This is a genomic window from Nostoc sp., assembly GCF_036918015.1.
Taxonomy (GTDB): Bacteria; Cyanobacteriota; Cyanobacteriia; order Cyanobacteriales; family Nostocaceae; genus Nostoc.
On record NZ_JBALEO010000098.1, the window covers coordinates 230,686 to 288,356 of the forward strand.

47 protein-coding genes and 1 pseudogene (2 of these 48 only partly in view) are annotated in these 57,671 nt (G+C 43.0%); 24 read left to right on the forward strand and 24 right to left on the reverse strand.

Annotated features, from left to right (window positions below; genetic code table 11):
• Positions 1 to 319, forward strand: partial view of a hybrid sensor histidine kinase/response regulator gene (locus V7K61_RS31665; protein WP_335059784.1) — the final stretch only. The gene continues 983 nt to the left of window position 1, outside the view; only the last 319 of its 1,302 coding nucleotides appear in the window; its start codon lies off the left edge, out of view; the stop codon is at positions 317 to 319.
• 342 nt (positions 320 to 661) lie between these two features.
• Here the strand turns inward: V7K61_RS31665 and V7K61_RS31670 are convergent, their stop codons facing one another.
• The 4 genes from V7K61_RS31670 to V7K61_RS31685 all read right to left on the reverse strand — a co-directional run bounded on the left by V7K61_RS31670 (position 662) and on the right by V7K61_RS31685 (position 4,795).
• Positions 662 to 1,693 (reverse strand): HNH endonuclease, encoded by a 1,032-nt coding sequence (locus V7K61_RS31670; protein WP_335059786.1) that lies wholly within the window; start codon positions 1,691 to 1,693, stop codon positions 662 to 664.
• A gap of 257 nt (positions 1,694 to 1,950) precedes the next feature.
• Positions 1,951 to 2,538 carry a hypothetical protein gene (locus tag V7K61_RS31675; RefSeq protein ID WP_335059788.1) on the reverse strand — a complete coding sequence of 196 codons (588 nt, stop codon included), beginning with the start codon at positions 2,536 to 2,538 and terminating at the stop codon, positions 1,951 to 1,953.
• A 47-nt stretch (positions 2,539 to 2,585) separates the two neighbouring features.
• Positions 2,586 to 2,831, reverse strand: coding sequence for a hypothetical protein (locus V7K61_RS31680; RefSeq protein ID WP_335059790.1), 246 nt, complete (start codon positions 2,829 to 2,831; stop codon positions 2,586 to 2,588).
• A 311-nt stretch (positions 2,832 to 3,142) separates the two neighbouring features.
• The gene (locus V7K61_RS31685; RefSeq protein ID WP_335059792.1) at positions 3,143 to 4,795 is read right to left on the reverse strand and encodes a mechanosensitive ion channel; all 1,653 of its coding nucleotides are present in this window, start codon (positions 4,793 to 4,795) and stop codon (positions 3,143 to 3,145) included.
• A 280-nt stretch (positions 4,796 to 5,075) separates the two neighbouring features.
• Here V7K61_RS31685 and V7K61_RS31690 point away from each other — a divergent pair, with 280 nt between their 5' ends.
• Positions 5,076 to 5,516: an SRPBCC family protein gene (locus V7K61_RS31690; RefSeq protein WP_335059794.1), complete on the forward strand. Its 441-nt coding sequence runs from the start codon at positions 5,076 to 5,078 to the stop codon at positions 5,514 to 5,516.
• 158 nt (positions 5,517 to 5,674) lie between these two features.
• Here V7K61_RS31690 and V7K61_RS31695 read toward each other — a convergent pair whose 3' ends face one another.
• Positions 5,675 to 6,499, reverse strand: a complete 825-nt coding sequence (locus tag V7K61_RS31695; protein ID WP_335059796.1) for a SirB1 family protein — start codon at positions 6,497 to 6,499, stop codon at positions 5,675 to 5,677.
• Positions 6,500 to 6,948: 449 nt separating this feature from the next.
• On the opposite strand from V7K61_RS31695, the gene atpD reads away from it, so the two are divergent.
• The 4 genes from atpD to V7K61_RS31715 all read left to right on the forward strand — a co-directional run bounded on the left by atpD (position 6,949) and on the right by V7K61_RS31715 (position 13,355).
• A complete protein-coding gene (atpD, locus tag V7K61_RS31700; protein WP_335059798.1) occupies positions 6,949 to 8,397 on the forward strand; it encodes a F0F1 ATP synthase subunit beta in 1,449 nt (482 codons plus the stop codon).
• A gap of 109 nt (positions 8,398 to 8,506) precedes the next feature.
• Positions 8,507 to 8,920, forward strand: a complete 414-nt coding sequence (atpC, locus tag V7K61_RS31705) for an ATP synthase F1 subunit epsilon (RefSeq protein WP_179068253.1) — start codon at positions 8,507 to 8,509, stop codon at positions 8,918 to 8,920.
• Positions 8,921 to 9,232: 312 nt separating this feature from the next.
• Complete coding sequence (locus V7K61_RS31710; protein ID WP_335059800.1) at positions 9,233 to 11,338, forward strand: SPFH domain-containing protein; 2,106 nt, start codon at positions 9,233 to 9,235, stop codon at positions 11,336 to 11,338.
• A gap of 241 nt (positions 11,339 to 11,579) precedes the next feature.
• Positions 11,580 to 13,355 (forward strand): serine/threonine-protein kinase, encoded by a 1,776-nt coding sequence (locus tag V7K61_RS31715; protein ID WP_335059802.1) that lies wholly within the window; start codon positions 11,580 to 11,582, stop codon positions 13,353 to 13,355.
• Positions 13,356 to 13,365: 10 nt separating this feature from the next.
• Here the strand turns inward: V7K61_RS31715 and V7K61_RS31720 are convergent, their stop codons facing one another.
• Positions 13,366 to 13,665 carry a 30S ribosomal protein PSRP-3 gene (locus V7K61_RS31720; protein ID WP_069071048.1) on the reverse strand — a complete coding sequence of 100 codons (300 nt, stop codon included), beginning with the start codon at positions 13,663 to 13,665 and terminating at the stop codon, positions 13,366 to 13,368.
• Between the two features lie 136 nt (positions 13,666 to 13,801).
• Between V7K61_RS31720 and V7K61_RS31725 the strand changes: the two genes are divergently transcribed.
• The 4 genes from V7K61_RS31725 to V7K61_RS31740 all read left to right on the forward strand — a co-directional run bounded on the left by V7K61_RS31725 (position 13,802) and on the right by V7K61_RS31740 (position 17,276).
• Positions 13,802 to 14,281 (forward strand): DUF29 domain-containing protein, encoded by a 480-nt coding sequence (locus V7K61_RS31725; protein ID WP_335059804.1) that lies wholly within the window; start codon positions 13,802 to 13,804, stop codon positions 14,279 to 14,281.
• Between the two features lie 195 nt (positions 14,282 to 14,476).
• Complete coding sequence (locus tag V7K61_RS31730) at positions 14,477 to 14,962, forward strand: DUF29 domain-containing protein (RefSeq protein ID WP_335059806.1); 486 nt, start codon at positions 14,477 to 14,479, stop codon at positions 14,960 to 14,962.
• A gap of 29 nt (positions 14,963 to 14,991) precedes the next feature.
• Complete coding sequence (locus V7K61_RS31735; protein ID WP_335059808.1) at positions 14,992 to 15,795, forward strand: TIGR01548 family HAD-type hydrolase; 804 nt, start codon at positions 14,992 to 14,994, stop codon at positions 15,793 to 15,795.
• Between the two features lie 86 nt (positions 15,796 to 15,881).
• The gene (locus tag V7K61_RS31740) at positions 15,882 to 17,276 is read left to right on the forward strand and encodes a cytochrome P450 (RefSeq protein ID WP_335059810.1); all 1,395 of its coding nucleotides are present in this window, start codon (positions 15,882 to 15,884) and stop codon (positions 17,274 to 17,276) included.
• A 6-nt stretch (positions 17,277 to 17,282) separates the two neighbouring features.
• Here the strand turns inward: V7K61_RS31740 and V7K61_RS31745 are convergent, their stop codons facing one another.
• The 4 genes from V7K61_RS31745 to ruvB form a co-directional block, all read right to left on the reverse strand.
• Positions 17,283 to 18,122, reverse strand: coding sequence for an FkbM family methyltransferase (locus V7K61_RS31745; protein WP_335059812.1), 840 nt, complete (start codon positions 18,120 to 18,122; stop codon positions 17,283 to 17,285).
• A gap of 156 nt (positions 18,123 to 18,278) precedes the next feature.
• The gene (locus tag V7K61_RS31750; protein WP_335059814.1) at positions 18,279 to 19,553 is read right to left on the reverse strand and encodes a glycosyltransferase; all 1,275 of its coding nucleotides are present in this window, start codon (positions 19,551 to 19,553) and stop codon (positions 18,279 to 18,281) included.
• An 11-nt stretch (positions 19,554 to 19,564) separates the two neighbouring features.
• Positions 19,565 to 20,368 (reverse strand): tetratricopeptide repeat protein, encoded by an 804-nt coding sequence (locus V7K61_RS31755; protein ID WP_335059816.1) that lies wholly within the window; start codon positions 20,366 to 20,368, stop codon positions 19,565 to 19,567.
• 323 nt (positions 20,369 to 20,691) lie between these two features.
• Positions 20,692 to 21,792, reverse strand: a complete 1,101-nt coding sequence (gene ruvB, locus V7K61_RS31760) for a Holliday junction branch migration DNA helicase RuvB (protein WP_335059818.1) — start codon at positions 21,790 to 21,792, stop codon at positions 20,692 to 20,694.
• Positions 21,793 to 21,987: 195 nt separating this feature from the next.
• On the opposite strand from ruvB, the gene hisF reads away from it, so the two are divergent.
• The 3 genes and pseudogenes from hisF to V7K61_RS31775 form a co-directional block, all read left to right on the forward strand.
• Positions 21,988 to 22,761 carry an imidazole glycerol phosphate synthase subunit HisF gene (hisF, locus tag V7K61_RS31765; protein WP_292741463.1) on the forward strand — a complete coding sequence of 258 codons (774 nt, stop codon included), beginning with the start codon at positions 21,988 to 21,990 and terminating at the stop codon, positions 22,759 to 22,761.
• 99 nt (positions 22,762 to 22,860) lie between these two features.
• Positions 22,861 to 23,052, forward strand: coding sequence for a hypothetical protein (locus V7K61_RS31770; RefSeq protein WP_094348875.1), 192 nt, complete (start codon positions 22,861 to 22,863; stop codon positions 23,050 to 23,052).
• 310 nt (positions 23,053 to 23,362) lie between these two features.
• A pseudogene (locus V7K61_RS31775) lies at positions 23,363 to 23,470 on the forward strand (IS5/IS1182 family transposase); the annotation flags it as partial.
• A gap of 59 nt (positions 23,471 to 23,529) precedes the next feature.
• On the opposite strand, the gene V7K61_RS31780 reads toward V7K61_RS31775, so the two are convergent.
• The gene (locus V7K61_RS31780) at positions 23,530 to 25,011 is read right to left on the reverse strand and encodes a GTP-binding protein (RefSeq protein WP_335059820.1); all 1,482 of its coding nucleotides are present in this window, start codon (positions 25,009 to 25,011) and stop codon (positions 23,530 to 23,532) included.
• A 220-nt stretch (positions 25,012 to 25,231) separates the two neighbouring features.
• On the opposite strand from V7K61_RS31780, the gene tpiA reads away from it, so the two are divergent.
• Together tpiA and folP are read left to right on the forward strand one after the other, a co-directional pair.
• Positions 25,232 to 25,963, forward strand: a complete 732-nt coding sequence (gene tpiA, locus V7K61_RS31785; protein ID WP_335060114.1) for a triose-phosphate isomerase — start codon at positions 25,232 to 25,234, stop codon at positions 25,961 to 25,963.
• A gap of 262 nt (positions 25,964 to 26,225) precedes the next feature.
• Positions 26,226 to 27,086, forward strand: a complete 861-nt coding sequence (gene folP / locus V7K61_RS31790) for a dihydropteroate synthase (RefSeq protein ID WP_335059822.1) — start codon at positions 26,226 to 26,228, stop codon at positions 27,084 to 27,086.
• On the opposite strand, the gene V7K61_RS31795 is transcribed toward folP, so the two are convergent.
• Entirely contained in the window at positions 27,083 to 27,925 is an 843-nt protein-coding gene (locus V7K61_RS31795; RefSeq protein ID WP_099103130.1) for an SPFH domain-containing protein, read from the reverse strand. The genes folP and V7K61_RS31795 overlap by 4 nt on opposite strands.
• Positions 27,926 to 28,331: 406 nt before the next feature.
• Between V7K61_RS31795 and V7K61_RS31800 the strand changes: the two genes are divergently transcribed.
• Positions 28,332 to 28,676: a hypothetical protein gene (locus V7K61_RS31800; protein ID WP_335059825.1), complete on the forward strand. Its 345-nt coding sequence runs from the start codon at positions 28,332 to 28,334 to the stop codon at positions 28,674 to 28,676.
• A gap of 297 nt (positions 28,677 to 28,973) precedes the next feature.
• On the opposite strand, the gene pth is transcribed toward V7K61_RS31800, so the two are convergent.
• The 3 genes from pth to psbH all read right to left on the reverse strand — a co-directional run bounded on the left by pth (position 28,974) and on the right by psbH (position 30,363).
• Positions 28,974 to 29,615, reverse strand: coding sequence for an aminoacyl-tRNA hydrolase (gene pth / locus V7K61_RS31805; protein ID WP_335059827.1), 642 nt, complete (start codon positions 29,613 to 29,615; stop codon positions 28,974 to 28,976).
• A 130-nt stretch (positions 29,616 to 29,745) separates the two neighbouring features.
• Positions 29,746 to 30,018, reverse strand: coding sequence for a TatA/E family twin arginine-targeting protein translocase (locus V7K61_RS31810; RefSeq protein ID WP_099103129.1), 273 nt, complete (start codon positions 30,016 to 30,018; stop codon positions 29,746 to 29,748).
• 141 nt (positions 30,019 to 30,159) lie between these two features.
• Positions 30,160 to 30,363, reverse strand: a complete 204-nt coding sequence (psbH, locus tag V7K61_RS31815) for a photosystem II reaction center phosphoprotein PsbH (protein ID WP_104905475.1) — start codon at positions 30,361 to 30,363, stop codon at positions 30,160 to 30,162.
• Between the two features lie 85 nt (positions 30,364 to 30,448).
• On the opposite strand from psbH, the gene psbN reads away from it, so the two are divergent.
• Positions 30,449 to 30,580: a photosystem II reaction center protein PsbN gene (gene psbN / locus V7K61_RS31820; protein ID WP_012410654.1), complete on the forward strand. Its 132-nt coding sequence runs from the start codon at positions 30,449 to 30,451 to the stop codon at positions 30,578 to 30,580.
• Positions 30,581 to 31,018: 438 nt separating this feature from the next.
• On the opposite strand, the gene V7K61_RS31825 is transcribed toward psbN, so the two are convergent.
• From V7K61_RS31825 to V7K61_RS31840, 4 genes are all read right to left on the reverse strand, one after another.
• Positions 31,019 to 32,023, reverse strand: coding sequence for a transaldolase (locus V7K61_RS31825; protein WP_335059829.1), 1,005 nt, complete (start codon positions 32,021 to 32,023; stop codon positions 31,019 to 31,021).
• A gap of 268 nt (positions 32,024 to 32,291) precedes the next feature.
• Complete coding sequence (pyk, locus tag V7K61_RS31830) at positions 32,292 to 33,722, reverse strand: pyruvate kinase (RefSeq protein ID WP_334840124.1); 1,431 nt, start codon at positions 33,720 to 33,722, stop codon at positions 32,292 to 32,294.
• A gap of 267 nt (positions 33,723 to 33,989) precedes the next feature.
• Positions 33,990 to 35,033: a type I glyceraldehyde-3-phosphate dehydrogenase gene (gene gap, locus V7K61_RS31835; protein WP_335059830.1), complete on the reverse strand. Its 1,044-nt coding sequence runs from the start codon at positions 35,031 to 35,033 to the stop codon at positions 33,990 to 33,992.
• Between the two features lie 244 nt (positions 35,034 to 35,277).
• Complete coding sequence (locus tag V7K61_RS31840) at positions 35,278 to 37,116, reverse strand: vWA domain-containing protein (protein ID WP_335059833.1); 1,839 nt, start codon at positions 37,114 to 37,116, stop codon at positions 35,278 to 35,280.
• A gap of 259 nt (positions 37,117 to 37,375) precedes the next feature.
• Between V7K61_RS31840 and V7K61_RS31845 the strand changes: the two genes are divergently transcribed.
• Positions 37,376 to 37,735, forward strand: a complete 360-nt coding sequence (locus V7K61_RS31845) for a Rieske (2Fe-2S) protein (protein ID WP_335059835.1) — start codon at positions 37,376 to 37,378, stop codon at positions 37,733 to 37,735.
• Between the two features lie 178 nt (positions 37,736 to 37,913).
• Here V7K61_RS31845 and V7K61_RS31850 read toward each other — a convergent pair whose 3' ends face one another.
• Entirely contained in the window at positions 37,914 to 38,417 is a 504-nt protein-coding gene (locus tag V7K61_RS31850) for an Hsp20/alpha crystallin family protein (RefSeq protein WP_335059837.1), read from the reverse strand.
• A 905-nt stretch (positions 38,418 to 39,322) separates the two neighbouring features.
• Between V7K61_RS31850 and V7K61_RS31855 the strand changes: the two genes are divergently transcribed.
• The gene (locus V7K61_RS31855; RefSeq protein ID WP_335060116.1) at positions 39,323 to 45,097 is read left to right on the forward strand and encodes a PAS domain S-box protein; all 5,775 of its coding nucleotides are present in this window, start codon (positions 39,323 to 39,325) and stop codon (positions 45,095 to 45,097) included.
• Positions 45,098 to 45,381: 284 nt separating this feature from the next.
• Here the strand turns inward: V7K61_RS31855 and V7K61_RS31860 are convergent, their stop codons facing one another.
• The 3 genes from V7K61_RS31860 to V7K61_RS31870 form a co-directional block, all read right to left on the reverse strand.
• On the reverse strand, positions 45,382 to 47,028 hold the full coding sequence (locus V7K61_RS31860) for an ABC1 kinase family protein (RefSeq protein WP_335059840.1): 1,647 nt from the start codon (positions 47,026 to 47,028) through the stop codon (positions 45,382 to 45,384).
• A 32-nt stretch (positions 47,029 to 47,060) separates the two neighbouring features.
• The gene (gene yidD / locus V7K61_RS31865) at positions 47,061 to 47,357 is read right to left on the reverse strand and encodes a membrane protein insertion efficiency factor YidD (protein WP_335059842.1); all 297 of its coding nucleotides are present in this window, start codon (positions 47,355 to 47,357) and stop codon (positions 47,061 to 47,063) included.
• A gap of 78 nt (positions 47,358 to 47,435) precedes the next feature.
• The gene (locus V7K61_RS31870) at positions 47,436 to 48,500 is read right to left on the reverse strand and encodes a mannose-1-phosphate guanylyltransferase (RefSeq protein WP_335059844.1); all 1,065 of its coding nucleotides are present in this window, start codon (positions 48,498 to 48,500) and stop codon (positions 47,436 to 47,438) included.
• A 115-nt stretch (positions 48,501 to 48,615) separates the two neighbouring features.
• On the opposite strand from V7K61_RS31870, the gene V7K61_RS31875 reads away from it, so the two are divergent.
• The 3 genes from V7K61_RS31875 to V7K61_RS31885 all read left to right on the forward strand — a co-directional run bounded on the left by V7K61_RS31875 (position 48,616) and on the right by V7K61_RS31885 (position 51,726).
• Positions 48,616 to 50,133 (forward strand): LCP family protein, encoded by a 1,518-nt coding sequence (locus V7K61_RS31875; RefSeq protein WP_335059846.1) that lies wholly within the window; start codon positions 48,616 to 48,618, stop codon positions 50,131 to 50,133.
• A 116-nt stretch (positions 50,134 to 50,249) separates the two neighbouring features.
• Positions 50,250 to 50,756: a pentapeptide repeat-containing protein gene (locus V7K61_RS31880; RefSeq protein ID WP_335059848.1), complete on the forward strand. Its 507-nt coding sequence runs from the start codon at positions 50,250 to 50,252 to the stop codon at positions 50,754 to 50,756.
• Between the two features lie 46 nt (positions 50,757 to 50,802).
• A complete protein-coding gene (locus V7K61_RS31885) occupies positions 50,803 to 51,726 on the forward strand; it encodes a hypothetical protein (protein WP_335059850.1) in 924 nt (307 codons plus the stop codon).
• Positions 51,727 to 51,895: 169 nt separating this feature from the next.
• Here the strand turns inward: V7K61_RS31885 and V7K61_RS31890 are convergent, their stop codons facing one another.
• Positions 51,896 to 54,913, reverse strand: coding sequence for a GAF domain-containing sensor histidine kinase (locus tag V7K61_RS31890; RefSeq protein WP_335059852.1), 3,018 nt, complete (start codon positions 54,911 to 54,913; stop codon positions 51,896 to 51,898).
• Between the two features lie 480 nt (positions 54,914 to 55,393).
• Between V7K61_RS31890 and murJ the strand changes: the two genes are divergently transcribed.
• Together murJ and V7K61_RS31900 are read left to right on the forward strand one after the other, a co-directional pair.
• Complete coding sequence (murJ, locus tag V7K61_RS31895) at positions 55,394 to 56,998, forward strand: murein biosynthesis integral membrane protein MurJ (protein WP_335059854.1); 1,605 nt, start codon at positions 55,394 to 55,396, stop codon at positions 56,996 to 56,998.
• Between the two features lie 549 nt (positions 56,999 to 57,547).
• Positions 57,548 to 57,671: the 5' end (the start) of a hypothetical protein gene (locus V7K61_RS31900; RefSeq protein WP_229476184.1), read on the forward strand. The gene runs 497 nt beyond the window's last position; the window shows 124 of its 621 coding nt (coding positions 1–124); the start codon lies at positions 57,548 to 57,550; its stop codon lies off the right edge, out of view.

Here is a 57,671-nt window from a genome sequence, read left to right on the forward strand (position 1 = left end):
TGATGCATTTGATGAACTCGATCAAAACAATTGCGATCGAGATATTGCTGCTTACCCGAACATCATCACTATTACCACATCGGTTAATCCCCAACAACAAACCGTCACAATTTGCATCCAAGATAACGGCCCCGGTATGCTTACTGAGGTGCAATCTCGAATTTTTGAGCAATCTTTCACAACCAAGGCTGTGGGTAAGGGAACCGGACTGGGATTAGCGATCAGCCACCAAATTATTGTTGACAAACACAACGGACAAGTCAAATGCTTGTCAATACCTGGTGAGGGGACAAAATTTATGATTACTCTGCCAATGTAACTGAATATACATAATTTTCATCAGAAATTCCGCAACTCAACATAACCTAATACAGTTCATATAAGCCCAAAACACTTGTAGAGACGGCATTTATCGCGTCTAAAAAAACCAAAATTTTTGCCAGTAGCCCTTAACTGAACCGTATTACCAAATAATCGTGGGAGGTGTGGGAGGTGTGGGAGGATGGGGAAGAAGTCTTACCCCCCACACTCCCCACACTCCCCACACTCCCCACACTCCTCTTCCCCTCTGCCTACACTATGCGTGAGAAATCCGGGATTTGGATACGGGCGGGTGAGACACCCACGCTAATTATGCAATTTCAATTTGGAATAACTTATTTCAGCGCGCAGAACCATCAAACGCAGTTTTGTAAGCATCAGCAGTTTCTATCCCAAAACCTCCAGCTTCGATATGGCGAACTAGCGATTGAATGATGGGTGTAGCAATACTAATACCAAATAAAGCATTGAAGCCTGCAACAACGACTGGTGCTGACAAAATAACTGTAAATTCTGGAAATAAAGCTAACACAGCCACCAAGACCAAAAAAACAATTGGTGTCGCAATACCTGCTGCCTTTGCTGCTTCAAAAATTAGATTTTTATACTCTTCAACAGTAATGTCACCTCGATAAAGATCCAAAGAGTAGGAAATCGCCGTGACTACAACCTGAGTGAGAATAGCTGTTCCCGTTGCAGTAATCCCAAGTTTCGCGATCGTTCCAGAATTGCTGACAATAGAATCTACTGCATTATAAACCCGAATATAAAACTGTTCGCCAACGGTCATGACTTTGGCTCCTCGACGGAGATTATCAACACCTACTTCCCAAAGGATATTATCAGCAGCATTCGATCCACCTTGGGAACGTGGATTGATGTGGCTACCATGCTTATCTCTAAGAAATTGACGAATTGTATATTCTTTACCTCCAAGCTTTGATGTGCCAGGAATTTTCTCAAAAAGCTTCATGACATCCGCATCAGAGCGAGGTAAGTCTCCCACCCGAACACCAGCACGATATCTCAGCCTATTGGCAATCTTGGGCATCTCTTGGGCTAATTCGGCAGCTGTCTTTGGTAAATTTTGCAAAGCATCAGCCATAACCATGCTAGATGCGGCAACTCCAACAGCAGTTTGTTGAAATGTTTTACTAACATTTTGAACGGTTTGAAAACCTGACTGTGCTGCTATGGTTGATAAACTTTGTAAATCATTAACTGCATGGACACTTGAAGTAGTCATCTCGCTAGTAGCGTTCTGGATTCCATCAACTACTTCATTCATCCCGTTTACTACATTGTTGGCTGTTTCTTGAGCTTTATCTCTAACTGTATCTGCCAACTTCTGTGCTTGGTTGATAAAATCCATGTTTTAGTAACCTTTCATTTTTGCTGTGGAGTGTTTGCTTCAGTTTGTCTTTTTCAAACTAAGAAGCACCTCAGCATTAATGACGAATTTACTTACAAAAGTTTTAAAGATATAGTAATCATTTTATATTGTTTCTATATGTTACCTTCAAAAACTTTACTGTCCGACTATGTACAGCAGATGACGCTATGCAGTCTAAGCCAGAAAGTTACAAATATACTAACAGTAATGGTCATACCAATTACTAAAAAATAGTCTCATGGTTTGAGGTTTAGCGATTTAATAAAAGATGCCCCATTTGTTTTTAGTTCTTCAGATGATGGAGTTATAATTACAGCCTCAACAGCATAATTCTTCTTCATACAAAGCAGACTTCTCTGATATAATAATTTATTATTTATATTTAATCCTTTTTTCTTAATTTCTTCTTGCAAGGCAGTACTGGGTTTGCCCATTAAAGTAAAGTCTTGACAGTTATATCCACTTTGATTAACGGAAGACTGAGATACTTGTTTACCCTGAATAAAATTTGTTTGATTAGCAGTTTTAATTAGAAGCTGTAAAACTTTTGGAATTCTCTGCGGGGCTGTTTCTTTGGGAAGAGTTGAATGGGTCACTGAATATATAGATTCACTCTTAATAGTTGTCCAATTCCGGCTATTAATACCTTTTATTGGAGTACTATTTTCTTCTAAAATAGTCCCTGGCATTACAATACTAAAATTTCCTTCTTTGGATGTTAAAACTTTTTCTTGGGATGATGCAGGTGTACAAGCCGATAAAACAAATATCCCGAAACAATTAATTATCCAAAAAGGTTTAAGAATTTTGATAAGTAAATCCATAAGTGTTACTGGTTAATAATTTTTATTTAGAATGTCAAGTTATTCTCTCAACTCATGCACACACTGTTGTCATTTTTAGCGTTTGGCTGACGAATTACAGCCAATATCTTCAACACAGGGTCTTGTTTTAAGTTTTCCCATAAAAGTGGTTTTTCTAACACAAAAGCTGCCAAATCAAATCTTGACTCAATATTTCCCAACAACACGGCACTCATCATTTCAATAACCCACATCAGCAAGGCTTTCGGTAATTTTGGGAAAATTGATTGTCGCTGCGATGGACTACGCCCCACCTTGTTGCGATGTCTAAGACGGGCTGCGCCTATGCGTCCTTCCTTTATCCCCAGCTTTCATTAAGACTAACTAAGGAATTTCTCACTTACGCCGCTAAAAAAGGTGACTCGGAAAATACGATTAAATTGAGCTTCCAAACTCGGAACTTGAGCTTCAGAATTTGACATTACAAGTTCTCTACTCAAACTCCGAGTTTCTAAGCTTTAACTTTCAACCTCTTAAGCAAAATTGCCGATAGATTTTTTGCACTATTGATGCTTACGGCTGCACTTTTACAGATTTACAGATGAAATTGCGCCTTCATCAATTTTTAGTTTCTACCTTTGAAAGAGTTTAGCCATTCTTGAACTTGCTCTCGTGCAATATCGCGCCCCCCAAGACCAAAAGCTAAGGCAATAGCAACAGCGATCGCACCTAGTAAAAGTCCAAAGGCTAAATTTACAATATCACTGGCAACTCCAATCTGTTGCAGTGCCATTGCAGAGACTAAGGCAATAATTGCAATTCGCGCCACTTGTCCCAAAATCTGGGCTTGGCGTTCCCCGGAACTGGTAATGATATTAAAAGCCAGATTTGCCAAGAATAAGCCAATGGCAAAAATCACCAATCCTGCCAAAATCCGCCCAAATATAATCACAATCCCAGATACTAATACTGTCAGGGCTGGAATATTCAAGATATTTACCGCCGCCACCGTGGCAAACAGGATGATACCCACTAAGGCAACAATGCCGACAATTTCCGATGGGGTGCGGGTTGGAGTCGGCGGGATTGTTGATTCTGTGGAAATGACGATTCGTCTGCTGGGTGTAGTCAGACCCAAAATAGTGAAAATGTTATTAAAGCCTAAATTGGTGAGGATACTTGTAATCAAATCTGCGACAAACCGCCCCACTAAATAGGCAACAATCAAAATTGCTATGGCTGTAAAGATGGCTGGGAGGGCGTTGAGAACCTGTTGCAGCATAGCGATCGCAGGTACAGATATTGCATCAATTCGCAAGGCATTAAGCGCTGCGATCGCCACAGGAATCAAAATCAAAACATAGACAATTGTGCCGATAATATTCGATAGAGGTTGCACCCCCGCAGCTGAAGATAATCCCAAGCGACTACCTAAATGGTCAAGACCAGTTGTCGCCAGCAAGTTCGTCACAATTCGCCGTACTACATTAGCGATGAACCAGCCAACTACAGCAATTAAGATCGCCGCTAAAATGTTCGGCAGAATTAGCAGAACTTGTGTAATTAGAGCTTGTACTGGTTGTAAAGCCTGCCTGAGTCCGAGAGTATCTAAAACTGGGGCGAGAAACAGTAAAAATATAAACCAATACAGAGCATTGCCAATCGTCTCACTCAGAGATAGCTGATTGAGGCTGGGTGCGCTGTCTTCTGGTTCTGGATTCAAACGCTCATCGAGATTAAATGCCTGTAATGAGCGCACAGTGATAATCTTCACAATGGTCGCTAAAAACCAGGCAGTTGTCAAAAGGATTCCTGCACCAACCAACTTTGGCAAAAAGCCAATAAGTTGATCGAGAAAACTATTCAGGGGTCGAGAGGCTACCTCTAAATCTAATGCCTGTAAAACAGCTACCGCCGTCAACAAGATAATGCTCCAAAAGACTAAGCCGGAGATTAATTTCTCCACTTGGGGAACATCTTGACGACCCGTTACGCCAGCGGCAATGCGATTATCTATGTTTGTGCGCTTGAGAATTCCTTGTGTCAGTGCCGCTACGCCGAAGGCAATTAGCAAACCTACAAACAAAATTGCCACCGCCCCTAGTAAACGAGGCGTAAACAGAATCAACTGTTGAACAATACCTTGGACATTAGCGATTCCTTGATTCACTGCCGGTTGTATCGGTTGCAGACTGGGCGATTGTGCCAAAAATTGCTCCACCCTCGTAGACAACCCAACTCCTATCACCTGGGTTATTCCTTGCCAAGTTGTGTTCATGGTTTTCGGGAATTATGCTTAAGTATTCGCCGCAAACACTGAGTCAGTGTTTTGCCTATCAATTTACCAGTAAACACATACATATATATCAATTCATTGGGCATTGGGCATTGGGCATTGGGCATGGGGCATTGGGCATTGGGTATGGGGGAGAATAACTCCAAACTCCAAACTCCAAACTCCTAACTCCAAACTCCTAACTCCAAACTCCAAACTCCTACTCCCCACTCCTCAAAATTTTGCGTTACTCTAATTGCAGCAACAGCACCAAAGATGTGGAATGTCCCAAGTTTTGGAACAATCGATTCAAATTAATGCTACAGCTACGGTGGTGGAGCGCTGTCTTAGCGATTTAACTCTCATGCACCGTTGGCTCAACCCCGTCCTCCGTTGTGAACCTGTGGGCGAAGCTTGGAGTACTGATGTCGGCAGTAAAAGTCGTTTTATTATTCAAATTCCTCTAATAAAACCCACCTTGAATAGCGTAGTTGTAGAACGACAACCGGGTTTGGTAGTCTGGGAATTTCAGGGATTTTTTCAAGGGCGCGATCGCTGGGAATGTCAACCCACAGAAAAGGGAACGCTGCTACTCAACCGCTTTGAGTACGATATCCCTAACCCCTTAGTGAGTTGGGGCTTCAACACCTTTGCTGCATCTTGGACAAAACAAGATATGCAAGCCCAGCTGAGCCGCCTCAAACGAGTTGCAGAAAATTCGTAATTCGTAATGACGCGACGCTCGCAAACTCGCTAACGCTTCGCTATCGCGGACTCGCTACCGCTACGCTAACGTAATTCGTAATTGGGCATTGTTTTGTTTATTTCTCCCCATGCTTCCCCTGCCTCCCCTGCCTCCCCTGCTCCCTCATCCCTCACTCCCTACCCACCTTTACCCAATTCGGTAAGTAGCCGCCGAATCACAGAGGCATCTTCGGCATCGGGAATTTTTGTTAAATAATTTTGTAAGTCGTCTATGGCTTGGGGGTAGTAACCGAGTTGATAGTAAATCAAGCCGCGATCGCGCAATTCTAAAGTTAAACCAGGAAACAGCAACAAAATTCGTTCAACCGCGGCCAGCGTTTTTTCTAATTCTTGCTGTTTAAGGTAAATAAATTTTAAATTTGTCAGCATCCGTAACAAAAATTGCCGATTACTAACTACGGCTAAAAATTCTGGTTGTAGCGTCACAGGTTGCTGATAAAGTTGAGATAGGCGTTCCTCGCAATCTTGGGCAAATATTATTTCACCGCCATTGAAAGCATCCACAAAAATTTCTATATCGGGAATATCTGGGCGAATCAAGAAATGTCCTGGCATCCCCACACCCACCATCGGAAAATCAATCCGTCGCGCAACCTCCAGGTAAACCAGCGCTAAGGTAATGGGAATCCCCAATCGGCGATCGATTACATCATTGAAAAAGCTGTTGCGCGGGTCGTAATAGTCAATTTTATTACCAGAAAATTTTAAATCTTCGTAGAGATACTGATTAATACTTTGAACTATTCGCAAAGGATATCGTGAATCAGGCAGGCGTTCTTGAAGCTCCCACGCCATTGTCTCAAGGGCATTGAGATATTCTTCTGGGTCTAGATTGGGATATTCTTCTTGTGCAATATACAAAGCTGCCTTTGCTAAGTCAATATGCTCGTCAGACTGCTGAATCTCCTGGTAAAAATATTGTCGTGCTGACGAGAAATTCATAAGCTGTTGTTCGGTGAAAGTGTGTAGTTAGCTGTGACTTAAACCAAATTATTACCCCCCTTAATCCCCCCTTATAAAGGTGGGAAACAAGAAAATCCAGTTCCCTCCCCCTTATAAAGGTGGGAAAAAAGAAAATCCGGTTCCCTCCCCTTATAAAGGGGAGGGTTAGGGTGGGGTAAAGAAATATTTGATACATCAATCATGACTTTTAAAACATCCTCTAAAAGAGCAAATAACAACAGCAATCCTCAGCTAAGGAACTTCCAAATAAAAAAAGACTCTAACTACTGATTTTAGGTTAGCCTGATCTTGATCCCCAAACCCTAGTCTTAAGGATCAATTTATGGCGTAGAGTAGGGGCGTTCAGTGCTAATCTGAAAGGTGACATTGTTTAATTTTATGTCTTCTACGACCTTATCTGAAATCTAGCTTCACTCATTAGGCGCAGCATGGTAACAACCGCAGAAAAAACAAACATTGGTTACATTACCCAAATCATTGGCCCAGTTGTAGACGTTAAATTTCCCGGCGGGAAATTGCCACAAATCTACAACGCCTTGAAAATCAAAGGCACCAACGAAGCTGGACAGGAAATCAACATCACCATTGAAGTACAGCAACTTCTGGGCGACAACCAGGTGCGGACTGTGGCGATGAGTTCTACCGAAGGCTTAGTCCGCGGTTTTGAAGTCACCGATACAGGCGCTCCCATCAGCGTACCAGTTGGTAAAGCCACTTTGGGCCGGATTTTCAACGTCCTTGGCGAACCTGTGGACAACAGAGGCCCAGTAAATGCTGAGGCCACTCTACCCATCCACCGCTCTGCTCCCAAATTCACCGACCTGGAAACCAAACCTTCGGTGTTTGAGACTGGGATTAAAGTTGTTGACCTTCTGACTCCCTATCGACGCGGCGGTAAGATTGGTCTGTTCGGCGGTGCTGGTGTTGGTAAAACCGTGATCATGATGGAGTTGATCAACAACATCGCTACTCAGCACGGTGGAGTATCCGTTTTTGCTGGCGTGGGTGAACGCACCCGTGAAGGTAATGACCTCTACAACGAAATGATTGAATCTGGGGTAATCAATAACGAGAACCTCAACGAATCAAAAATTGCTCTAGTTTACGGTCAAATGAACGAGCCACCCGGAGCCAGAATGCGGGTTGGTCTTTCGGGATTGACAGTAGCAGAATACTTCCGCGATGTGAACAAGCAAGATGTGCTGTTGTTTATTGACAACATCTTCCGGTTTGTCCAAGCAGGTTCGGAAGTATCGGCGCTACTAGGTCGGATGCCCTCAGCGGTGGGATATCAGCCCACATTGGGAACCGACGTAGGTGAACTGCAAGAGCGGATTACCTCGACTACCGAGGGTTCCATTACCTCCATTCAAGCAGTGTACGTACCAGCGGATGACCTCACCGACCCCGCACCTGCTACCACCTTCGCCCACTTGGACGGTACAACAGTGCTATCTCGTGGTTTGGCAGCTAAGGGAATTTATCCCGCAGTTGACCCCCTGGGTTCGACTTCCACCATGCTTCAGCCCAATATTGTCGGTGAGGAACACTACAATACTGCGCGGGCGGTGCAATCAACTCTGCAACGTTATAAAGAACTCCAAGACATTATCGCCATTCTCGGTCTAGATGAATTGTCTGAAGAAGACCGTCTCATCGTCGCGCGGGCCCGGAAAGTTGAGCGTTTCTTGTCTCAGCCGTTCTTTGTGGCAGAAGTATTCACCGGTTCACCTGGTAAGTACGTGAAGTTGGAAGACACCATCAAAGGATTCCAAAAGATTCTGTCTGGTGAATTGGATGCTTTGCCAGAACAGGCTTTCTACTTGGTTGGCGATATTAACGAAGCGATCGCCAAAGCTGAAAAAATCAAAGGTTAGTCATTAGTCATTAGTCATTGGTCATTGGTCATTAGTCATTAGTTCAATGGCTAATGGCTAATGCCAAAAGACAAGTGGTAAAAGACAAAAGACAAAGGACAAAAGACAAATGACATTAACCGTTCGTGTAATTTCCCCAGATAAAACAGTCTGGGATGCTCCAGCTGAAGAAGTGGTTTTGCCTAGCACGACTGGTCAACTAGGTATCTTAACTGGACACGCCCCACTTTTGACCGCTCTCGATACTGGTGTCATGCGAGTTCGTGGCGCTAAAAATCAGAATTGGGAAGCGATCGCTCTTTTAGGTGGCTTTGCCGAAGTCGAAGAAAATGAAGTGACAATTCTGGTTAACGGTGCGGAACGTGGCGACAAAATTAACCTTGATGAAGCCCGTACTGCTTACAACCAAGCAGAAGCGCGGCTGACTCAAGTTTCCGCAGACGATCGCCAAGCCCAAATTCAAGCGAACCAAGCCTTCAAACGGGCCCGCGCTCGGTTTCAAGCTGCTGGCGGTTCGGTCTAAATTCAATTTCTATTTCAAATTTGTAGGTTGGGCAATGTCCAACCTACAAAATAAAATATTTATTAAGAATAACTCAGGAGTCAGGAGTCAGAATGGGCTAAACGCCCCGCTACCGCTAACAGTATGAATTCTGTACGAATGCCAAAACTCCATCCCTTTATGGATAGAGGAGTCTGAATCCTGAATTCTGAATTCTGAATTCTGACTCCTTATTTATTAATTTTAAAAAAAATTACACCAAGTTTAAGAAATTGAGCCAAGCTTTGGTGGAGTGTTAAATTAACTAATTAGTTGCCCTTTTGGGCACAAATTATGAAAAGCCTTTCATCTTTGCTTGGTACTCGTAAACAAAATAAGGTAGCTCGTTTTGCAGCATCGGTCGTAGCAACGTTAGCACTCTCTGGTAGTATTCATTCTGCCAATGCTACTTCTGTCAAAATAACTACTGCACAAGAAATCACTCCGGCATCAGTCCAGCTAAATCAGACTAAACCTAATATTGCCCAATTACAAGTGAGCAGGACTCAATATCAAGCTGCTGGAATCGATCCTGTTGTACTGGTTCCCATCGTACTTATCGGCGGTTTAGTCATATTCGTCCCCCTGTTCTTTGGCGGACTGGTGGTAATTGGCGAACGTGAAGTCGGCATTGTCGTGAGGAAATTTACCCTTTCCGGGCGTGGACTCCCCGCCGGCAGCTTGATTGCCCTTAACGGCGAAGCTGGCTTGCAGGCAGATACTTTAGCCCCTGGTTGGCACTGGGGCTATTGGCCTTGGCAATATTCTGTAAAAAAAGAATCGGTAATTGTCGTTCCCCAAGGGGAAATCGCTTTGATTGTGGCAGCAGATGGAGCATCCAACCCACCAGAGCGGATTTTGGGTAAAATTGTAGATTGTGACAACTTCCAAGATGCTCGGAAATTCCTCACCCAAGGTGGCGAAAAAGGGCGGCAAATGGGTTTTCTTACGGCTGGTACGTACCGGATCAACACCGCCCTATTTAAAGTCATCATGGCATCAAATGCCAGCGCTCATGGCATGACTCCAGAACAGTTGCGAGTGTATAGTCTGGCATCTGACAAAGTTGGCATTGTTACTACTTTAGATGGCGTACCAATTTCCGCAGGTGAACTCGCAGGCCCCATCATTGAAGAACACAACAACTTCCAAAATGGTCAGAAATTTATAAATGGCGGTGGGCGGCGAGGTTTACAAGAGCAAACTTTACTTTCTGGTTCTTGGAACTTGAATCCTTGGTTTGTCCAGGTTGAGCAAGTACCGATGACGGAAATTCCCATTGGATATGTGGGTGTGGTAATTTCTTTCGTGGGTAAAGCACATCAAGATGTCAGCGGTGCAGCTTTCACCCACGGTAACTTAGTCAATCAGGGACATAAGGGTGTGTGGGTCGAACCGCTATATCCTGGTAAGCACCCGATTAACTCCCGAATTATGAAGATCGAACTAGTGCCAACGACCAACATCGTTTTAAACTGGTCAGGTCGGACTGAACGCCATAGCTATGATGCTAAACTGGCTTCTTTAACAGTGCGATCGCGTGATGGTTTTGCCTTTGATTTGGAAGTAGCGCAAATTATCCATGTCGGTGCTTTAGATGCGCCGAAGGTAATTTCTCGCGTTGGGGCAATGCAAAATCTGGTAGACCATGTATTAGAACCGACTATCGGTAATTATTTCCGCAACTCAGCCCAAAACTGTACTGTACTAGACTTTCTCACCGCTCGGAGTGAGCGACAAACTGAGGCTGCTGAGTATATTAAAACAGCATTGCGGGCTTATGACGTGCAAGCGATCGACACCCTGATTGGTGATATTCAGCCACCAGCATCGTTAATGCAGACACAGACAGACCGGAAAATTGCCGAAGAAGAACGCAAGACTTATGAAGTTCAGCAGATGGCGCAAACCCAACGGCAGCAGCTTGTCCGGGAAACAGCGCTAGCTAATATTCAGCAAGAAATGGTGAAATCGGAGCAGAGTGTGCATATAGCTGACCTCAAAGCCCAAGCTCAAATTAAGCAGGCGAACGGTGAAGCTGAAGGTACAAAACTCCGAGCAATTGCTGAGGCTGAAGGTATCCGAGCTACAGGTAACGCCAAAGCTGAAACCTACCGCGCTGGTGTGGAAGCTCTGGGGCCACAAGGTTATACAGCAATGCAACTAATGCAGATTATAGGCGATCGCAATGTCCGCTTGATTCCAGATGTCTTAGTTGGCAGTAATGGCAGCAATAACGGCTTAGTGGACGGGCTACTATCCATGATTTTATGGAATCAAACTGGTAAGGGTGAATTGACACCAACACCTTTGCATCCACAACCAGTAGTTACTAAAGCACAACCAACCCCAGAAAACGGTTATCCAGCTATAGTTGTGAATTTTCCCGAAGATAAGTAACATCAAGAACATTTGGTAGGCGCGCACAGCCATGATTGGTGTTTAAGCTAAAACTCTTGGCTGCATGAGTTTTGCCCTCACCCAAATTGGCTACGGTGTACACACAAGTTGAATTACCCCCCTTAATCCCCCCTTAGAAAAGAAAGGGGGGAAAAAGAAATCTAGTTCCCTCCCCTTTATAAGGGGAGGGTTAGGGTGGGGTAAACCGGAAAGCCTACCCTGTAAATATGGCGGAGAAATTTTGCTTTTACAAGAACGTTATCGTTTACTCAAACAGATTGGTAAAGGGGGATTTTGCAAAACCTTGCTCGCTGTCGATGAAGGTCAGTTTCCGCCAATTCCTTGCGTTGTTCAAGAATCATCGCCGGAATCCGAAACATTTAAAAATTTTCAGCAAAAGGCAAAACAGCTAGAGGAATTAGGAAAGCATCCCCAAATTCCTGCTTTATTGGCTTATTTTCAGCAGAATGGGCATTTTTATTTAGTGCAGGAGTTTATTGCAGGCACTAATTTAGCTCAGGTGGTTGAAGAAGAAGGCGCTTTTAATGAAACTCAGATTTGGAAAATGTTAGAAGATGTGTTGCCAGTTTTACAGTTGATGAGCGATCGCCACATCATCCACCGCGATATCAAACCCCAAAATATCATCCGTAGATCCCCAATTACCAAGAAGGGGGATTTCGTAATAGTCGATTTTTCCACTGCGAAAATCGTCACAGAAATTGATTGGTTAACATCTGAAACCAGTATCGCTAGCCCAGAATACTCTGCACCAGAACAAACAAGAGGAAAAGCGGTTTTTGCAAGTGACTTATATAGCTTGGGTGTTACTTGTATTTACTTACTAACTCAGATTCCTCCCTTTGATTTATTTGATATTGCAAATGATTGCTGGGTTTGGCAACAATATCTTACTACTAAGGTTAGCGATGTCTGGCGACAAGACTCAAAAAGTCTACGCTTGACGCAAATTCTCGACAAGCTGCTGCAAAAGGCTGTTAACCGCCGCTTTCAATCAGCTAATGAAGTTATGCAAGCAATGGGTATGGAATGTAAAACTCAAAATTTTAAATTACCAAATCCTCCTTGGCGATGCTTGCATATCTTAACTGGGCATTCGGGGACATTGAGTAGTGTAAATGCCCTTGCCATTAGTCCAGACGGTCACACTTTAGTCAGTGGTAGTGATGACAAAAACATAAAGTTGTGGGATTTAAATACCCAAAGAGTTTTAGCTAGCTTATCAGGACATTCCCAAGCTGTAAAATCAGTTACCTTCAGTCCTGATGGTCAAATTCTGGCAACTGCTAGCGATGATAAAACTATCAAATTGTGGCAGGTTGAGACATTAAAAGAAATCTGCACCCTCTTGGGACACTCACACGCTGTAAAATCAGTTGCTTTCAGTCCAGATGGGCGGATTCTCGCTAGTGGTAGCTGGGATAAGACAGTTAAACTTTGGGATGTCAATACTGGCAGAGAAATTTGCACCATAACTGGACACCAATTACAGGTAAATTCAGTAGCATTTAGTCCCCAAGGACAGGTTTTAGCTAGTGCTAGTTATGACAGAACAATTCGCTTGTGGCAGATAGAAGGTTCCCAGAGAGAAATTCAAAACCGCCCATGCTATAGCTTGTTAGGCACCCTTTCGGGTCATGCATGGGCGGTTTTGACAGTCGCTTTTAGTCCCGATGGTCAAATTTTGGCAACGGGTAGTGATGATAACACTATTAAGTTGTGGGAGGTAAACACGGGTCAGCTAATTTGCACACTTGTAGGCCATTCTTGGTCTGTGGTGGCTGTGGCTTTTACTGCCGATGGCGAAACGCTCCTAAGTGCAAGTTGCGACAAAACAGTTAAACTTTGGAGGGTAAGCACAGCAGAAGAGATTGTTACTCTCTCTGGTCATGTAGACTCAGTATCTGCTGTTGCTGTGAGCAAAGTTACACAATTAATTGCAAGCGGCAGCCGGGACAAGACTATCAAACTGTGGCAGCTTGTAGAATCTAGCTAATTTTGTAATATCAGGCGCTACCTGTGAAGGCAACTTCTGGAAATTTCAATTGAGCTTCTGCCATTGGACGGTTTCTACCTTCCTCTTGCCAGTAGTTAATCACTTCTGTCGCTTTGTTAAGCAACTCGACACGATCCACGTCAGTAATCCAATGTTTGGACTCTAATTCCTTTTTTAACTCTTCCCACGCATCATTTCTGGGCCAAAAAAAGTACTTAGTCAAGGGACTTGTGCCTTTGCCGACAATTTGATCGACTGCAAGAGCAACGTTTTCGTCTAACCACAAAATTTTCAAAATAAACTTGGTCAATCACACCTCCGGGAATTTCCGGGCATTATTTAACAAGGATAGCGATCGCTTATTTTAACGCAATACCCTATCAAATGACCAAACAGTGATTGGATTGGGCTAGCATAAAGTGTAGTCGGCGCTAAAAGAGATGCTTATGACTGCCCAACTGCCCCAATTTCAAACAACATCTGGTTCAGATTTGTATGAGCAAGACTTTTACCTGTGGATTCAAACCACAGCAGAACTGCTCAAACAAGGTCGGCTGACAGAACTGGATTTAGAGAATTTGATTGATGAAATTGAAACGATGGGCAGGAGTGAAAAGAAAGCACTGAGAAGCAATTTGGAAGTGGTGCTGATGCACCTATTGAAGTATAAATATCAAGCCGAGAAGCGCTCTGGTAGTTGGCGAGCAACAATTCGGGAGCATCGCAAACGCATCAGACAAGCTCTAGAAGAAAGTCCTAGCCTCAAACCATATTTTGATGAGGTTTTTGAGCTATGTTATGACGATGCTAGACTCTTGGCTGTCGATGAAACTGAATTGCATTTGGCTACCTTCCCCGAACAATCTCCCTTCACGCCAGAGCAAGCCCTCGACCCCGATTTTTTACCTGATACCATTTCTTTATGAGGCTGCGCCAAACCCTTTTAACTTCTTTCTTTCTTCCTTTGTGTCCTTTGCGTACTTTGCGGTTCGTTTTTCTTTCTTCTTTCTTGTAAATATGGTTTAGCGCATCTTCATACAGAATTGGTATGAGTCATAATCACACCCTGATTTAAAAGATTTTGCTGTTAATTTTTAATTTTGAATTCGGAGCGAAGCGACGTGACTGCCCAACTGCCCCAATCTCAAACAACATCTGGTTCAGATTTGTATGAGCAAGACTTTTACCTGTGGATTCAAACCACCGCAGAACTGCTCAAGCAAAAGAATTTCACACAACTGGACTTAGACAACCTGATTGAAGAAATTGAAACGATGGGCAGAAGTGAAAAGCGGGCATTGGAGAGCAATCTGGAAGTGTTGCTGATGCATCTGCTCAAATACCAAATTCAAACTGAAAGGCGCTCAAAAAGTTGGCAGTACACTATTTTGGAACACCGCAGGCGAGTCCAAAAGGCACTCAATGAAAGTCCGAGTTTGAAGCCTCACTTCGATCGGGTTTTCGATGAAAGCTATGAAACTGCTAGACGACTGGCTGTAATAGAAACTGGATTAGCGATCGCAACCTTTCCCGAACAATCTCTCTTCACGCCAGAGCAAACCCTCGACCCCGATTTTTTACCTGAGTCACGATCTGACGTTTTATGATGATTTAAAACTCTTTTGCTTCCTACCCCATGACTCAAACAAATTCTGTAAAAGCGATCGCTATTTTCGATATTGATGGCGTTGTGCGCGATGTGAGCGGTTCCTATCGCCGTGCGATCGCAGATACTGTAGAATATTTTACCACCCAAGCATATCGGCCAACCCCACTAGATATTGACCAACTAAAGTCTGAAGGCGTATGGAATAATGATTGGGAAGCATCGCAGGAATTAATTTACCGCTACTTTGAAACTCAACAACAGAGCCGTGAGCAACTGCAACTAGATTATGGTGCGATCGTTGCTTTTTTTCAATCCCGCTACCGTGGGACAGATCCAAATAATTTTACAGGGTATATCTGTAATGAACCTTTATTATTACAACCTAGCTATTTAGAACAACTTACCCAAGCTAGGATTGCGTGGGGATTTTTTAGCGGTGCGACTCGTGCTTCTGCCAACTATGTCTTAGAAAAACGCCTGGGTTTGGAATCTCCAGTGTTGATTGCGATGGAAGATGCACCAGGTAAACCAGACCCTACTGGACTTTTCGCCACAGTTCGGGAGTTAGATAATGGGATTGAGGAAAGATTAGCTGTAGTGTATGTGGGAGATACGGTAGCAGATATGTATACCGTCGAGAAAGCGCGGCGTTTAGATTCTTCTCGCCCTTGGATTGGTGTAGGGGTTTTACCGCCCCATGTCCAGGAAACAGCAGCACGTAGTGATGCATATAGCAAGACATTGCTAGCAGCAGGAGCAGTAGTAGTTTTGCCTAATGTGCAAGAATTGACTCCAAGGCAGATTCAAGAATTGGTAAGTTCATTTGCTTGATCTGTGTTCTAAGATTAATCAAGCTAGGAGTGCATGAATAACTGGCTGATAACAATCTTGCTTTAATCATTGGGAGATTAATAAAAATGTCTGCACTTAAACTGCCTAACGGCCCTCAAACTCACCCTTGGGTACAGACGTATCAATGGCTGACTAATCCTTTAGAATACCTAGAAGACTGTGCTAAACGTTATGGTGATATCTTCACCCTTCAGCTAGGACAAAATTCTCCTGCTCAAGTTTTCATTAGCAATCCCCAGGCGATTCAGCAGATTTTTACTACAGATCCAAAACAGTTAGACTCTGGTGAGCCAGCAGGAATTAGATCGCCTTTATTAGGACGCCAATCACTACTGGCGCTGGAAGGAAAGCCTCATCAGCGACAACGAAAGCTATTGACACCACCCTTACATGGGGAACGAATGCTAGCTTATGGTGAATTAATCCGCAACATCACTCAGCAAGTGATTAATCGGTGGCAGGTTGGAGAAACCTTTGCAGTTCTGCCATCAATGCAAGCAATCTCTTTCCAAGTGATTTTGAAGGCTGTATTTGGTCTAGAAGATGGGCCACGTTACGAGAAACTCAATGAACTGCTGATTGCAATCCTGAATCCCAAAATCCCTATTTTAAGAACAATTCTGCTTCTTTTCCCAGCAATGCGACGGGATTTAGGAGCGTGGAGTCCTTGGGGGAAATACTTGCGTTTACGGAAGCAAATCGATCAACTCATCTACGCCCAGATTCAAGAACGCAAAGCACAACCCGATCCATCTCGGACTGATATTCTATCTTTAATGATGGCTGCTCGTGATGAGGCGGGAGAGCCGATGACAGACTTGGAATTACGTGATGAACTGATGACGCTATTAGTGGCGGGTCACGAAACTACTGCAACTTCCTTATCATGGGCGCTGTACTGGATTCATCATCAGCCGCAGGTGCGGGAAAAACTGCTGCAAGAACTAGATAAGTTGGGTGAACAACCAGATCCAAATGCTATTTTCCGATTGCCTTATTTGAATGCTGTCTGTTCTGAAACCCTACGCCTTTACCCAGTGGCGATATCGGCACTAAATCGAGTGGTCAAATCACCACTACAAATTGGAGAATACAACTTTGAGCCTGGGACTTTGCTCAATCCCTCTATTTATTTGACCCATCATCGAGAAGATTTATATCCTGAGTCGAAGCAATTTAAGCCAGAGCGTTTTCTGGAACGGCAATTTTCTCCTTATGAGTATTTACCCTTTGGTGGCGGGAACCGTCGCTGTATTGGAATGGCATTTGCCTTGTTTGAGATGAAACTGGTGTTGGCAACAGTGCTGTCTCACTGGGAGATGGAACTGGCTGATAGCAAACCAGTGCAGGCAGTACGTAAGGGTTTGCTATTTAGCCCAGCAGGAGGTGTGCAGATGGTGGTGAAGGGGAAGCGTCAGCAAAATCAGCCCGTCCTTCAGACTAGCTCTAGTTCCGTTTAAAGAGTTTTAGAATACTTTAGATAAATCCCGTAAGGCGTATAAGTTGAAAGTGTCGGAACCCTCTTTAAAGGGTTCTTGCTTCACTGTAACGTTGCTCAAACCGTATTTTTGAAGTAGCTCTGTAATTCTTTTAACTCGATTATCCAAATCGTGTACTTCTACAACGACTTGCTTAATCTTCGGCCAATCTTGCTCCTCAATACCTAAAAGCACATCTAACTCACTTCGCTCCACATCTACTTTCAGCAAGTCAATTTGCTGAACATCATACTCGCGGATAATCTCTGATACAGTTCTCAATTGACAAGTGACTTGTTCTACTTGAAAAGCTTTCTCCAATTTGTTATCGAGAATAAGCGATCGCAAAAATGACGGCAACCAACGAAGCCAACGGACTTGACTTGGTGCATCTTTGAGATTGCGTAGAATAGCATTTTTAAACTTATTTCGTTGCTGCTTTGAACCATCGGGATAAGCACTAGATAATGCTGTAGCGTTAGGATAGTAAGCAAAATTCATTGTTTTAGATTCCTGTGAAAGTCCACAGGGAAATACTTTAATTTTTTCTGGACTAAAGCGTTGAGCATTAGCTTGTAGAACATCAAAAATGTCAGGAATTGGCTCGAATGCATAAACATTCACATTTGTTTTACACAGATGAAATATCCATAATGTGAATAAACCAATATTCGCACCTACATCAAATACGGTGTCACCTTCATGTAACTCAATTCCAAATTGGAAATACTCCTGAATTTGCCCATAAATAATTGGTACTTCCTCTTTGCGGATGCAAAATATTTTCATGCCATTAGGAAGCGTATTCTCTGGGATTAAAGTTGGCATAAATAAAATATAGAACTCCTATTTGATTTTTGAAAAAAACTCAGTACACCTTTATTTCCTCTTCCCTGTTCGCTGTTAGTTACCTGCCTCTACGAGTGATTTAGTAATCAAATCAGATTGCTATATATGCACAATATTTCATTATTATTATTGTGTTTAAGCCAAGACAGGCTTGCCTGTAGCAACAACCTGCTCAATAATCTCAGCAGCTCGACTTACCCCCCCAGCAGCAAGAGTAGCTGCTTGTAATCTGAGCGCATTCTGTTTATAAGATTCTTCTGTCAACACGCGCTTAATAGCATTTTTCAATATCGGAACATTCAGTTTTTTGAGGGTGACAAGCTCACCCGCCCCTGTCCAAGCAATCCGCGCTGCTACTCCTGGCTGGTCATTAGCAACTGGAATCGCCACCATTGGCACTCCTTTTTTCACACATTCCATAGTTGTATTCATTCCCGCATGAGTAATCATGAGGGTGGCTTTTTCCAGCACATCTAATTGAGGTGCATACTCAACTACTAAAGGATTTCCTGCCAAGTCTGGCAGTGATTCTGGTTTAGCAGAACCTCCCAGAGAAATCACTAACTGAGCATCCAAATCTTCACAAGCTGAAGCAATAGTCTGAAAAACCCAAATCAGACGGTTTTGCAATGTTCCCATCGAAGCGTAAATTAACGGTTTCCCCGTCAATTTTTCATAGGGGAAAGAAACAGGTATTCGACTGGCTGAAGTATGGTAGCTTCCTGTGAAATGGAACCAAGGAGCTAATTCTTCCCTAGGAAATTCAAACTCAGCAGGTGCATTACTTATTTGAGCTAGTGGAGAGTAGCTATCTTTAAGACTAGAGTACAAGGGTAATTTCCACTCTCGACGATATTCATTAATCAAATCTTCAAGTGGTTTGACGACACTATTAAGTAATGTGTAACCTATTTCGTTGCGTAAGCGTGCCCACGCAGCTGGGCTATACTTCCAAGTTGTGAAAAAAGGAGGAACGCTAGGTTCTCGATTCAGCACCACAGCGCTGCACACAGTGATGAAAGGAATTTTGAGAAACTCGGCAATTGTCCCTCCCTCTACTGAACTTTGGTTTACTAGCAAAGCTTCTACACCTGCTGCTTTAATTGCTGCTGGAGCCTCTTGGAGTGTCACAGATGAAACCCGCTTCAGCAGATCAATAGTGTATCGAAATGCAGCCAATCCACGCAGTTGCCCTAATTTGGCAAAGGTTTCTGCTGTTGAGCCAGGAATAAAATCTTTTTCACCAATTGCTTGGAATTCTATTCCTGCTGCCAGTACCTTAGATTGAGTATCGAGTGAGCCAAAGAAGGTGACGCGATGCCCACGCCGTTGAAGTTCCTGCCCCAAGGGAAGCATTGTATTGAGGGGGCCAGTTGCTGCACCAGGACAAATGATACCAAAATGAGTCACGATCAATGCCTCTACTGAATTTTCAAGAACTTATCCAAAGCTGTAACTAGGCTGGGGGGCCAACGCCGGATATTTTTTACCCAGTCGATATCCTTATAACGGCTATCAAGTCCATAAGCTGCTACCCAGTTACTTTCGGCTTCACCTTGTTCTCCATTTACCCAATATGCAGCTGTGAGGGCGGCACGCACATCAGCAAATTTGGAGTATTTACGGGCGATATTTCGCATCTCGCGGATTGCTTGCTCTTTTTGACCAGTTTCATACAGAGCGAGAGCGTAGTTAGCACGGGCGAAGGCAAAATTTGGGGCTATCTCATTAGATTTTTTATAATCTGCGATCGCATCTGACCATTTTCCTAAACCTGCTGTGGCATTGCCGCGATTGTTATATGCCATCGCATCTTTAGGATCGAGTTCTAGAACACGATTATAATCTGCGATCGCATCGTCCCATTTTCCCATCCCTTCTAACGCCGCCCCCCGATTTAAATATGGATCGGTGACATTTGGCGCTAGTTCTATGGCTTTGTTATAATCTGCGATCGCCTCTGGTAACTTATTCTGACTCACCCGCGAATTTCCCCGGTTACTCCACGCCCCCGCATTCGTGGGAAATTGCTCAATAATCTTTGTCCAGTAAGTTTCAGCCGTCGCAAAATCACCTTGATTCGTCGCTATAAACGCTTGATTTGCCCACTCATCACCTTGTTTTAACTGTTCTTGAGTAATGGGCGGCTGAGATTGTGCCATAACTGGAGTAGCCCAGCCAAACACAAGTAACAGACTGAGAAAAATACCAATCAACTTAATCATCTAGGTTTACCTAATTTGTCATTTGTCATTTGTCACTTGCACCGAGCATTCGCCTAGCGTCTCGTTGGCGCAGCCTCTCGTAGAGAAGAGAAGCCGTTGGCGCAGCCTCTCCAAGAGTTGTATTTGTCATTGAGTATGGGGCAGAGGAATGGAGTTCAAAGGCTTATTTACGAGTATCAATGCCCAATGCCCCATCAAGAGTGCTGAGTTTCGAGTTTCGTTAGCGGATAGCTAAGGTTTAGCCCGTGCTGAGTGGGGCAGAGGGGAGAATAACTCCTAACTCCTAACTCTTAACTCAGCACTGTTTTGCCCAATGCCCATAATTACAATAATGACAACTGTTCGTTAGGCGGCGTAAACCCCAAATGCTTATATGCTGCCTTAGTTGCCATCCTCCCACGATGAGTTCTAGTTAAATACCCAATCTGCATCAGGTAAGGTTCGTATACCTCTTCAATTGTTTGGGTATCTTCACCTGTCGCTGCTGCCATTGTTTCTAATCCCACTGGCCCGCCATTAAATTGTTCAATGATCACACTCAACATCTGGCGATCTGTCCAATCTAAACCGCAAGGATCTACTTGGAATAGTTGCAATGCCTCGGATGCAATGTTTTCATTAATCTCACCCGATATTTTTACTTCCGCATAATCACGCACCCGCTTGAGTAGCCTATTAGCAATACGTGGTGTTCCGCGTGAACGACGGGCAATTTCTGTGGCACCATCTTCGGTAACGGGGGTTTTGAGTAATTGAGCGGTTCGCAGTACAATTTTAGTCAGTTCTTCAACTTCGTAAAATCGGAGTTTTTGAATTAAACCAAAGCGATCGCGCAGTGGTGAAGTTAAAGCACCCACACGAGTTGTAGCCCCTACTAGAGTAAACTTTGACAGTGGCAAACTTCTGATCCGAGCGCTAGAACCCTTACCAATTGTAATATCTAAGCGATAATCTTCCATTGCTGGATAGAGAATTTCCTCCGTCATCCGCGAGAGGCGATGAATTTCATCCACAAATAAGATATCCCCTGGCTTGAGGTTCACTAGTAGCCCAACAATATCTCGTGGACGTTCTAAGGCTGGCGCACTGGTAATTTTGTAATTTACCCCCATTTCCGATGCTAAAATCATTGCCATTGTGGTTTTGCCCAATCCCGGCGGCCCATATAGCAACAAGTGATCCAGTACCTCACCACGAGACTTAGCTGCTTTAATGGCAATATCTAGCACATCCTTTAAATCTTTTTGCCCAATGTAATCAGCAAATCGGTGTGGTCGAATACCTTCTTCTTGCTGTTCTTGCTCATCAATAGCAGCTTCAGGCTTCAAAATATTTTCTGTGGATGGTGCTTTCGCCGACTCTCGACGCTGCTTTGGTTCTCCGTTGGGTTCTGGAGGCTGTTTTTTCGAGGAGATTATCGCCATAATTCAGCTATCTACTTTTAAGGGACTAGAAAGTGGGAGAGCAGGGGAGGCAGGGGGAGAAAGAAGAACCAATACTTCGACTTCGCTCAATACAAGTGCCCAATGCCCCATGCCCATGAAAATTTTCGTTTGAGAATACCCGCGCCAATTTAAAATTTAAATTCCGGTCAATTACCCAGAAATACAAAAGTTATTATGTTATCTAAAAGAATCTTACCGTGCTTAGATGTGAAGGCGGGACGAGTTGTAAAAGGAGTTAACTTTGTTAATCTCCAAGATGCAGGCGATCCGGTAGAGCTGGCAAAGGTTTACAACGAAGCCGGTGCTGATGAGTTAGTATTTCTGGATATTACAGCTACTCATGAAGACCGAGCTACAATTATAGATGTGGTGTACCGCACTGCCGAACAGGTCTTTATTCCATTGACTGTAGGTGGTGGCATTCAATCCTTAGAAAATGTTAAAGCTTTGTTACGAGCAGGCGCAGATAAGGTTAGTATTAATTCTGCGGCGGTGCGCGATCCAGACTTGATTAATCGGGCCAGCGATCGCTTTGGTAATCAGTGCATAGTTGTTGCTATTGATGCCAGACGCAGAAATAACCCGGAAAATCCAGGTTGGGATGTGTATGTGCGGGGTGGCAGGGAAAACACAGGCTTAGATGCTCTATTGTGGGCACAAGAAGTTGAAAAACGGGGGGCCGGAGAACTGCTAGTTACAAGTATGGATGCTGATGGAACCCAAGCTGGGTATGACATCGAGATTACACGGGCAATTGCTGATGCTGTAGAAATTCCAGTCATTGCTTCTGGTGGTGCAGGTAATTGTGAACATATCTACACTGCCCTAACTGAAGGCAAAGCGGAAGCGGCATTACTCGCATCCCTGTTACATTACGGACAATTAAGCGTAGCAGAAATTAAAAGTTACTTGCGCGATCGCAACGTGCCAGTCAGAACATTATCTTGATCCACCATTTACCATTTAATGACATCCATCTAAGGTTAGACACACTTCCTGAAAAGGGTGTTAATATTATTTTACAAGTATTAACAAATATTAAGAAATATGTTGCTTCCTATTTTACTTTTTGATGTAGCCCTGGTGGCGTGGTCGCTGCACTTAATGGAAAAAGCCTACGAGAGTAAAGAATTTTCTCTAATGTTGGCTGGTACATTGGTTGCTCTGGCTGCTGCTGCCATGTTAGTAGTTTACTTTTTGATGGGGCATTGTATGACCTATTTGTTGCAAGTATCCTAGAGAGTGCTGAGTGCCAGAAGAGATATTTAAAATTTAGTTTCCAGAAAACTTGACAAAGTAATAATAACTAAGTAACTATATACAGATGATTTTAAGAAGATGTTTTAAAAGTACCAGAAAGTATAATTTTTGCCTTCTGGACTACGGTAAGTACAACGAAAAACTAAGGTTCTCGCTATATACTTAAATGCTTGGCTGTGCAAATGCTTGGCTGTGCTAATTATGAGAGGAAAAGACCCTTTTAAAACATCCTCTAAGGGGTCATAGCGCAGTTGGTAGCGCATCTGTACATTCACAAATTAGATGTCGCAATCGATTTCGGCGTTTGAGTAAGGATTATGAGTTGTACACAAAGCCAAGTGAAGCAATGATTTATGGCTCATTGATTCGTCTGATGGTAAAGCGAATGGCACCTTAAGCTTTTCTTGACGAATCAGATATAAGCATAAATATGGCTAACCAAAGCTTATTGATGCATCACTTTTTGAGTTTTACTTTCTGGAGTAATTCATCTTTAATCCGGTTAAGAATTGAAGTCTCATCCAAGTTTGCCAAAATCCGATTAATTACTGCTTTCGGGCCATCAGGCCCCCAAGTTGCGCCATTGGCTAAATAAACCTTGGTAACTTGTCCAATACCGTAAGAAGAAACACCAGCTACTCCTCCTTGGGTAATTGCTACCGATATATAAGGGCCTAGCGCAATGCCACCCGTAGCTGTTGCAGAGATCCCAAGTAAAGTTTTTAATCCACTCAAGCCTAAATTTGCTAACAATTCACTAGCGCCGATACCGCCCATACTCAGGGCGATTTTTTGTAGCAGTTGTACAGCGCCGGCTTCGGTCATAGAGAAGCCATAGAGTTTAGATAAACCCAAAATTAGAGCAATATCAATGACCACACTACTCAGAATATCTACCACAGTTACAGGATTGAGTGCGATCGCTAATGCCTTAGTCATCACAGCCTTCCAAATCAACTGATTGGCATTCTGTTCCCGAATCATCAGTTTTCGTTCTATCAACTGCTCATTTACAATATCGGCATAAAGCATAGTATTAAGGGCAACCAAGGCTTTGCCCTCACGATGCAAAATCTCCAATATTTTCAGCTTCAGTTCCTCGACTTGGGCATTCCCTGTACGCAACTGTATGCCCCTCGTACCATCAGGGCGACGAATCGCCGTCTTCACCAATGGCGATGCCGCAGCCATGACAATTTCTAGAGGTGTGAGTAATTCCCGCACCCTTTCATCCCGGATTTTGTGATAAATTGCCATCCGGTCTGCTTCTGGATACTGATCTACTTTGTTAAATACCAGAATGATCGGTTTACCTGCTTCCCGCAACTGAGAAAGGGCAGCGTATTCCAGCTTTGTCATATCGCCAGATATCACAAACAGAATCAAATCTGCTTGTTTGGCAATCTGTTCGGCTAAAGCGGCGCGGGTTGCACCATCTACTTCATCTAACCCAGGAGTATCAATTAATTCCACCTGCGATTGACCTACACCAGGGAGAGTGACACGCAAAGCCCGTTCAGTTTCCCCAATCATCTCCTCGCTAATACTCCAATTAACTGTTTGGGCAGTACGGGTAACACCGTGCAGCGGCCCAGTTTCAAATACCGTTTGCCCAACTAAAGAATTGAGTAGAGAAGACTTACCACGTCCCACCATGCCAAAAGTCGCAATCTGCACTACCATGCGGTCTAACTTTCCCAGCATGGTTTCCAACTCAGCAATTTCCGTCTCTAACCCGGTTTTTTCGTGGGGAGTAAGGTCGAGATTGGCTACCAAGTTTCGCAGGGCTGTTTGTGCTTGTTTATAGTTCAGTTCTGTCTGAATGTCTTCAAAACTGAAAATGGCACTATCCAGTTCTTCCTCCCAGCTGAGAGAATTTGCGTCAGTGTTAGCGGAATCGCTTTGATGAGGTTCAGGCACGGGCAATGTGGAAGTCATATCAATTTGAGATTTTAAATTTGGGATTTTTAAATTAGCCCTGTCTCTTATCCTAGTTATTTTTAACAGAGGTTTGTGCAGATTAGGGAGCAGGGAGCGGGGGAGAATAATAAATAACTAATGACCAATGACCAATGACTAATGACTAATGGCTCACAAAAAGTCATAAACTGAAAAAATGCATCTAATATAACGCGTTAGGATCTTGACTAAATTACCTGTGCGGAAAATCGTTATTGCCGGCAACTGGAAAATGTTCAAAACCCAGGCAGAAACCCAGGAGTTTTTACAAGGATTTCTGCCCCACTTAGAGGAAACCCCCCAAGGGCGAGAAGTGATATTGTGTCCTCCTTTCACTGATTTAAGTGTTTTGTCCAAGACCTTGCACGGTAGCCTCATCCAACTGGGGGCGCAAAATATCCATTGGGAAGAATATGGAGCCTATACGGGTGAGATTTCTGGCCCGATGCTGACAGAAAGCGGTGTACGCTTTGTGATTGTCGGTCATAGCGAACGACGACAATATTTTGGAGAAACGGATGCCACCGTTAATCTGCGCCTCCGAACTGCTCAAAGGTTTGGTTTGACTCCAATTCTGTGTGTTGGCGAAAGTAAACAACAACGAGATGCGGGAGAAGCTGAATCTCTGATTGCTCTCCAACTCGACAAAGGCTTGGTAGATATCAATCAGGATAATTTGGTGATTGCCTATGAACCGATTTGGGCTATTGGCACTGGTGACACTTGTGAAGTAGAGGAAGCTAATCGAATAATTGGCTTAATTCGTAGCAAGTTGACTAATCCAAATGTATCAATTCAATATGGCGGTTCAGTCAAGCCGAATAATATTGATGAGATTATGGCTCAACCAGAAATTGATGGTGTCCTCGTGGGAGGAGCAAGTCTAGAACCTGAGAGTTTCGCTCGGATTGTGAATTTTAAGTCAGTGTGATGTGCTTTTTTCTCGTTCCCATGCAGAGCATGGGAATGCCTAATGTAGATAAGAAGAATTCAGAACTCAGTAGTCAGAATTCAGAATTGAATTTTGTACGACTGGGTAATGAATATTGCTTGAAAACATTGCTCTTTGTGGGCGAAAGAAAATTAAAATATTTTTCAAGAGTTGATACTCCATCCTTTCACGGGTGGAGTATTCTGAATTCTGACTCCTGTTAGCGGTAGCGGGGCGTTTAGCCCATTCTGACTCCTGTTTTATGCCAAGGAACTTGATAATTCGAGGACGCTGTTTCGATTGGGGACAGCGGACTTATTTGATGGGCATTTTAAATGTAACGCCCGATAGTTTTAGTGATGGGGGTGAGTTTAACACTTCCTCTGCCGCTTTAATACAGGCGCAAGCACTGGTGGCTGCTGGTGCTGACATCATCGATGTGGGCGGTCAATCAACTCGACCAGGGGCAAAGCAAATAACTCTGGTGGAGGAACTTGACCGGGTACTATCGGTATTACAGGTGCTAAGACCAGAGATTTCAGTCCCGATTTCTGTAGATACAACCCGTGCTGCTGTCGCCAAGGCATCTGTAGAAGCTGGAGCCGATATTATTAATGATATTTCTGGCGGCACTTTTGACTCAGAAATGTTGCCAACAGTCGCAGAGTTAGGTGTGCCGATGATTTTAATGCACATCCGGGGAACACCACAGACAATGCAACAACAGACTGATTATCAAGATTTGCTTGGTGAGATTTATAATTTTTTGGCTCGACAAATTGAGGCAGCAACTACTGCGGGCATTGATCTGGATAAAATTATTATCGATCCTGGTATTGGTTTTGCTAAAAACTATGAGCAAAATTTAGAAATTTTTCGCGGCTTGCGATCGCTCGCACCACTCAACTGTCCTATCTTGGTAGGAGCATCTCGTAAAAGTTTTATTGGTCGCATTTTAAATCAACCAGATCCCAAAGCACGAGTTTGGGGAACGGCAGCAGCTTGTTGTGCTGCTATTTTTAATGGCGCTGATATTCTCCGAGTTCACGATGTTCAAGAAATGCGCGATGTTTCACTAGTAGCCGATGCCCTATTGAGACAAGCTAGACAGCGTGACTCTTAAGTATTCCGTTCTTCGATTTTTTTGCCATTACCTTCTTGAGTTACCGACTCGGCTATCAACTCCTGAAACATTTCACTTGAGTTAGCTGGGTCTACAAAGACAATTTTGGCATTATTGCTCTCACCAAGTTTTTGGCTCGCATCTACGTAATCTTGAGCTACAAGATACCGCAAAATATCCCTACTATCGGGATTGGAACGGAGAGCTTGAGAAATGATTTGCACTGAAGCCATAGTTCCTTCTGCTTTCTTAATCGCAGCTTCTTTTTCCCCTTCTGCTTCGGTAATCAGCGCCCGTTTTTTGATGACAGCGGCTTGTTCCTCTTCCCTAGACTTTCGGACACTCTCAGGTAGAGTGATTCTCTGAATATCTAATCGGAGAATCTCAACTCCCCAATCTGCCGTTACATGATTCAACTGATCTAAGATAGCTGAGTCCATCTCTGCTCTAGAGACGTTGGTCTGCTCTAGGGTATTTTGGGCAATGATTTCTCGGAGCGTAGTTGTGGTTATCTGTGTTAATGCCCCTTGCAGATCCTCAATCGCGTAAAAGCTTCTCTCGATATCTCTAATCCGCCAGTATACAATAGCATCCACTTCTACGTAAATATTATCTTGGGTGATCACATTCTGAGGTTTGATGTCTGTAAACTGCTCCCGTGTAGTATCTTCCATGACAATCTGATCTACCAAGGGAACAATAAAGTTCAGTCCTGGCTTAAGTTTCCGATGATACCGCCCTAAGCGTTCGACTAAGGCTTCATTTCCTTGATTAATCAGTTTTGCAGAACCTAATGCATAACCTATAAGGGCTAAAACTATAGCAATAATTGGCTCCATGTATGCTCCTATTCAGCTTTGGGGAGAATTTAGTGTCAAAGATATGGTACTAGCTTGTCATATCTTTGAGTTTAATGTTTTAAGTCTGTAATTTTATCAACACCAGCAGCGATGTCGAGTCGCTACAAGTTTTGTACATATTCTCTAAGTGAGACTGTTTTGCAGAATGCGTAGAAGCTCTGCTTCTTGTCGTCAGACATCGCTATTAAAGCACCTTGATAAAACGCTGGCAAGGACTACTTGATGTAATCAACATTACTTGTACTGACATTTTCAGACAGATTGGATTTAACTTAAGTATATTTACGCAAATTAAATTCAATCAATGTAAAATTTGGCAAGATTTTAAAAACACCACTATAATCGGATAAAAATTGGCTTGGGCCATTAAAAATATTAAAATATTATGGGCAGGTTGTTAATCAAACTTATAGGTTTAATTCTACTTTTCACAGGATTATACTTTTTTGGTCAAAACATCATATTTGTTAGCGGTTACTATTCATATTTTTACCGTAGCTTACCTGCTACAGCTTCAGTTTTGGCAACGATGCTAGGTATATTTGCATTAGTCTTTTTCCAGAGAGAAACTGGTAACTTGGGATGGATTTTTCTAGGCATTGGCATAATACTAGTTTTCTTAAGCGGTGGAGTTATTTTAAAGCCTACTAGCTTATGGAATTTCATAATTGCTTTTACAGCATTAGCAACTGGATATAAATTACTAAATGAGGGCAGAATCAACTTTTAAAATCTGTTTCCATCATATATCTTAGTAACTAAAATGACATTATTACCCTATTCAGAGTACAGTTAGAAAAATTTAGTATTACAATCCATCAACCAAAATAAACGCCTTTAAACATCGGTTAGCTTTCTTTAATCAGCTGATAGGACAGTATTCAATACTTGTCGGTTAAGGGGAAAAGGGAAAGGGGAAAGGGGAAAGAAAAAATCTTTAACCTTTACCCTTTAACCTTTTCCCAAAACCCAATTCCGAGTTAAAAATGCACAAAGCGTGCAGTATTGGGACAGTATTCATCCAGCCCTAAGACTCAGAATTATTAATGGTGCGGCTATTACAAACATTCATCGCCTTTTCTACTCCCTGTTTGAGACTTAGTTCAATACACTCAATTACGAACTGAAGTACAAGAGACATCTGCTGATTTTCGGCAGCGGAAAATCGCCCCAGCACATGAGAGATAGTACCGGAATCATCTTTATTAGCTGCATCTTTGGGTTTACCAATACCGATTCGCAAACGGGGAAAGTTTTGGCTACTAAGATGTGCGATCGCACTTTTCATACCGTTATGTCCCCCAGCCGAACCAGATAAACGCAAACGAGTTTTTCCTAAAGGCAAATCCATATCGTCATAAACGATCAACACTGACTCAGGCGGCAATTTATACCAACTTGTCACCGCTTGTATTGCTTGTCCTGAGCGATTCATATAAGTTAACGGTTTCAACAAGCGAATTTTACCTCCACCTGGGGCCATACCCTCACCATACTCACCCTGAAACTTGCGGTTTTCTGTTAAGGAAATGCGCCAAGAACGAGAGAGAGTTTCTAAAGCAGCAAAACCGATATTATGGCGTGTTTGGTCATACTTAGCTTCTGGATTCCCTAACCCGACGATTAGTTGTGGAATTACCAAAGCTGGTTGCGTAACAGCTTCTGTCATTTTGCCTACAGTCAATTGATATGCAGCACTCTTTTATATAGTCTGTCTGATTAATTTTAATAAGTTCGTAGTAAGCACTTCAGTGCTTAAAATCCAGGACTAAAGTCCTTACTACGAACTTGACAAACTACTAGCTAGGTTGGGAAGAACTAGCGGTATCCTGCTCAGATTTAGCAGGGTGGATTTGCTTAGGTTCCAATTCAGCAGTAGTCTTGACAACTTCTTCTAACTGTTCTGCTTCTTTTTGAAACTCGTTTTGAAACTCCTTGGAAGCTTCTTGGAAACTACGAATTGTTTTGCCCACACTCCGACCGATCTCTGGTAGCTTTTTTGGGCCAAAGATTAACAGCGCTACTACCATAATTACAGCCATTTCCGGCAGACCGATACCAAATATATTCATTTTTTGTCTCCTGTAAACTCTAAAACCACTACAGAAACTCACATATATAGTTAGTCTAGTCGGAAATCGCAACTCATAAAAAAACCCGGAAGAACCGGGTATGACTTAACTTATGATCCAAACTCGCTCGCTGCGTATGCGTTAGCGTCCTAAACTGCGCCAATCGACAAATACATCCTGAACCAACAGTGATTTATTGTAAAGTTGCAGAATAATCAACAGAAACACGAAAAATAGCGCTATAAAAACAGCCATTACAGGGGTAGTACCCCAACCTGGAGCCACTTTCCCATATTCCGAGTTAAGTGGTTTCAGGATATCTCCCAACCTAGTCCTTTGTGCCATAGTTCACCTAAGATTACTTGCCAAAGCTTTTTTTAATCTTCTGTAATATTCTATAAGAATAGCACTCATCATCTATCTCTCAATTATGGAACCCGCAATAGTTCTTAGCATTTCTATGGCTGCCGTCGTGGTTGCCATCACTGGAATTTCGATTTATACCTCATTCGGCCCTCCTAGCAAGGAATTGAACGATCCGTTCGATGACCACGAAGATTAAAAGAGTTATATCACATCCATATAAATTGTTGGTGCGATGTCTACGATGGGCTATGCCTACGCAGATAAGCATTGCTGTTGCTCGTCGAGGTTTCCTCTATGAGTGACTGGTGTGTGGGGTGCATTGGTGTCAACTTAAGCCGAAAAGCCGAAAACTATATCGGACAGGCGTTTTGCAAATCCCTCACGCCCTCATCCCCTAACCCCTTCTCCCTTGGGAGAAGGGGAATTGAATGTCTAGCTCCCCTCTCACGAATGGGAGGGACTGGAGGTGAGGGCAAAACCTTCTCACCAAGCGGGTTTCACGTTAAATTAACACCTATGTATGGGGTGAAATGACTATGGCAATCATAATTAATTACCCAAACATGATATTTGAAGTGCGTTACGGCTTGAGCCGTAACGCACACTACTTTGGATGTTTTTTAATTGGAAGTCTCTAATGGGTTGCCACTACCTCTCCTTCCAGGCGAACGAGTCGGTCTGCCAAAAGTTTTTCAAGGTCTTCTAGTGCCTTGGTGAAACCTTTAATACCTTCGTCTAGTTTGTCAGTTGCCATACGGTCAGCAGCGTGCAATTTTTCATAGGTAGCTTTGTCAATGGATATCTTTTCGATTTCCAAGCTTGCTGCTTTGGCGGGGTCGAGTTTGCGTGGCAGTTCTGCAACCGTTGATTGCAATTCAGACAAAAGTGATGGAGAAATGGTCAGCAAATCACTACCTGCAAGTTCAGTAATTTCACCAAGGTTACGGAAGCTAGCTCCCATAACTTCGGTTTTATAGCCAAATTTCTTGTAGTAGTTGTAGATTTTGGTGACAGACAAAACACCTGGATCTTCGGCTGCTGGGTAGCTATCGCGTCCGGTATCTTTTTTGTACCAGTCAAGAATCCGGCCAACGAAGGGAGAAATTAAGGTAACACCAGCTTCTGCACAAGCGATCGCTTGGTGAAGACCAAATAACAAGGTAAGGTTACAGTGAATACCTTCTTTTTCCAGAATTTCGGCAGCGCGAATGCCTTCCCATGTGGTGGCAATTTTAATTAAAACGCGATCGCGGTCAACTCCAGCAGCTTTATACTGAGCAATTAATTCCCGTGCCTTAGTCAGAGTAGCTTCGGTATCATAGGACAAGCGAGCATCCACTTCTGTAGACACGCGACCGGGAATGATTTGCAAAATCTTTAATCCAAAAGCAACTGCCAAACGGTCAAAAGCTAGAGAAACTATCTGTGCTTGGGTGGCTCCGGCTCCAGCATCTTTTTTTGCTTGGAGTAAAGTTTGATCGACAATTCCCTGATATTCTGGCATTTGTGCCGCAGCAGTAATCAGAGAAGGATTGGTGGTGGCATCTTGGGGTTTGAACTTTTCAATTGCCTGGATATCCCCTGTATCTGCGACCACAACAGTCACTTGTCGCAATTGTTCCAGTAAATTCTTAGACATAAAATACTCCGTGATGAATGTTACAGGATTTACTAGCGAGTGCTGGGTGCTGAGTGCTGAGTGCTGAGTGCTGAGTGCTGAGTTAGGAGTAGAGACACGATTAATCGCGTCTGTACAAGAGTTATTAGTCTCCTCATTGTCTCCCCAGTCCTTAGTCCCCAATCACCAGTCCCAGTCCTTAGTTTCTTCAATTCTGATTCTGGCAATTTTTCAGAATCATTGCCTAAGTTTGCTTACTATTCAGAGCCACAGCCTTATTCTAAGTGCCTTATGCCGAAATTGGCTGTCCAATGGAATGCACTTTGATTAAACTAGTTGTGCCCGATTTACCAATTGGAACACCAGAGGTAATAACTACTTTATCGCCCTTGTTTGCTAGACCCATGTCTACAACTGTGTTCACTACATTAGTAAACATCTCTTCGGCATTGTGGACTGGTGGAATCAGCAAAGCTTCCACACCCCAAGAAAGTGCTAGCTGGCGATAAGCGGTGATGTCGGAGGTGAGGGCAATAATGGGAGAAGTCGGCCGATATTTAGACACCATTCTCGCTGTATTTCCTGATGAAGTGTTACAGAGAATTGCCCGTGAACCCGTTTCATAGGCGATGCGACAGACGGATTCTGCCACAGATTCGGTAACGCTCAAACTGCCCGCTTCATGACACCAAGCGTGTTTGCTACCCTCATCTAGAGCCTGTTCTGTCCGCACAGCGATGTTGTGCATCATCTGGACGGCGGCGATGGGATATTGTCCGACAGCTGTTTCACCAGAAAGCATTACCGCGTCTGTTCCATCCAAGATCGAGTTAGCAACATCGGTGGCTTCGGCGCGGGTGGGATCGGGGGCGCTAATCATCGACTCTAGCATTTGGGTGGCTGTAATCACTGGCTTGCCAGCACGATTGCAACGGCGAATAATATCTTTTTGAATTAGGGGTACTTCGTGAATTGGCACTTCCACCCCTAAATCGCCACGAGCAATCATAATCGCGTCGGCAACCTTCAGAATGGAATCAAAGTTTTCTACTGCCTCCGATCTTTCGATTTTGGCAATTAAGCGGATCGAAGCGCCAGCGGCTTCAATCATCCGTCTGGCGGGTTCTAAGTCTTGTGGCGATCGCACAAAAGACACCGCTACCCAGTCTACACCCAACTGAATCCCAAAGCGCAGATCCAGCAAGTCTTTCTCGGTGATGGAACTTACAGGTAAAGGAGTTTGGGGTAGGTTTACTCCCTTGTGCGTAGAAATTAAGCCGCCATTTTTCACCTGTGCCCGAATGCGATCGGCATCGCGATCGGTAACTATCAATTTGACGCGACCATCATTAATTAAAATCGGTTCACCTGGTCGCACCATTGCAAATAAAGTCGGCAATGGTAGGGGTAGTTCGTCAATACTCTCACCCTTTTCTTGCAAAACAAAAGTAACTTCAGTACCAGCTTCTAAATTTAAGCCTTCCGGCGGTAAAGTTCCCAAGCGAATTTTGGGGCCACACAGGTCTTGCATAATGGCGATCGGCTTTTGCAACTCAGTACTAATCTGCCTGAGATAGTGAGCCGTTTGGGCGTGGAATTCATAAGCTCCGTGGGAAAAATTCAGCCGTGCCACATTCATTCCAGCTTTTACCAAGGCTTGCAGCTTTTCAGGTGCAGATGTAGCCGGGCCAACAGTACAAATGATTTTGGTTCGACGCATAGGGATTGGGGGTTGAGGAGTAACTTGCAAATTTGGATGCTTTATACCAATTCGTAATTCGTAATTCGTAATTCGTAATTAAGAGACTTCGCATCCAAATTCACACGTGCTTCATATCACTGGTTTGCTAAATAAAAATACTAGATTCCGTTTTATTTTCGGAGCATTTACCATTTGACCCAAATCCCAAAAGTCCCTAGTCAAGAGTCAGCAGTCAAAAGCTAATGACCAATGACTAATGACTAATGACTAATGACTAATGACTAATCAAACCACAGCCGCTGTCGGGGCGAGTTTTTCCTTCTGTGACATAGACAACATCAGGTCAATCACACGATTTGAGTAGCCCCACTCGTTGTCATACCAGGCTATTACCTTGAAGAAGTTGGAATTCAACTCAATCCCAGCACCTGCGTCGAAGATGCTGGAATGAGTATCACCTTGAAAATCTGTGGAAACTACTTCTTCATCTGTGTAGCCCAAGATACCCTTTAGTGAACCTGCGGCAGCCTCTTTCATGGCAGCACAGATTTCCTTATAACTGGTAGCTTTGGCTGTTTTGAAAGTTAAATCAACTACAGAGACATCGGGAGTCGGAACTCGTAATGCCATCCCAGTTAACCTGCCCTTCAATTCTGGTAAAACCAGTGCTACGGCTTTCGCTGCGCCTGTGGAGGAGGGAATAATATTTTGGGATGCACCTCGACCACCCCGCCAGTCTTTTTTGCTGGGGCCGTCTACAGTTGGCTGAGTGGCAGTCATGGCATGGACTGTAGTCATCAACCCTTCAGTCAACCCAAAGTTGTCATTAATCACCTTAGCTATGGGAGCTAGACAATTTGTAGTGCAGCTAGCATTGGAAACAATGATATCCTTGCTAGGGTCAAATAGGTGATGATTGACACCCATTAACAGGGTAGTAACTCTATCTGGATCTTTGGTGGGAGCAGAAATTACCACTCGCTTTGCACCTGCCTTCAGGTGGTTTGCAGCTCCTTCGTAGTCAGTGAAGAGTCCAGTCGCTTCCACGACATAATCTGCACCTAATTTTCCCCAAGGTAACTCTGCTGGATTCCTAACTGACACACAAGGAATGAAATGTCCGTCAATCAAAAAGCCGTCTTCCTTGGCTTCAACCTTGTGCTTCAATTTACCGTGGGTTGAATCGTACTTTAATAGATAAGCGAGATTATCTGGTGGTACTAGGTCATTAATACCCACAAACTCAATGTTGGGATTATCGATGCCAGCGCGAAGCACAAGTCGCCCGATGCGACCGAAGCCATTGATACCAACTTTTAATTTAGTCAAGATTAAACCTCCCGTTGTGGAAAGTTGAACAAAAGGAGAAAGTTAAAAGTCAAAATAGATTGCCTTTTACTCTTTACTCTTTGATCCTGACAGTCTCAGTCGGCTAAGGCATATTTACTTGGCATCTTTTAAGGATTGGGCGTTAGAAGAGGCAGAGGTGCAGAGGGGCTGAGGGGCTGAGGGGAATAAACTTACTGCAACTTCTCCTCTGCTCCCCTGCTCCCTGCCTCCCCTGCTCTCCAATTCAAGTGGGTTGGACAAATCGCTTAATTTCACCACAGGCAATATAAGATTTGCCATCCGGTGCTGTTTTGACTTCATCAACGACGTAAAGCATTCCTTCTTCGCGAACCGATCGCGGAAAACGCATATTCCAATCCGGTTCATATCCGTCGGAAACCACCCTAGCACGTAGCTTGCTGCCATCTTTGACACACTGAACTAAAATGCTGTCCCCTACACTGTCAGTTGTGGGAAGATCGGCAGCACTGGCAGGGCCTTTAGAAGCTTTACCTGTGTTAGTTGGATACGATTGTCTAGGGGCAACGAAGATATCTGTTTCACCGGGTTGAGCAAAACGGGTGATTTTACCACGTACCCGATAGAAAGTGCGTTCGCTTGAGAGTTCCAACCCTTCAACGACATAGCGTGCCCCCTCGGCACGAATGGCGCGGGGAAACTGGATGTTCTTGGTTGAATCATAGCCTTCGGACATGACCTTGACCCGCAGTTTACCCCCTTCACGAACGCAGTGCAATTCGACACCTGAACCGACTTCATTCACAATGGGCATGGCGTAAACTTCATCGCCAGCGGTGACACCACGACCCACCAAATCACTGCGATTGCGCGTCATCGTCTGGTAAGTCTGATCTCGCATCTCTTTCCGTCCGGCATTGCCTAAAGCTTTTTGAGCGATCCGACTGGCGAAATACTCAAGCTGATCGATTTCTTCAGCAATTTCAAAATTCTCGTTCAAGCCTTTATCCCGTAAATCTTTCACAAGCGATCGCAAGGTTTGTTCAGCTTCCTGATGCTTGCCATGTTCAGCGAGATTAAGTCCAGTCTCTTTAGCTTTAGCGATGGTAAGGCGACTCAGTTCCAGAATAATATGGCTCGTAGCAGCAAAAGCTGCTTCCTCAACAGTGCCAACTTTGGCGACAATATCGACAGTACCTGACACGCTTTGAATGCGGTCATCTTGCACAACATCGGCGCTGTAATGCAGCTTCATCACAGGTAAATCGCCAACTTGAGCGCTTGATATCCCCAGACTCAAACCGAGAAGTTTGTCTTCACCCTCGTAAAGCTCTCCCAAGGTGATAACAGCTTGACCAGCGTCATTCTGGCTAACTTTAGCCAGACTTAAGGTATCAACCAGCCTGACACCATCTGCTAATTCAAGTGTCACCTTGAGGTTCTGTCCCACTACTGCTCTCAGACTGTCTAGCTCAATACTAAACACTTCAGTTGCTTCATCGATGCTCTGAATGAAGTAGAAGTTGCCCGTGGCTGCCCTTGCCATCCCAATCAGTAGGTCTTCATTGAAACCCTGAGCAAAACCTAGCGTAGTTGTGATAATACCTTCCTCAGCTTTTTGCCCTGCTGTCGCCGTCAGTATCTTGGGGTCTTGAATGCCCATATTGGCATGACCATCGGTAAGCAGCAGAACACGGTTGATTTTTTGCGGATCGAGTCGCGTTTTCACGTGTTCGCAGCCTTTGAGCCATCCTCCCGACAAGTTGGTTATACCGCCGGCTCTCACCTTGCGGATGGAATTTTTCAGGGTGGCTTTGTTAGTCACAGCCTGGGGTGGCACAACACTATCTACTTCATCGTCGTAAACAACTACTGAGAGAATGTCATCAGGCTCAAGTTTATCTACCACAGACTCAGCGGCTTTGAGTGCGTGATGCAAGGGAGCGCCTGCCATAGAGCCGGAACGGTCAATTACAAGCGAAAGGTTAAGGTTACGTCGAGGAGATTTAGCTATGTCAGCACGAAAACGTAGCAGAATATTAGTCTTTAATGAAGATCCTGCGGCGAGAATAGACTGGTCAAATTCGTAACTTGCCTTAATCATTTTTTATATCCCTTATGATTGTCTGTTATCACATAAAAGCCTTGTGAAGCATAGACAGTAAGTGCTTTGTTTAGTTTACCCAGAAATAAGTTTATTCAGTATAAAAATGGTATTTAATGTAAGAATTTATAGTTTTAGTATCTTGCCAACGTAGACAGAGCCAGTCCTAGACATTCTCGACTCTCTGCTACTGAAAGGCGATCGCACTGGTCACAATTGCGGGAAACTGAAAGCAGATATATTAGGAGAGGAGAACCTAATGAGTTGGACTAAAGTTCTTGCAGTCGATGCACTTTCCCCAGGTGCGCGAGAAGTGGTGAAAGTTGGCAACCGGAAAATTTTGCTTTTGAATCACGAAAGTCAGCTTTATGCTGTAGATAACACTTGTCCTCACCTAAAATTACCGTTGAAAAGTGGGAAAATAAATGATAATGGCGCAATTGTTTGTTCCTTCCATCACAGTGCTTTTGACCTGCGGACTGGTGAGGTAAAAGATTGGTGTTCTTGGCCACCTGGTATAGGTAAGGTACTCTCGTTAGTTTCACAACCAAAGGCACTACCAGTATTTCCGATTCGTGTTGAAGAAGGCAGTATCTGGGTTGATGTCCAAGAGGAATAGCACCCTCTCCCTGAATTTACTGAAATAGTTCTAGGTAAAAAAAGAAAAACCCCAGCTAAACTCATTGGCTGGGGTTTCTATCAAAATTTACCTATTTCAGAGATATAGGAATCATTGAATGAGAAAATAGAACGTCTTCTCAAGCAGTTTAAACACTTTACTGTGATGTAATGTTGGATTACGTGCTACCGTTGCCGGCTTCTATAGAAGCTGTGGAACTTTGAGATTGGCCTAAATTCACTTTGAATACCTTACTCTGCTCTTGCTCCAGTTTGGGTAAAGTCAAAATTAAAATCCCATCTTTCAAGTCTGCCTTAACTTGTTGATTCTGAACTTTGGCTGGCAGAGGAATTACTCTAGCGAACTTGCCATACCGGAATTCCGAATGAACTTTATCCTTAGATTGGGAATGTTTTTCGTAACGATGCTCACCAGCAATCGAAACTGCATCTTGAGTAACTTGAACATCGAGGTCTTTAGCTTCCACGCCTGGAATCTCAACTCTTAATAGCAACTCTGAACCATTATCATGTAATTCGACCGCAGGAACCCACGCTGTTCTCGGTGATGCAGAAATCTCAGAGTTACCGCGCTCGGCTACTGTCAGATCAGAGAATAGTTGATCCATTTGACGACGCAGAATCTCCATTTCACGGAATGGTTCCCAACGAATGAGTGCCATATTTCAATCTCTCCTTAACTTTCTAATTCAATTTTGGGTAATCAATCAAAGTTTTAGAGGTGTTTTTTAGAGAGGAGCTTTATTTGCTTTGTTTCTTCTCTCTAGTAAGTAATTTAATAAAAGAAGAATCTCAAAACAGTTGGGTAAACCGTACAGACATAGGTTGCATTTACCGTATCAAACAAAACAATCATCAAAAGCTTGAGAATAGTTAATGTCAAAGGAAGTAGGCAATCATAAATTAAACTAGATTATGTAATGTAAATTTAATTAAATTCCCTTATGCTTAGAAGCTCTAGCCCGATTCTAAAGGCTAGAGCCACTGATTCTTCTCTCGACGGAGACGCTGCCTCCAGCCAGACATCAGACCTCTTGCACAAATACAAAATTTGCCCACCCTGCGGAATCTTGCTACATCCCCCTTCTCCCAATATTGGGTTACGGTGTACACACAAGTCGAAAAAAGCTTGATTTTCCATTGTTTTCTCGTTGATCTTGTTCCCAGTCTCGGACTGGGAACGAGAAAAGTCAAGGCTTTTAGGACTTGTGTGTACACCGTAGGGATTTAGGGTGAAAGCTCATTGATTTATGCAATAGGTCTATTGAGTCTCTGACTCAATGAATGTATTCCCCGGCGGCAGGCCAGGAAAGAGTCAAGCCTCATCAATTTAGGTTTTTAAGGCTTGTGTGTACACTATAGCTTTGGCTATTTGGGGTTCTTCGAGTTTAATTAAGTAATAGTTCTCCTGGCTCATCTGTAACTTTTCCATACACCCTGTGCTGAAGTATGGTTGTAAGCGACGATGATTTTATTTACAATCTGGTGACAGAGTTTTGCTTTCTGATTTCATGTTCAGTTTTATTCAAGAAATTCTTCCTGATTGAAAATTAACTTAGTAACTGATATGGATGCTCAAAAAATAAAAATTTTATTAGTTGATGACAACTTAGAGAATTTACATTTTTTATCAGACATCCTTCAACACCAAGGTTATCAGATACAAAGTGTCATTTCTGGACAATTGGCAATCAAGACGGCACTTGCTTCTCCTCCAGATTTGCTTTTATTAAATGTTCTTATTATAGAGAGGGATGGTTATGAAGTATGTCAATATTTGAAAGCTAACGATCAAACTCAAGAAATCCCGATAATTCTTTTCGGAATTTGCGATGATTTTTTTGAAAAAATAAACATCTTAAACTTAGGTGATATTGACTATATTACTCAACCATTCAAAACTGAAGAAGTTTTATTACGCGTCCAAAATCAACTCACTCTCCAAAGACTGAAAAAACAGTTAAAAGAAAAAAGTTCCCAACTGCAACAGGAGATTAAAGAGCGTCAACGGATTACAGTTGAGTTAAATATTCGCAACAGACAAATAGAAGATATTTTTAAAGAAATTCCCATTAGCATTAGCAAAGCCTTTTGTAGAGAAGTTTATCAAAGCGAACGCCTTGTAGTCGAAGCCGCCCTCAAGAAGAGTGAAAGTCAGTATCGTCTCCTAGTGGAGACATCCCAGGATATGATCTGGTCGCTGGACATTAATGGATTAATTACCTTTGTCAATCCAGCAGTCAAGCAGATTTATGGCTACGAACCGCAAGAAATGATTGGGCGTGCCTTAATTGATTTCATCTCGCCTACACAAGTTGCTCAAGATAAAGTAGCCTTTGAGCGTGTTCTTCAGGGAAAGTCTATTTTCCAGCATGAAACTACCTGTGTGGCTAAAGATGGTACCTTACTTTATTTAATGTTGAATGCGATCGCATTACGCAACGAAGAGGGTCAGGTTATAGGCATGACGGGCACTGCTAGTAATATTACGCAGCGTCGAGGAGTAGAAAAATTACTCCAAGAAAGCGCGATTAAGCTCCGCAATCATAATCTCGTGCTCACACAATTGGCACAAAATCAGACGCTTTATCAGGGTGATTTGAAAGCAGCCTTGAGTATAATCACAGAAACAGCGGTCAAGAACATTGGAGTAGAACGAGCTGGTGTCTGGCTGTATGACGAAACAGGCATGAAAATCCAGTGTTTTGATCTATTTGAAGGCAGTCGCAATCAACATAGCGAAGGACTTTTCTTATCAGCGGTAGACTATCCAGTTTATTTTGCAGCTTTGCAGCAAGAACAACCAATCGCCGCAGATGATGCTCATACCGATCCCAGAACTAAAGAATTTTCTGCGTCTTATTCAAGATTAAATATTACCTCCATACTCGATACACCCGTTAGGCTGGAGGGAAAGACCGTAGGAGTTTTATGTCTGGAGGCGGTGGGAGTTACGCATCATTGGACGCTAGAAGACCAAAATTTCGCTCGCTCTCTGGGCAATTTAGTATCTTTGGTATTGGAGGCAAAAGAACGCCAACGCGCAGAAGCAGCGCGACGGGCTTCTGAAGAAAAGTTAGCGTCAGCTTTTCGGTCGTCTCCTGACCCAATTGCCTTAATTACTGTTCCCAACAAACGCTACATTGAAGTGAACGACAGTTTTTGTCGGTTTTTTGGTTATTCTCGTTCTCAGGTAATCGATCGCACCGATGAAGAATTGCATATTTGGGTGAATCCAGAAGAATATAATTTTCTCATCAACATCCTGCAACAAGCAAAAGCCATCCGCAACTATGAGATTGATGTCTGCACAGCAACAGGAGAAATCAGGACAACACTGTTGAGTGCAGAAATGATCGAGATTGATGGGCAATGGTACGTACTGGGCACTGCAAAAGATATTACTGAACGCAAGCAGGCAGAAAATGAAAGCCGTTTGTTACTGTTGACAACCCAAGCTATCACTCGTGCCAGTGATGTCAACAGCGCCTTAGCAGTGGTCTTGCGCTTAATTTGTCACACCATTGGCTGGGATTTTGGTGAAGCCTGGATACCTAATGAAGATGGGAATGTTTTAGAACACAGCCTGGGTTGGTACGGAGAGGAGAGCAGCTTAGAAGAATTCTGCCAGCAAAGCCAAACGGTGAAATTTGCTCTGGGAGTGGGATTACCAGGAAGAGTTTGGCAGAGTCAAGAACCAGAATGGATAAAAGATGTATCTAAAGTTACGCAACCAGTTTTCTTGCGATCGCTACAAGCCGCAAAGGTGGGATTAAAAGCTGGTTTTGGTGTTCCCATACTGGCCGGGAACCAAGTATTAGCTGTTTTAGTGTTTTTTAAACGTAGCTCAGTATTAGTAGATCGGCGTTTGCTCTTGCTAGTCAGTGCTGTTGCGGCGCAATTGGGTGGGTTGATTGAGCGCAAAACCCTAGAACAACAACTAGCTCTCAGAGAAGCTCGTCTCAATGCCTTTTTTAGCAGTGCCCCCGTTGGTATGAATATTGTAGATAACCAGCTGCGGTTTGTGCAAATCAACCAACTGCTAGCGGAGATTAATGGACTACCCCAGCAAGATCATATTGGCAAGACCATCCATAAAGTCTTACCCCACATCGCCCCTTTAGTAGAACCAATTTATCAACAAGTTCTGGTAACTGGTCAACCCATTCTCAATCAAGAATTAAGCAGCGCATCAATCAAACAACCGGATATTATCCGCCACTTCTTAGCTTCTTATTTTCCGATTGTAGGTGAAGACGATCGCCCCTCTGGTGTTGGCACAGTTTTAGTAGAAATTAGCGAACTACACGCAGCGCTACGCGAACGCAAACACGTCGAACAAGAACTACGTTTAGCCAACGAACGCCTACAATATCTCCTCACCTCTAGCCCTGTAGTCATTTATAGCAGCAAAACATCAGAGGATTTTAGCATTACTTTTATCAGTGAAAACGTTAAAGAAATGGTGGGCTATGAAGCGCGGGAATTTATCGATAACTCCAGTTTTTGGCTCGATCGCGTCCATCCACAAGATATTGAACTGATCTCGGAAAAATTTTCCCACTTTATTAAGCAGGAGTACATTTCTTACGAATACCGTTGGTTACACGCTGACGGAACTTATCACTGGTTCTACGAAGAGATGAGGTTAATTCGTGACGAAGCGAATTCCCCGATCGAATGGGTTGGTTATTGGGCAGATATTAACGATCGCAAATTGGCAGAACTAGCTTTGCAGTCAGGTCAGCAACGATATCAACTTCTAGCAGAAGCCTCACCAGCTTGTATATTTCATACTGATGTCGATGGCAATGTTTTATATTTTAATCAACGCTGGAGTGAAATTACTGGATGTAGTTTAGAAAATTCTCTGGGAATAGGTTGGGCAAATGCTATACATCCAGACGACCGCGAGCAGCTATTGTTGGCCTGGAATCAAGCAACAGTTGCGAAGTCAACCTATAAGTACGAACATCGTTTTTTGCATGATGATAATACAGTTGTCTGGGCAATTTGTCATGCTTTGCCAGAATTTAGAGATGATGGAGAAATTAAAGGCTACATTGGTACAATTACAGATATTACCGAGAGAAAATTGGCAGAAGAAGCCTTGCGTGAGAGTGCAGAGCGAGAAAGAGCGATCGCGCAAGTGATTCAAAGAATGCGCCAAACACTAGATTTAGAGACGATATTTGCGGCTACAACCGAAGAATTACGCCAAGTACTCAACTGCGATCGGGTTGTTGTCTATCGTTTCAATCCCGACTGGAATGGGGAATTTGTTTCTGAATCAGTGGGTAACGGTTGGATTTCTCTCATAGAAGAACACAACAACGATCCTCATCTCACAGAAGGTGTTTTACAAGATGGGCGTTGTCTAGCGAAAATTTTGGATAGTGCGGATAACCAGATGGAATATCCCGATCTGCAAGTAAACCCAGGTGCAAGTTTTCTCTGTGTCCCAGACATTTACAACGCTGAGTTTCATCCTGCTTATATCAATCTCTTAGAGCGCTTTCAGGCCAAAGCCTACATTATTGTTCCGATTTTACATGGTAGTCAGCTTTGGGGATTGCTGGCGAGTTATCAAAATTCCGATCCCCGCCAATGGAAATCAGGAGAAATCAACATCGTAGTTCAAATTGGCAATCAGTTGGGTGTTGCTTTACAGCAGGCACAATTGCTAGCACAAACTCAAAGGCAGTCACAAGCATTGCAAGAAGCTGTAATCGTTGCTGATGCTGCTAACCGTGCCAAAAGCGAATTCCTCGCTAACATGAGTCACGAACTGCGTACCCCACTCAACGCCATCCTTGGTTTTACCCAAGTCATGAGCCACGATCGTGATTTATCAACTGAACATCAACAAAATCTAGCAATTATCAATCGTGCTGGCGAACATCTCCTGAATTTAATCAACGATATTTTGGAAATGTCTAAAATCGAAGCTGGCAGAATAACCTTAAATCTCAACAGTTTTGACTTAATTCGCCTCTTGGAAAACCTCAAAGAGATGTTGCGCTTCCGCGCCACCTCCAAAGGATTGGAATTGGTCTTTGAATATACATCTCACCTTCCCCAATACATCCAAGTTGACGAAAGTAAACTGCGTCAAGTCTTGCTTAACCTCCTGGGAAATGCCATCAAATTTACCGATACTGGCAGGGTGACGCTGCGGGTGGGGATGGGGGAGCAGGGGAGCAGGGGGGCAGGAGAGCAGGGGGGCAGGGGAGCAGGGGAGCAGAGGAGCAGGGGAGCAGGGGAGCAGGGAAGTAGAGGAGAAGTAACAGTAAGTCTTTCCCCTCTGCCCCTCTGCCCCTTTGCACCTCTGCCTCTTCCTATGCCCAATGCTCAATCCCTAACCTTCGAGGTACAAGATACTGGCTGCGGTATTGCCCCACAAGAAATTGACTTGCTATTTGAAGCTTTTGGGCAAACTGAAACCGGAAGAAAATCGCAGCAGGGAACAGGACTAGGTTTAGCAATTAGCCGCAAATATGTGCAACTAATGGGAGGAGATATTAGCGTCACCAGTACTATTGGTGAGGGAAGTAAATTTACTTTTGATATTCAAATTGGTCTAGCCACAGTCAGCGAAATCCAGATCCAACAAATTAGACCCCAAGTTATTAGTTTAGCGCCCACTCAAAGCGAATACCGTATTTTAGTAGTTGATGACTCTACAGATAGCCGTTTAGTGTTAAAGAAAATTCTGACATCTATCGGTTTTGTAGTCCAGGAAGCAATAAATGGCATTGAAGCGATCGCACTTTGGCAGACATGGCAACCACATCTAATTTTAATGGATATGCGGATGCCAATTATGGACGGCTACGAAGCCACAAAAGTTATTAAAACTAGAGAAGAAACCTCAATCCAAAATATAGAATCTCAAATCCCCAATTGGAAGACCATTATTATTGCCTTAACTGCTAATGCTTTTGAGGAACAACGAGAAGCAATAATCAAAGCGGGTTGCGATGACTATATTAACAAGCCTTTCCGCGAGGAAGAATTACTAGAAAAGTTGAGCGAATATTTGGGAGTTCAATATATTTATCAAGAAGAAAGCTATCAGTTAACAAACCTAAAGCAACAAAGACCAAAATCAATATTGACGATCGCGGATTTAGTAACTCTATTATCTGAAATGTCGCCTGAATGGGTGAAACAGGTGTACACTGCCGCAGCCCAATGTAGTGATGACCTGATTTTAGAATTGATTGAGCAAATACCCTCAGAAAATGCTGTACTGCAAAATTTTATCAAGAATTTAGCTCATGATTTTCAGTTTGAGAAAATCATGGAATTGACGAGTATTGCAGGAGTTTTATCCAGCTAATAAAAATTGATGGTTAAGCAAGTTTGTAGTAAGCACTTTAGTCCTTAATTTTCTCAGCACTAAAGTGCTTATATCATGTCCACTTGATTGCTTATTAAACCCGAAGAACCCCACCCCGCCAAAGCTACGCTTTGTCTCCCCTCCCCGCTTGCGGGGAGGGGTTGGGGGTGGGGTGTAATGACTGTGGTTAGCATAACTAATTATGCGAACATGATATTACTACAAACTTCAATTTTCAATTTTAGATTTTTCCTTCAATTCAAAGTCCAAAATTCAAAATGATTTTACCGTAAACGTCCCGATCGCAATGTACTAATAATTAACCACAAACCCAATAAACTAGCGACTGCAAACAGGATTGTGCTTAAAAAAGATAGCTGAGTTGTCTGCGCTCTGGTGGAAATAATTGCCGCACCCATAATCAGCGAACCCACTAATATACTAAAAGATAGTCGGTTAGCGGCATCATCCATAGTGCGCCGCACGCCATCTAACCCCCGCAGCGAGAGATTCCACTGTAAGGTTTCCGAGGTAACACGGTCTAATAACAGTTCTATTTGCCGGGGAGATTGGAGAGACAGACTTTTCAGATCCAAGGCTGTTCTGAGAAGCGATCGCACTGGATTATCCCCTACTAGCTGGCGACGAAATAAGTCTGTAATTAATGGTTTAACTTCATCAAAAAAATTAAGCTCTGGGTTGAATGTCCGCGCTACCCCTTCTAAATTCGCTAAGGTTTTGGCATACAAACCCATATTGCTAGGCAACCTAATTTTATTGTTGCGGGCAACTTGTAAAACTTCATAAATTATCTGACTGAAGTTTATTTGTGTGAGGCTGACATTGTGATACTTTCGCAACATGCGATCGTAATCATTTTCTAACCGTGATAAAATTACTGGTTGAGCAGAATCTGAGAGTTGCAAAGTTAACTGAGCGCACCTTTGAGCATCTAAATCAACGATCGCTAACAACATCTCTGTTAATATCTGCTGTGTCCGGGGATCGAGTCTTCCCACCATGCCACAATCTAAGAGAGCCACACGCCCATCTTTGAGATAAAACAAGTTTCCTGGATGGGGATCGGCGTGGAAAAAGCCATCAATATATAGTTGCTGGAAAAATACCCGAAACAACAAAGTAGTTATTTCTTTACGCTTTTCGGCAGGGTCTTTAATGTTGGGGTCATTATCCAAATCCGCCGCCAGGAACGGTACTCCATCCAGCCATTCCATTACCAGCAATTTCTCTGTGGTCAATTCCCAGTTAATTTCCGCAACTACTATTTGTGTGGGATCGTACCAGCGACTCTTGGATAAGTTGCGCCGCAGCTGGTCTGTAAAACCCGCTTCCCGTGTAAAATCTAACTCAGCTTCTAAGGCTTTAGTAAACTCTTCGGCGGTAGATTTGATTTCGTAGGTTTGCCCAAACTCAGTTCGCGCCACTAAATCGGCAATACCTTGAATTAAAGCAATATCTTGAGCAATAGTAATATCAATTCCCGGACGTTGCACTTTTAGAGCGACTTCTCGACCGTCTGCTAGTGTAGCCCGATGCGTCTGAGCAATCGATCCGGCTGCTACAGGAATCGGGTTAACTGTGCTGAAAGTTTCTGCTAATGGACGTTTTAATTCTTTGCGGAGGATTATTTCTATCTCTGACCAAGGAACTGGCGGTACTTCATCTTGTAGAGTTGACAATTCCTCAATATAGGAGGCGCTGAGTAAGTCGGGGCGGGTAGAGAGTAGCTGGCCAAGTTTGACGTAAACTGGCCCCAAGTCTACCAGGATATTTTTTAAAACCGCAGGTGTCGGCAGCTGGGGTTCATCAGCTTTACCACCAGTAAGTAACCTTCGCATATAGTCCCAGCCATTGCGAAGGAAGACTTCCAGGATTTCTCGTTGACGGGGAACAGTTTGGGTGAGGAACATTTTTGTAAAAAACTGCAAAGAGGCAGAGGAGTTTAAAGAGGTAGGCAACAGGGGATAACAATACAACCGAAATCGGCTCTAGTTTTGATACTTGTTAAAGTTTTGCTAGCTGCGGCACAATCTTGAAATCTTTTTATGGATGATTGTACGGCTTCGTGGAGCTTGTGTTCGTTCAGCATTCGTTTGACGTAACTAGAGCAGGAATCCCCACCGTGTAATAAGCGATGGGAACAAGAAAATCCTTTGGACGGAGAAATATATTTTTGATAGGCAGTAATAGAGTCGATTGCCATTGTCTTGGCCAGAGGCTCAAAGCTAATAATGTCCATAACTGTCAGATAAAATAACAGACAGTCAAGTTATAATAGGAAAATAGACTTTTTCGCCTCTGCCAAGGGTTCTAACTTTTATAGCAGGTCAGTAAATCGGGAATCACTTTGGAGAATTTTAAGGATCTGCTTGATTTCCTGGGTACGTTCTTTTTTGACAACGAGGGTGACATTGCGATCGCGCACAATCACCACATCCTCTAAACCAATAGTAACAACTACATCTTCTGGATTTGAGGCGTAAATAATCGCCCCTTGCGTATCTAAACCTACGTGAGTAGCGAGTTCCACGTTTGGAGTATCTTCCGTTTTCAGTAAACGTTCGATCGCATTCCAATCTCCTAAATCATCCCAACCAAAATCAACTGGCAAAACGTATGCTAGAGTTGTCTTTTCCATTAACGCATAGTCTATACTCTTCTTAGGCAACTGGGGATAGATATCAGGGCCATGTTGTTCTAAAGGTTCGATAATTTCTGGAGCATGGGTATGTAGTTCCTTGAGAACAACCCCCGCCCGAAAAACGAACATTCCACTATTCCAGCTAAAACGTCCCGTAGATAAAAAAGTCTCTGCCGTTTCTCGGTCGGGCTTTTCAGTAAAGCGGTTCACGTGATAAGCTGGCAACTCATTAAAGCTACCTATTTTTTCACCTTGTTCAATGTAGCCGTAACCGGTTGATGGAAAAGTAGGCTTGATCCCCAGTGTAACGATCGCTGCTGTGCTTGTTGCTAGTTGCGTAGCTGCATTTAATGTGTGTGCAAACGCCTCTTGGTTAGCAATCCAGTGGTCAGCAGGGAAAAAGCCAATCACAGCGTCTTCACCATAGCGCCGTTTGATTTCTAAACTTGTCCAAGCAACGGCTGCGGCAGTGTCTCTTCCTTCCGACTCAATCAGTAAGTTTTCAACTGGTAAATCGGGTAGTTGTTGTCTTACGCCTTCAGCTATCTGACTAGAAGTGATAACCCACAGGGAATTCCACCCGCCACCGAGTTCAATCAATCGATCGGCGGTTGCTTGTAATAGACTTCTAGAGCTACCATCAAGACTTAAAAATTGCTTGGGTCGGTCTTTGCGGCTTAGGGGCCAAAAACGTTCACCTTTACCACCAGCTAGGATTACGGGGAACAATAAAGTATTCATGTTGTCATACACGCCTACCGAAGAACATTACAAGTTTACAGTGAGCTTTTCCACTGGCAATATTTGTAGCTTGGATTAACATACTTTTAGGGAGTGGTTGAGTGGGGAGATAATTGTGATAAAACAAGTCGAATGGTCGGAAAATCCGGTTACGTCTCAGCAAGTAGTAGAGTTTGAAAGTGACGTGCGATCGTCGCAAATTCAACGGACAGAAAATCAAGTAACACCTGTACCAGTAGCCGACTCAGAGGAGGAGGTCGAACTAAACCAGCCAGCGAATCCGAACCGTAGCGTCATCGAATCTGTGGGCGCGTTTCCCAATCAGCTTTCTGAGAGACTGGGTTTAACCATGCCTCGATGGCTGTTATGGTTTATGACGGTTGTCATTGGCATCATCTTATCTGGGCTGCTGGTGTCAACATTAGCGCTGTGGACTCCTTTATGGAGCAATCTAGATCGAACAGATGAAGATTTAGGAACTACTGCTAAAGATGAAGTAAAAATCCCATTACCAGGGGAGTTATGGAGCAAACTCTCCCAGTACAAGCTTTCACGTCCGATGAATATTTTAATCATGGGGATTGAACCAGTCAGCGGTACCGTTGATGGCTCACCAGAAAGCTTTGCCGGGAAAAGCGACTCCATGCTACTGGTACGACTGAACCCTAGTGAAAAATCTGTAAGGGTGCTTTCCATTCCCAGAGATACAATGATCGCCATCCCCGAAAAGGGAGAAAAGGGATTAACTAAGGTATCTGATGCCAATGCCAAAGGCGGCCCAGTCTTGGCTGCACGGGTAGTTAGCCGTACCTTAAACAACGCCCCAATCGATCGCTACATCCGTATTTCTACCAGCGGCTTACGGCAGTTAGTCGATCAGTTAGGCGGTGTAGAAGTCTTTGTTCCCCAATCAATGGAATATAAAGACTCCAGCAGTCGGCTGTCGATTAATTTAGTCAGTGGTTGGCAAACCCTTAATGGCGAACAAGCAGAACAGTTTGCTCGATTCCGCGAACCAGGTTTGGGAGATTTGCCGAGAGTGCAGCGTCAGCAAGCACTAACAGCAGCTCTGCTGCAACGCTTAAATAGTCCTACCGTCTTACCCAGGTTGCCTCAATTAACTCGTCTAATGCGAAAATATTTTGATACCAACCTGAAGATGGAAGAAATGATGGCGTTGGTCAATTTCGGACTCAACCTAGATCGGGATAACTTCCAAATGACTGTGTTGCCTGGTACCTTTAGCCGCTTTAGCAAAGACCCTGATAGCTATTGGCTAAATATGACTGGACAACAGAGCCTGTTGAATGATTATGTTGGGGTAAATGTACCTGGTCTAAAGCCAGATATGCGTCAGGTTCCTAACCTCAAAATTGCTATTCAAAATGCTTCAAATCAACCTCAGCTAACTGAAAAAGTTATTGCTTATCTCAAACAGAAAGGCTTTAATAATATTTACAAAGTGCCTGATTGGCCAGATACCCAACGTCAAACTCAGATTATTGTCCAAAAAGGCAACCGACGAGTTGGGGTTGATTTGCAAAAAGTCTTAGGCTTGGGTCAAATCGAGGTGTCTGCCATTGGTGATTTAGAATCCGATCTGACAATCCGCATTGGGAAAGATTGGAAATAGCTAAGAGTTATTAGTCATTAGTCATTGGTTAAATGACAAAGCGCAAAGTCTGAGCGGAGGAAACCTCCGCTCAGACTTTGTAAGATAGGACTAATGACAAATCAAATAATAAAGTTATGAAAAAGATTTTACTGCGCTTTTTGGGTTTGATTGTAATTTTGCTACTAGCCTTTGGGTGGATAATACTTAATCCCAAGCCGGCTTTTGCTCAGATAAACACAATCAATTACAACAATATAAATCTAGAAAATCGTGACTTTTCTCATGCTGATTTGGCAGGTGTAACTTTTGTAGCAGCAGAAATGCGGGGGACAAATTTTCAAGGAGCGAATTTAACCAACGCAATTCTCACTAAAGGAGTTTTATTAAAGGCAAATTTGGAAGATGCGAACTTGAGCGGCGCTTTAGTCGATCGCGCCACTATGGATGGTGCTAACCTCAAGAATGCCATCTTTACTGAAGCAACTTTGACCCGCAGCCGCTTTTTTGATGCTGATGTCACTGGTGCTGATTTTACCGATGCTTTAATTGACCGCTATCAAGTGTCGCTGCTGTGTGAAAGAGCCGATGGCGTAAATCCAGTTACGGGTGTGTCAACGCGAGATAGTTTGGGTTGTAGGTAAAGAAACTCCGCGTTGAGCATAAAAACAGAGACATTTTTGCGAAAAAATGGAAAATACAAATTCTTTATTAAAATATGTATTATTCGCTATCGATTTGATTTTAATTTGGGATTTGGTCAGAGATAAAAAGATACAAATTTATGAGCAAACACAAAATAAGCTTAAGTTGATTGTTCAACCGAAGTTACTTAGATTTATTGGGTTCTTTATTGGACAAATAGGTATAATTTGTTTATATGCTATTTTTCTGTTTATACCTATCACACAACTTGATTGTAACCGAGTTTTACAAAATATAGATACTTCAAATATTGAGCAAAAGTCATCAAAAATTATATGTCAACTGATAGAATTTGATTTTTTTGGTCATCAAAAAAGCCAAAAACCAATTTCTGGATTAATTGGAAGTCGTTTAGAAAAACAAACGAAAACTGATAAAGAGGGAAAAATAATATATAAATATCAAGTTCAGTTATTAACTAAAACAGAAAGTATTCCGTTTAGACGAACTACTTACAGTGATTATTTTTCCGAAGAAGCGGAGTTTATCATATTAAAAATTAAGAATTTCTTAGTACAACCTTTAGAAAAAAGTTTAGTAATTAAGCAAGATGATACTTTAGTTGGCTACGCTGTAATTGGCATAACCATATTTTGCCTATTATTAGGTTTATTAATTATAGCGTCAGGTTCATTTATCGACTGTAATTTTGATAAAGAGTTAAATAGCTTAAGTATCAGCCACTATAAATGGTTTGGAATATTGGGAAAATCAGTTTTTTTGTACTCGTTAAACGAAATTGTTGATATTAAAGTTAAAAGCTTTTATGGCGAAGATGGTACAGCTCATCAAATTACCTTAATGTTAGAATCTGGTGAAAGAGTACCTTTGATTGGTACCTATAGTTATGGGTTTGAAGAGAAACAAAAAATAGTTAAGACGATCAAAAGTTTTCTCGCTTCAAGTTAGTAGCTGTTTATACTAATTTTGCCATTTTCTCAACATCAACTCTGCGATCGCATCCCAAAAAACGTCCTAAACTATAACGCAATGGCAGTTATGATGCCTTCGGGGAACGGAGGAAACCCTGGCTCCCCTATTTAAGATTGACTGAAGAATTGTCAAAAATCAATCGCCTCTAATTACCGCAGGGAATTTCAATTAAAAACTCTGTTCCTTCTCCTGGTTTAGAGGAACATTTCATCTGACCATGATGTTTTTCAACTACTATTTGATGGCTAATAGACAATCCTAACCCCGTACCTTTACCAGGTGCTTTGGTAGTGAAGAAGGGATCGAATATATGCGATCGCACTTCTTCTGGAATCCCCAGACCATTATCAGCTATTCTGATTACAATCTGGTTATTAATCGCTTGCGTATTAATCCAGATAGTCAAAGGTATTCTCGGACACGTTTGTAATAATTTCAAATACCTTTGCTGTATAGTGTTAAATTTTTCCTCTAATGCATCAATACTGTTACTCAAAAGATTCATAAACACTTGATTTAATTGCGCGGGATAGCATTCGAGCAAAGGTAAATTATCATATTGTTTAACAATCTCAATTGCTGGGCGTTCATTATTATTTTTGAGGCGATGCCCTAAAATTAGCAAAGTACTATCCAACCCTTCATGAATATCTACTGGCTTTAATTCAGCCTCATCTGTACGAGAGAAATTTCGTAGTGATAGCACAATATCACAAATCCGCTCTGTTCCCACTTTCATAGACTCAAGGGTTTTCGGTAAATCTTCGATGAGAAAGTCCAAATCACTCTTGTCGATTTGCTCTTGGATAGTTGGCAATATTGAGGAGTTTTGACGGTAAAGTTTCACTACTTTTAGCAGTTCTTGAGTATATTCATCTAAATGGATCAGATTGCCAAAAATAAAACTGATGGGATTGTTGATTTCATGGGCAACTCCAGCAAGTAGTTGTCCTAATCCCGCCATTTTTTCACCCTGAATTAACCTGGTCTGAGTTTGTTTTAATTCTTGCAGAGTTTGAGAAAGTTCTAAGGTTTGACGTTTAGTTTGTTCGAGTAATTCTGCTTGCTGAATCGCAATTCCTAATTGCACCCCAACTTGAGCCAGTAAATTAATTTCCTCTTCTTTCCAATAACGCGGTTGCGAATTTTGATAAGCAACTAATAATCCCCATAATTTTTCACCTTCCCGAATCGGTACAAAGGTTTCGTTACGCGGAAGTTCGTTATCGTCGTCTGTGTCTTCAAAAGTTTCTATAATTATTGGTTGGTCTTGTAAAACAGGTTTCCAACCATCTTTGAAGGAATCTGCCACAAATTTACCACTCCAATCTGGGTTGAAACGGTAAATTGCAACTCGCTCCACTTCGAGCAACTCTCGTACAGCTTGAGTAGTGGTTCTAAAAATAGTTTTAATATCAAGTGACTGGCGGATTTTATCAATAGTTGCAGCCAGTAGTTCTTGGCGTTCCATTGCTTTCTCCCGTTCAGTGGCTTCTGCTAACTGGACAACCTGCATTTGAACTTGCTTTAAATAAGAATCCTGTTTTAATGCGACTCCTAATTGTTCGGCGATTTGACTGGTAAATTCAATCTCAGAAGGTTGCCAATAACGAGGAGCGGTGCATTGGTGAATACACAGCAATCCCCAAAGTTCACCTTTTTTCAATAGAGGTGCAACCATATTTGCCCGCACTTGAAATTTTTCTAAGATTTGGACGTAGCAACCGGGGAACTTTCCTTGAGAAATGTCAGCGATCGCATTTACTCGACCTTGGGCGTAAAGGTGTGCAAAGTTTTCCCCAAAGCAATAGTCATAAACTTTTTCTGCCATTACCGAATTACACTCAGGCACAAAATCCTCAGAAATAAATTCTCCTTCCCAATCTTTTTGCGGATCAAAACGAAAGACTGCCACTCGGTCTGCTTGTAGCATTTGCCTAGCCTCGGTGACAGTAGTTTGGAAGATTGTATCTAAATCTAGAGACTCGCGAATTCGAGTAATCACACTAGTTAATGTCTTTTGTTGCTCTGCTTGGTACTGAGCGTATGCCAGCAACTTATGGTGTCGAACTGCTACACCAATTTGTGTGCCGATTTTGCTTAGTGATTCGACTTCATAAGATTGCCACTCTCTGGGTGAGGCATTTTGGTAGGCAGCGATGATTCCCCAAAGTTGATCTCCTTGGAGAATAGGGGCAGTTGCAAAGGCTTTTGCCTGGAATTGCTCCAACAGAGTTACATGGCAGTTTGTTAATCCAGCTTGGTAAATGTCATTAACTATAAAAGTCTGGTTGTTAACGTAACGCCCGCCTTGCGTCTCTTGTAAATAAGTATCAGCGATCGCAGGCTCAACCCCAACTACAGCAGTCCAGCCTTCCGTAAATGATTCAGCAACAAAGTTACCACTCCAATCGGGATTGAAGCTAAAGATGGCAACTCGGTCAGCTTGCAACAGCTTGCGTATTTCTTGAGTTGTGGTTTTAAAGATAGTTTCAATATCAAGGGGCGAGCGAATTTCATCGACAATTTTAGCTATTACTTGGTCGCGCTGAACTGCTTGAGCTAATTTTGCAGCTTGCAATTTGACTTCATGGAGATGCTTTGCTTGTTGAATCGCAACAACAAGATGGTCAGCAATTTGACGAATAAACTCAATTTCCGATTCTTTCCATTCACGAGTCTCACTGCACTGATGAATGCAAAGCAATCCCCACAGTTCTTGCTTCCGCGATAGAGGGACAACGAGGTTGGCCTGTACCTGAAATTTACTCAAAATTGCCAGATGACAATCACTCAGTCCCGCCTTGTAAATATCTGCTACTGCTTGCACTCGACCTTCTTGATAATTGGAAGCAAATTGTTCTCCAAAGCAGTGGTCGTAAACTTTTACAGCCATTGCTGAGTCCCAGCCAATTGCAACATCTTCAGAAACAAATTCTCCCTCCCAGTTTTGTTTGCGATCGAACTGGAAGACTGCTACTCGGTCAGCATTAAGCAACTGACGCACTTGTGTAACAGTCGTTTGAAAAATTTTTTCTAAATCAAGCGATTCCCGAATTCGGACAATTACACTCGCCAGAGCTTTTTGTTGCTCTAGTTGCTCTTGAAGTTGAGCGCTTGACAAAAGAAGTTGATTTTCTGTGAAATTTGAATTGGGTTCCATTGCTCTGGATTATCTCGTTTTTATACAAGGGTTCCTCACACCAAAGTTCATGGGGTTGAGAAGTGTCACAAATATGACAAACTGCAAAGTTTTACAGTCTTCAACTGGCCGCGTCCAGGATTCACCAATTTCAGATGGATAGCAACTTGTTGAGGTGGGGACGAATGGGCGCTTTGGGACTGAATACTGGGTACTAGGGAATAAAATATGAGTAAAATTTGTTTGGGATTCAAATCTCGCCCGATATCCAGTCTCTAGTCTCCAATCCCCAATCCCTAGTTCAACTATTTCCCAGAAGATGGTTATTGTTATAGTTCCCCTTTCTCGATCTATCCTTGTAATGGATTAAAAAATAATTTTGGCTTATACACAACAAGTCCTATAAAATTACTAATTTGTCAAAATTTACCTGACAGACTGTGGAATTTCGGGTTAAATGTTTTAAAGTATGCACTCTGTAAGAGTTGTCGGGTATTATTCGTGACACAACAAGATCAACAACCCTCTCGTTCTTTCGCTGGAATTGCTGGCATTGTTGCCGCAGCCACATTAATTAGTAAAGTCTTCGGTTTAGTGCGGCAGCAAGCGATCGCTGCCGCATTTGGTGTTGGTGCTGCTGCCACTGCCTATAGTTATGCCTATATTATCCCTGGCTTTTTATTGATCTTACTCGGTGGTGTAAATGGCCCATTACACAGTGCGCTTGTCAGCGTTTTAGCCAAGCGACGGCGAGAAGAAGCGGCTCCCCTAGTGGAAACTGTGACAACGCTGGTAGCTGGAGTGCTGTTGCTGGTGACAGTGGCTCAAGTTCTATTTGCGGATGCGATCGTTGATTTAGTCGGTCATGGTTTGGAAGCGACAACTAGAGCGATCGCCATTCAACAACTCCGCATTATGGCCCCGATGGCTTTATTTGCCGGTTTAATTGGCATTGGCTTTGGTACTCTCAATACAGCCAATCAATATTGGTTGCTCTCTATTAGCCCTTTATTATCTAGTATTACCGTTGTTGGCGGTCTTGCTATCTTGGCGATGCAACTGGGCAAGGACATTATTAAACCGGAGTACGCTTTAATCGGGGGAATGGTGTTAGCTTGGGGAACCTTGGCAGGAGCAATTCTCCAGTGGATAGTGCAGCTAATTGTCCAGTGGCGGTTAGGATTGGGCACATTACGCCTGCGGTTTGATTTTAAATCTCCAGGCGTTCAAGAAGTAATTAAAATCATGACTCCGGCAACAGTTTCCTCTGGAATGATGCCAATTAATGTTGCCACTGACCTTTATTTTGCTAGTCCTATCCCTGGCGCGGCGGCAGGATTTAACTATGCCAATCTATTAGTCCAAACTCCTTTGGGGATTATTTCTAATATTATTTTGCTGCCTCTATTACCGATATTTGCCAAACTTGCTGGCCCCGAAAATTGGCAGGACTTAAAATTACGGATTCGCCAAGGACTGCTACTCACTGCTTTTACGATGTTACCGCTAGGGGCACTGATGGTGTCGCTATCAGTACCCATTGTGCAGGTGGTATATGAACGCGGTGCTTTCAAGCCAGAGGCCACAGAGCTAGTTTCATCTTTGCTAGTGGCTTATGGAATTGGGATGTTTGTCTATTTAGGGCGTGATGTTTTGGTGCGGGTATTCTATGCTTTAGGCGATGGACAGACACCTTTTCGCATCAGTATTTTTAACATCTTGCTCAACATCTTATTAGATTGGTTTTTCGTTAAACCTTTTGGCGCTCCCGGTTTGGTATTAGCAACGGTGGGTGTAAATTGTAGCTCAATGTTAATGCTGTTATGGTTGCTCGATCGCAAACTCAATGGTTTACCTTGGCGCGAGTGGAGTTTGCCGATTCTGGGTTTGGCTGCTGGTAGCGTAGTTGCTGGGGTAGCAAGCTACGGGACATTGATTGGTTCTCAGCACTTGCTAGGTAAAACGGGTTTACTGATTCTGGTGTTGCAGTTGTGTATATCTGGCTTTGTAGGGATTGTAGTGTTTGCTGCGATCGCTTCATGGCTGAAAATACCAGAGGTGAATATTTTTATATCTCGTCTACGTCAACGCTTTTTGAAGAAATAACTGTTATCTAAATAGAATTCAGGAGTCAGGTGGTCGCCGAGCCTGTCCTGAGCGTAGCCGTTGGCGCAGCCTCTCGTAGAGAAGGGCGTAGTCGAGGTGAGTCAGAATTCAGCATCAACTTATAGTCAGAGAAAGCGGATAGCGCAGCGTAAAGACAAGAGGGTGGTGGATCTGAATCTTCCACTTTCTTGTTCTGACTCCTGAATTCTTCAATTAAATATTTCAGCCTCCGTATACAGATCAAGTCAATCCAATTGAAAGATTGTGGGAGGAAGTTAAAAGGCATTTAACTTGGGAAAGCTTCTCAACTTTAGATAAATTAAGAGAATTTATTTGGAAGCGATTGAAACAATTAAACACATCAATCGTTGCTTCTATTACAGGTTGGGATTTTATTCTTGATGCTTCATTTGTATCAGGCTTTTCGTGAAATGGTATAAGGAAGTAGTTTATTTGCTTACAGGATGGGGTTTACAGGTAGGATATGTAGTTCTAGGATTAAATAATTTAATTATCATCAGACCTTAAAACAACGACCAATAAAATCTCATGAAGCTAGATCCAAATCAAATCTACACGTTTAGCAAATATTTCGACAGTGGTTTTTATTCTGAAGACCTAGCTCAAGCCTTCGGTTATTCATTGGAGTATAAAGTATTTCAATTGCCACAAT

What these genes read in the sequence shown, in the direction of transcription:
- V7K61_RS31670 (WP_335059786.1), bottom strand. Translation starts at nt 1,693, where the DNA reads ATGGATTTTATCAACCAAGCACAGAAGTTGGCAGATACAGTTAGAGAT.
- V7K61_RS31675 (WP_335059788.1), bottom strand. Translation starts at nt 2,538, where the DNA reads ATGGATTTACTTATCAAAATTCTTAAACCTTTTTGGATAATTAATTGT.
- V7K61_RS31685 (WP_335059792.1), bottom strand. Translation starts at nt 4,795, where the DNA reads ATGAACACAACTTGGCAAGGAATAACCCAGGTGATAGGAGTTGGGTTG.
- V7K61_RS31690 (WP_335059794.1), top strand. Translation starts at nt 5,076, where the DNA reads ATGTCCCAAGTTTTGGAACAATCGATTCAAATTAATGCTACAGCTACG.
- V7K61_RS31695 (WP_335059796.1), bottom strand. Translation starts at nt 6,499, where the DNA reads ATGAATTTCTCGTCAGCACGACAATATTTTTACCAGGAGATTCAGCAG.
- atpD (WP_335059798.1), top strand. Translation starts at nt 6,949, where the DNA reads ATGGTAACAACCGCAGAAAAAACAAACATTGGTTACATTACCCAAATC.
- atpC (WP_179068253.1), top strand. Translation starts at nt 8,507, where the DNA reads ATGACATTAACCGTTCGTGTAATTTCCCCAGATAAAACAGTCTGGGAT.
- V7K61_RS31710 (WP_335059800.1), top strand. Translation starts at nt 9,233, where the DNA reads ATGAAAAGCCTTTCATCTTTGCTTGGTACTCGTAAACAAAATAAGGTA.
- V7K61_RS31725 (WP_335059804.1), top strand. Translation starts at nt 13,802, where the DNA reads ATGACTGCCCAACTGCCCCAATTTCAAACAACATCTGGTTCAGATTTG.
- V7K61_RS31735 (WP_335059808.1), top strand. Translation starts at nt 14,992, where the DNA reads ATGACTCAAACAAATTCTGTAAAAGCGATCGCTATTTTCGATATTGAT.
- V7K61_RS31740 (WP_335059810.1), top strand. Translation starts at nt 15,882, where the DNA reads ATGTCTGCACTTAAACTGCCTAACGGCCCTCAAACTCACCCTTGGGTA.
- V7K61_RS31745 (WP_335059812.1), bottom strand. Translation starts at nt 18,122, where the DNA reads ATGCCAACTTTAATCCCAGAGAATACGCTTCCTAATGGCATGAAAATA.
- V7K61_RS31755 (WP_335059816.1), bottom strand. Translation starts at nt 20,368, where the DNA reads ATGATTAAGTTGATTGGTATTTTTCTCAGTCTGTTACTTGTGTTTGGC.
- ruvB (WP_335059818.1), bottom strand. Translation starts at nt 21,792, where the DNA reads ATGGCGATAATCTCCTCGAAAAAACAGCCTCCAGAACCCAACGGAGAA.
- hisF (WP_292741463.1), top strand. Translation starts at nt 21,988, where the DNA reads ATGTTATCTAAAAGAATCTTACCGTGCTTAGATGTGAAGGCGGGACGA.
- V7K61_RS31770 (WP_094348875.1), top strand. Translation starts at nt 22,861, where the DNA reads ATGTTGCTTCCTATTTTACTTTTTGATGTAGCCCTGGTGGCGTGGTCG.
- V7K61_RS31780 (WP_335059820.1), bottom strand. Translation starts at nt 25,011, where the DNA reads ATGACTTCCACATTGCCCGTGCCTGAACCTCATCAAAGCGATTCCGCT.
- folP (WP_335059822.1), top strand. Translation starts at nt 26,226, where the DNA reads ATGCCAAGGAACTTGATAATTCGAGGACGCTGTTTCGATTGGGGACAG.
- V7K61_RS31795 (WP_099103130.1), bottom strand. Translation starts at nt 27,925, where the DNA reads ATGGAGCCAATTATTGCTATAGTTTTAGCCCTTATAGGTTATGCATTA.
- V7K61_RS31800 (WP_335059825.1), top strand. Translation starts at nt 28,332, where the DNA reads ATGGGCAGGTTGTTAATCAAACTTATAGGTTTAATTCTACTTTTCACA.
- pth (WP_335059827.1), bottom strand. Translation starts at nt 29,615, where the DNA reads ATGACAGAAGCTGTTACGCAACCAGCTTTGGTAATTCCACAACTAATC.
- V7K61_RS31810 (WP_099103129.1), bottom strand. Translation starts at nt 30,018, where the DNA reads ATGAATATATTTGGTATCGGTCTGCCGGAAATGGCTGTAATTATGGTA.
- psbH (WP_104905475.1), bottom strand. Translation starts at nt 30,363, where the DNA reads ATGGCACAAAGGACTAGGTTGGGAGATATCCTGAAACCACTTAACTCG.
- psbN (WP_012410654.1), top strand. Translation starts at nt 30,449, where the DNA reads ATGGAACCCGCAATAGTTCTTAGCATTTCTATGGCTGCCGTCGTGGTT.
- V7K61_RS31825 (WP_335059829.1), bottom strand. Translation starts at nt 32,023, where the DNA reads ATGTCTAAGAATTTACTGGAACAATTGCGACAAGTGACTGTTGTGGTC.
- pyk (WP_334840124.1), bottom strand. Translation starts at nt 33,722, where the DNA reads ATGCGTCGAACCAAAATCATTTGTACTGTTGGCCCGGCTACATCTGCA.
- V7K61_RS31840 (WP_335059833.1), bottom strand. Translation starts at nt 37,116, where the DNA reads ATGATTAAGGCAAGTTACGAATTTGACCAGTCTATTCTCGCCGCAGGA.
- V7K61_RS31845 (WP_335059835.1), top strand. Translation starts at nt 37,376, where the DNA reads ATGAGTTGGACTAAAGTTCTTGCAGTCGATGCACTTTCCCCAGGTGCG.
- V7K61_RS31850 (WP_335059837.1), bottom strand. Translation starts at nt 38,417, where the DNA reads ATGGCACTCATTCGTTGGGAACCATTCCGTGAAATGGAGATTCTGCGT.
- V7K61_RS31855 (WP_335060116.1), top strand. Translation starts at nt 39,323, where the DNA reads ATGGATGCTCAAAAAATAAAAATTTTATTAGTTGATGACAACTTAGAG.
- V7K61_RS31860 (WP_335059840.1), bottom strand. Translation starts at nt 47,028, where the DNA reads ATGTTCCTCACCCAAACTGTTCCCCGTCAACGAGAAATCCTGGAAGTC.
- yidD (WP_335059842.1), bottom strand. Translation starts at nt 47,357, where the DNA reads ATGGACATTATTAGCTTTGAGCCTCTGGCCAAGACAATGGCAATCGAC.
- V7K61_RS31870 (WP_335059844.1), bottom strand. Translation starts at nt 48,500, where the DNA reads ATGAATACTTTATTGTTCCCCGTAATCCTAGCTGGTGGTAAAGGTGAA.
- V7K61_RS31880 (WP_335059848.1), top strand. Translation starts at nt 50,250, where the DNA reads ATGAAAAAGATTTTACTGCGCTTTTTGGGTTTGATTGTAATTTTGCTA.
- V7K61_RS31885 (WP_335059850.1), top strand. Translation starts at nt 50,803, where the DNA reads ATGGAAAATACAAATTCTTTATTAAAATATGTATTATTCGCTATCGAT.
- V7K61_RS31890 (WP_335059852.1), bottom strand. Translation starts at nt 54,913, where the DNA reads ATGGAACCCAATTCAAATTTCACAGAAAATCAACTTCTTTTGTCAAGC.